The organism is Actinosynnema sp. NPDC002837 (assembly GCF_040295345.1).
In the GTDB taxonomy this organism is placed as follows: Bacteria; Actinomycetota; Actinomycetes; order Mycobacteriales; family Pseudonocardiaceae; genus Actinosynnema.
Map to the genome: position 1 here is coordinate 1 of NZ_JBEOVG010000066.1, position 51,640 is coordinate 51,640.

Below are 51,640 nucleotides of genomic sequence, written 5' to 3' on the forward strand. Positions count from 1 at the left end.
ACCCGCCCCCCCCCCCGCGGGGGGGGCGGCCCCGCGCCGGGACCGGGTCAGGCCAGGGCGGCCAGGGCCGCGTGCACCATCACGCGCACGCCGACCAGCAGGGCGCGTTCGTCCAGGTCGAAGCCCGGCTGGTGGAGGTCCTTCTGCTTGCCGACGCCGTCCCAGACGCCCAGGCGCGCGAACGAGCCCGGCACGTGCTCCAGGTACCAGCCGAAGTCCTCGCCGCCCGACGACTGCTCCGTGCCGGCCAGCGCGTCCTCGCCCAACGCCGCCTCGACGCCCGCGCGCAGCAGCACCGTGCTCTCCCGGTCGTTCACGACCGGGGGGACGCCGCGCCGGTGGTGCAGGTCGAAGCCGACACCGGTCGGGGCCAGCAGCGCGCCCACCAGCTCCTTGATCAACGGCTCCAGCTCGGCCCAGATGTCGCGGTCGCCGGTGCGCAGCGTGCCGCGCAGCACGCCGTCCTGCGGCACGGCGTTCGGGGCCTCCCCCGCGTGCACCGCGCCCCACACGAGGACGGTGCCCGAACGGGGGTCGACGCGGCGGGACAGCAGGCCCGGCAGGCCCGTGATCACGGTGCCCAGCGCGTGCACCAGGTCCGCGGTCAGGTGCGGCCGGGACGTGTGGCCGCCGGGGGAGGTCAGACGCAGCTCCAGCATGTCGCTGGCCGACGTGATCGCGCCGATCCGGGTGCCGATGCGGCCGACCTCCAGCCGCGGGTCGCAGTGCAGGCCGAAGATGCGCTCCACGCCGTCGAGACCGCCCGCCGCCAGCACGTCCAGCGCACCGCCCGGCATGACCTCCTCGGCGGGCTGGAACACCAGGCGGACCCGTCCGGGCAGCTCGGTGGCCGACGCCAGCGCCAGCGCCGCGCCCAGCAGCACGGTGGTGTGCGCGTCGTGCCCGCACGCGTGCGCCACGCCGTCCACAGTGGACGAGTACGGGGCGCCGGTGTTCTCCGGCAGCGGCAGGGCGTCGATGTCCGCGCGCAGCGCCACGCAGCGCGGCCCGGAGCCGACGTCGCAGACCAGGCCGGTGCCGCCGGGCAGGATGCGCGGCTTGAGGCCGGCCGAGCGCAGCACGTCGGCGATCAGCTCGGTGGTGGCGAACTCGTGCCGGGACAGCTCCGGGTGCGCGTGGAGGTGCCGGCGCCAGGCGACGACCTCGGAGGCGTTCGCCGCCAGCCAGTCGTCGAGCCACGAGGGTCCGCGCCCCTCACCGGGATCATCCACAGGGGCAATGCTGACCCCGCGATCGGTCAACAGCACCTCGGCACCCTCCTCCGGCCGACGCGAGTCCACGACCGTCATGCCACACCCGCCAGCAGTCGAGAGCGCTGCGCACCGTCGGTGGCAGCGGAAATTGTGGTCCAGGCGAGTGCGAGCGCCCCGTCGAGCACAGCTCGGTCGGCCGAGGCCGACGCACAGGCGGTCGCGAACTCGATTTGGTGGTTCACCGCGTCTCCGCAGTCGATGGCGATGGTCGGGTGGATGGCCGGCAGCGCACGGGTGATGTTGCCCATGTCGGTGCTGCCGATCTTCTCCTTGAGCTCCTCCTCGGGGCTCAACGGATGCCTGCCCAGCTCGATCGCGGCGTGCCGGTAGGCGTCCGCGAGCCAGGGGTCTGGGGTCAGCTCGGCGTACACCGGCGAGACCTTCACGACCTCGTGGGTGCAGCCGGTGGCGACCGCGCCCGCCTCGAAGCAGCGGTTCATCCGCTCCTCCAGCCGGCGCAGCGATTCGAGGTCGTCGGCGCGCAGGTCGAACATCGCCGACGTGCGCGCGGGCACGATGTTGGGCACGGCGCCGCCGCGCGTGACGATGCCGCTGACCATCTGTCCCGGCTCCAGGTGCTGGCGGGCGAGCCCGATGGCGACCTGGGCGACCGTGATCGCGTCGGCCGCGTTCACGCCCAGGTGGGGCGCGGCGGCGGCGTGGGACGGCTTGCCGGTGTAGTGGACCTCGACGTCGGTGATGGCGAGCGATCGCGCGGCCACGGCCTCGTACGGGGCCGGGTGCACCATCATCGAGAACGCCACGTCGTCGAATACCCCGCGTTCGAGCATCAGCACCTTGCCGCCGCCGACCTCCTCCGCCGGGGTGCCGATCACCCGGACGGTGAGGCCGAGCTCGTCGGCCAGGTCACGCAGGGCGAGGGCCGCTCCGGCCGAGGCGGCGGCGATGACGTTGTGCCCGCACGCGTGGCCGACCTCGGGCAGCGCGTCGTACTCCGCGCACAGCCCCAGCACCAGCTCGCCGGAGCCGAACGACGCGGTGAACGCCGTCTCCAGGTCCGCGACACCGCGCTCGACCTCGAAGCCCTCGGCGGCCAGCAGGTCGGCGACCTTGGCCGCGCTGCGGTGCTCGGCGAACGCCTGCTCGGGCTCCGCGTGGATGCTGCGGGAGAGGTCCACCAGCGCAGTCGAGTACCGCTCGACGGCCGAGCGTGTGCTCATCTTGAAGTCGGTACTCATTTGCGTCCATCCTGCATCACGGTCCGGCGAGCGCGTCGCACCCCTGGTTGATCAACCGGCAACCGGTCGCGGGGCTGCGCCGAGCGGTGCGCGATGTTCGGTCAGACCGATCACGTGCGCGCGACCGTGCGCGTTCGCGCAGGCCATGCTAGATGGCGACCACATGCCGCCACCGGGTTCCCACCAGGTGGAATCACCCGGACTTGCGCCCGGCCTTCCACTTCGACCAGCGCTTCTTGTTGCGCCAGTAGACGAGGGCGAACAGCAGCAGCGCGATACCGCCGATCCACAGCTTGCGGCGGGTCTCGCCGCTGGACGCGGGCTGCTGCTCCTCCTGGGGCGCGTTGATCTCCGGACCGGGCGGCACGGTGCCGTCGGGCTGGATGGTGCCGCCGGGCGCCAGGGTCTCCGTGGGCTGGACCGCGAGGTGCGGCGCGGGCGTCACGGCGGCGCCTGTGCCCGACGCGGTGAACACACCGGCCAGCACGAACAGGCACACCGCGAGCACAGATCGCCACATGGTCGCCAAGCCTAGCCACCGCGTTTCGTGGTTACCACTGTCGGTGGTCATCCAAACCGGCTTTTGTTCACGTGCTGTGAGCGAACGAGCCCGCCACGTGCCCGCTACCAGCCTCGACCCGGGTCGGCGCGGAACGCGGCCAGGATGCGTTCGGCGGCCAGCGTGGCGGTGAGCTCGCCGGCGCGCACCTGCCGTTCCACCTCGGGCACGACCGAGCGCACGCCCGGCGCCGCGCGCAGGCTCGTGAGCAGCTGGTCGTTCACCATGGCCCAGGTCCAGTCGACCTGCTGGCGACGCCGCCGCTCGGCCAGCCCGCCGCCCGCCTCCAGGGTCTCCCGGTGCTGGACGACCTGCCGCCACACGGTGTCGAGCCCGGAGCCGTCCAGCCCGCTGCACGTCAGCACGGGCGGGTGCCACGGGGCGTCCGGCGGGCGCAGCAGCCGCAGCGCGCCGGCCAGCTCGCGGGCGGCCTTGCGGGCGTCCTGCTCGTGCGGGCCGTCGGCCTTGTTGACCGCGATCACGTCGGCCAGCTCCAGCACGCCCTTCTTGATGCCCTGGAGCTGGTCGCCGGTGCGGGCGAGGGTGAGCAGCAGCGAGCAGTCGGTCATGTCGGCCACCGCGACCTCGGACTGGCCGACGCCGACCGTCTCGACCAGCACCACGTCGTAGCCCGCGGCCTCGACCAGCACGATCGTCTCGCGGGTCGCCCTGGCCACGCCGCCGAGCGTGCCGGAGGTCGGCGACGGCCGGATGAACGCCGCCTCGTCCACCGCGAGCCGGGCCATCCGGGTCTTGTCGCCCAGGATCGAGCCGCCGGTGCGGGTGGACGACGGGTCGACCGCCAGCACCGCCACCCGGTGGCCCCGCGCGGTCAGCATCGAGCCGAACGCGTCGATGAACGTCGACTTGCCCACGCCGGGCACGCCGGTGATGCCGACGCGGTGCGCGTTGCCCGAGTGCGGCAGCAGCTCGACCAGCAGCTCCTGCGCCGACGCGCGGTGGTCCGGGCGCGTCGACTCGACCAGCGTGATGGCCCGGGCCAGCGTGCCCCGGTTGCCGGCGAGCACGCCCTTGGCGTACTCGCCGACGTCGACCGGCCTAGCCATCTCGTCCCGGCAGGTCGTCGTGGCCGAGCTGCCCGGCGAGCTCGCGCAGCAGGTCGCCCGCCGCGTCGGCGATGACCGTGCCGGGCGGGAAGATCGCCGCCGCGCCCGCCTCGCGCAGCGCGTCGAAGTCCTGGGGCGGGATCACGCCGCCGACCACGATCATGATGTCCTCGCGGCCCATCCCCGCCAGCGCCGAGCGCAGCGCGGGCACCAGCGTGAGGTGGCCCGCGGCCAGCGACGACACGCCGACGATGTGCACGTCGGCCTCGACGGCCTGGCGCGCGACCTCCTCCGGCGTCTGGAACAGCGGGCCGACGTCCACGTCGAAGCCGAGGTCGGCGAACGCGGTCGCGATCACCTTCTGGCCGCGGTCGTGCCCGTCCTGGCCCATCTTGGCGACCAGGATGCGCGGTCGACGCCCTTCGGCCTCGGCGAACGCCGCGGCCGCCTCGAGGGTAGCCACCACTGGCGTCCTCTCTCCCGGGGAAACGGACCCGGCCTCCTCCCGGTACACGCCGGTGATGGTGCGGATCTGCGCGGAGTGCCTGCCCCACACCTTGCCCAGCGCCTCGGAGATCTCCCCGACGGTGGCCTTGGCGCGAGCCGCGGAGATCGCCAGCTCCAGCAGGTTGCCGTCGGAGCCCGCGGCCTCGGTCAGCGCGGTCAGCGCGGAGTCGACGGCGGACTGGTCGCGCTCTTCGCGCAACCGGGCCAGCTTCGCCAGCTGCTGCGCGCGCACACCGGCGTTGTCGACCTTGAGCACGTCGATCTTCTCGTCGAACTCGACCTGGTACTTGTTCACGCCGATCACCGGCTGCCGGCCGGAGTCGATGCGCGCCTGGGTGCGCGCGGCGGCCTCCTCGATGCGCAGCTTCGGGATGCCCGCCTCGATGGCCTGCGCCATCCCGCCCGCGGCCTCGACCTCGGTGATGTGCGACCACGCGCGGTGCGCCAGGTCGTGCGTGAGGCGCTCCACGAACGCGCTGCCGCCCCACGGGTCGATCACCCGCGTGGTGCCGGATTCCTGCTGGAGCAGCAGCTGGGTGTTGCGGGCGATGCGCGCGGAGAAGTCCGTCGGCAGCGCCAGGGCCTCGTCCAGCGCGTTGGTGTGCAGCGACTGCGTGTGCCCCTGCGTGGCGGCCATCGCCTCGACGCACGTGCGCGCGACGTTGTTGAACACGTCCTGCGCGGTCAGCGACCAGCCGGACGTCTGGCAGTGCGTGCGCAGGGACAGCGACTTCGGCGACTTCGGGTCGAAGCCCTTGACCAGCTTCGCCCACAGCAGCCGGGCGGCGCGCAGCTTGGCGACTTCCATGAAGAAGTTCATGCCGACCGCCCAGAAGAACGACAGCCGAGGCGCGAACGCGTCGATGTCCAGTCCCGCGCCGCGGCCCGCCCGCAGGTACTCCACGCCGTCCGCGAGCGTGTAGGCCAGCTCCAGGTCTGCCGTCGCGCCGGCTTCCTGCATGTGGTAGCCGGAGATGGAGATGGAGTTGAACTTCGGCATCCGCCGCGAGGTGAACGCGAAGATGTCGGAGATGATCCGCATCGACGGCTTCGGCGGGTAGATGTAGGTGTTGCGGACCATGAACTCCTTGAGGATGTCGTTCTGGATGGTCCCGGCCAGCTGCTCGGGCGCCACCCCCTGCTCCTCGGCCGCGACGACGTACAGCGCCAGGATCGGCAGGACGGCGCCGTTCATGGTCATCGACACGCTCATCTTGTCCAGCGGGATGCCGTCGAACAGCCGGCGCATGTCGTAGATCGAGTCGATGGCCACGCCCGCCATGCCGACGTCACCGGCCACGCGGGGGTGGTCGGAGTCGTAGCCGCGGTGGGTGGCCAGGTCGAACGCGACGGACAGGCCCTTCTGGCCGGCCGCGAGGTTGCGGCGGTAGAAGGCGTTGGACTCCTCGGCGGTGGAGAACCCGGCGTACTGCCGGATGGTCCACGGCTGGTTGACGTACATCGTCGGGTACGGGCCGCGCAGGAACGGCGCGATGCCCGGGTAGGTCGCGAGGAAGTCGAGGCCCTCGGTGTCGGCGGCCGTGTAGACGGGTTTGACGCCGATGCCCTCGGGCGTCTCCCACGTCAGCGCGTCCGCGCCCTTGCCGGTCGCCTCCTGGAGCGCGGCGTGCCACTGCGCGGCGTCGGCGGCGGCGGTGGGTTCGCCCAGGTCGATGTCGGCGAAGTTCGGGATCATCGCTGGACTCCAAGGGATTCGAACGTGTGCTCCAGCACGTCCAGGGCGGGACAGCCGGTGAACACGTACTCGTCGATCTCCGCGTCGGACTTCTTGCCCGCCAACAGGATCCGCTCCGCGCCCGCTTCGCGCAGCGCTCGCGCCACGGGCGCGGCCAGCTCGGCGTAGCTGCTCTCGCTGCCGCACAGGCAGGCGATCCGGGCGCCGCTCTCGCGGAACTTCGCGACCACGTCGTCCACGGTCCCGGTGGGCCCGGCGTCGGGCGTCTCGATGCCGCCCGCCTGGAACAGGTTCGCCGCGAACGCGGCCCGCGCGGTGTGCGCGGCGACCGGGCCGAGGGTGGCCAGGAAGACCTTCGGGCGCTCGGGGCTCGCGTCGGCCGCGTCGCGCAGCGCCTCGAAGTCCTGGGCGTACCGGATGCGGGGCAGGGGCCGGGTTCGGGGGCCCGAGATTGTCGGACCCTTCTGGGAGAATGAAGACCGGGGATCCCCCGAGGGGGACTCCTGCGCAGCGCGGCCGTTGGCCTGGCCCGGTTCTCGCGGTTCTCCGGGTGCGGACGGTCCTCCGGGTGCGGGCCGAACTTCGGGGGTGGGCCGGTCTTCGGGTGCAGAGGAGTCTTCGGGGGCGGGCCGGTCTTCGGGGGCGGGCGGGCGGACCACCGGCTGCTCGCCCAGGTTCGGGAACTCGCTGACGCCGGTCAGCGCGTCGGTCCGGTCGGCCAGGTTCGCCCGGCGCCGGTCCCAGGTGGCCGCGATCCGGTCTCCGACCAGGTCGAACGCCGCAGGCAGACCGCCGGCGGCCTCGATCTCGCGGAACCACGCCCAGGCGGCGCGCGCGAGGTCGTCGGTGAGCCGTTCCACGTACCAGGAGCCGCCCGCCGGGTCGATCACGGCGGCCAGCTTCGACTCCTCCAGCAGCAGCGACTGCGTGTTGCGGGCGATGCGCCGGGCGAAGTCGTCGGACAGGCCGATCGCGTGGTCGAACGGCAGCACGGTCACCGCGTCCGCGCCGCCGAGGCCCGCGCCGAAGCACGCCACGGTGGTGCGCAGCATGTTCACCCACGGGTCGCGGCGGGTCATCATCGCGGGCGACGTGACCGCGTGCTGCAGTTGCGGGCTCGGCGCGCCGGCCACCTCGGTGACCCGCGCCCAGAGCCGCCGGGCGGCCCGGAACTTGGCGATGGTGGAGAACTGGTCGGCGGTCGCCGCGTACCGGAACTCCAGCAGCCGCACGGCTTCCGCGACGTCCAGCCCGGCCTCGGTCAGGTGCCGCAGGTACGCGACACCGGCCGCGAGGGACGCGCCCAGCTCCTGCGCGTCCGAGCCGCCGGCCTCGTGGAACGGCAGGCCGTCCACGACGACCAGGCGCAGCCCGGGGAACTCGCGGGTCTTGCCCAGCAGGTCGGTCAGGGCGGCGAGGTCGGCGGGCCGCCCCGTGCGCGCCTGCACGCCCAAGGGGTCCGCGCCGACGTTGCCCCGCACCTCACTGGCGAGCACCGGCCGCTGGTCCCAGACCCGCAGCATGGCCCGCCCGGCTTCGAGGAAGTCCGCGCCCGCGTCCACGACCACCGGCGCGAGGTCCAGGTAGACGTCGGCCAGCACCTCGTCGTAGGCGGCCGGGTCGAGCCCTTTGAGCCACAGCGACGTGACGCCGTTCTCCAGGTCCGCCATCACCGCCTCGCGGTCGGCGACCCGGTGCTGCTGGCGGACGTCCCAGCCCTCGACCGCGCCCTGCGGCCGACCGCCCCGGGTGAACGGGGCCGACCCCGGGAAACCGGCGTCCGGCGCCTGGTCGGCGGCGGTGTAGAGCGGCTGGACGGCGATGCCGTCGTAGGTGGTGGTGACCAGGGAGTCGAAGTCCGCGCCCGACTTGCGCAGCACGCCTCGGACCAGGTCCAGCCACTGCTCGCGGTCAGGGGTGGTGAATTCGGCGGCCAACGCCAACTCGCCTGACGGCTCCATCATGCTCCGCAGTGTTACTCACCGGTAGTTCGACGGCTATGTGAGGTTCACCGCCGTGAACGATGCAGATTGCAGTCTTCCACGCTGGTGGATGATGGCGCAGTGGAATCCGAGCGACTGATCGCCGGCCGCTACCGCCTGCGGCACGTCCTGGGGCGCGGCTCGATGGGCACCGTCTGGGCGGCGCACGACGAGGTGCTGCGGCGGGACGTCGCGGTGAAGGAGATCCTGCGCCCGGCGGGCGGCTCGGACGACGAGGACGAGGTGATCCGGGAGCGGACGCTGCGCGAGGCCCGGTCGGCGGCGGCGCTCGCGCACCCGAACCTGGTGACGCTGTACGACGTGGTGCAGGTCGACGGCGACCCGTACGTGGTGATGGAGCTGGTGCCGTCGTCGTCGTTGGCGGAGGTAGTGCGGCAGCGCGGTCCGCTGACCGACGTGCAGGGCGCGGTGGTGGCGGACGCGGTGGCCGCCGCGTTGGAGGCCGCGCACCGGGCCGGGATCACGCACCGGGACGTGAAGCCGGGCAACGTGCTGGTGGCCGACGACGGCCGGGTGAAGCTGACCGACTTCGGCATCGCCCGCAACGTCGCCGAGGCCACCCTGACCAGCCGCGGGATCACGTTGGGGACGCCCGCGTACATCGCGCCCGAGGTGGCGGCGGGCGCGGCGGTGTCGTTCGCGGCGGACCAGTGGTCGCTGGGCGCGACGCTGTTCGCGGCGATGACCGGCCAGCAGCCGTACGAGGGCGCGAACGTGCTGCAGACGATCAACCAGGTGGTGCACGGCGACGTGCCGTCGGCGTCGGCCTGCGGCGCGTTGGAGGCCGTGGTCGCGGGCCTCATGGTGAAGGCGCCGGACGAGCGGATCACGTTGGCCGAGGTGCGGCGGCTGGTCCGGCCGCTGCTGCCGGAGCCGGGCACGGACGTGTTCCCGGCGTCGGCGGCCACCCGGCCGGTGGTGGAGGTCGTGCGGCCGGCGCCGGTCAAGCCGCCGGTACCGCCGGAGACGCCGCTGGCCGCCGATCCCGGGCCGCTGCCGTTCATGGTGGCGCAGGCGCCGACGCGCGAGCTGACTCGGCGGCCGGGGCTGACGGTGCTGGTGGCGTTGTCGGCGGTGGTGCTGTTCGCGATCGGCAGCGTGTCGGGCTTCGCCCTGACCAGGACGGTCGCCGGTGCGTCCCTGCTGCCCCCGCCGACGCAGGAGACGCCGTCACCGCCCGCGATCGTCGAGACGCCGTCGCTGCTGCCGACCACGGCGTCGGCCGCGGCGGCGAACGGCGAGCAGGGCGCCGAGTTCACCATCGAGGTGGGGCCGGACTGGACCAGCTTCCTGGAGCAGCGGGCGAACAACGGGCTCGGCCCGAGCACGGTGGTGCACCTGGTCGCGCCGAACGGGTGGTACGAGGTGACGGTGCAGCGGTTCCCGGACTACTACGAGCGGAACACGATCAAGGACTACCTGCGGCTGGTGCGCTCGCGGTGGGCGGAGGACCAGTACTTCGGCGAGGCCCTCGAAGCGACCGACGCACTGCCGCCGGGGGGCAAGGAGCCGGGCGTCCAGTACAGCTACCGGACCGTCGAACGGGCCACCCCGCTGGGCCGCGACACCGTCTCCCCCGGCCCTGACCTGCGTCGCAGCCGGTACTCGCGGGTGCTGCCCCGCGGCAACGACCTGTGGGTGGTCGAGGTCGTCGTGCCGACCGAGCAGGAGGAGACGGGGCGGAGCCGGCTGTTCGACACGATCGCGCCGACGTTCCGGGTGAACGACTAGGCGAATGCGGCGACATCGGCCGCCGAACACCGGTCGCCGGATCACGGAACCGAACGTGTGGTCGCACCCTGAGGTGCGAGGACGGTGATCGTGGCCGCTATGGCGATGACGGCGGCCGTGATCGCGGCGGTGATCGGCCAGCCGAACCACTCGACGGCGGTCGCGCCGAAAGCGGTGCCGAGGCTGCCGCCCACGAAGTACACCAGCATGTACGCGCTGTTGAAACGCGCGGGGGCCGCCGGGTCGATGGACAGGACGGTGCTCTGGTTCGCGACCTGGGCGGCGAAGAGACCGGCGTCGAACAGGGCCAGGCACACGAGGGTCACGACGGTGTTCTCGAGCGTGAAGCCGAGGACGACCGCAGCGGTCCCGGCCACGGCCAAGCCCGCCAGGACGACGCGCCGCGCGCCCACCCGATCGGTCCAGGCGCCGGCGACCTGGGTCGCGAGGACACCGGTGAGGCCGGCCAGCGCGTACAGGCCGATCCGCTCGGCCGAGTGCGAGTGCGGCGGCGCGGAGAGGGCTACCGCGAGCCCGGACCACACGGCGCAGAACCCGAAGAACCACAGCGCGCCGCGCACTGCCGCGAGCCGGAGCGGCGCGTGCCGGGCGAACAACCCGGGCACCGAGCGCAGGGTGGCGAGGTAGCCGTGCCCGACGCCGCCCCGCGCGGCCGGGAGCACCCGCAGCGACCACAGCGCGACCAGCGCGCAGGCGGCGGCGAACCCGAGGAGCATCCCGCGCCAGCCGATCTCGTCGGCGAGGCGACCGCCCACGATCCTGCCGGCGAGGATCCCGCCCGAGATCCCGGCGGTGACGATGCCCAGGACGGTCGCGCGTCGACGTTCGCCGGCCAGCCGGCCCGCCAGCGAGCTGAGGCCCGCCCCCACCGCCGAACAGGCTCCGACCACGCCGATCACCAGTCCCAACACCACCGCGTTGCCCACCGCGGCACACGCCGCCAACGCGACCGCCAGGACCCCGAACTGGGCCGCGAGCACCCGTCTCGGGGAGAAGCGGTCGACCAGCGGAACGAGCAGGCCGAGTCCGACGAGGTAGCCGACCGGGCCGCACGCGAGCGCGATTCCGACCGCGGCGATCGACGAGCCCAGGGAATCCGCGACGTCCGCGATCGCGGGCTGCAGCGGGTAGGTCGTGGACGTCCCGAGCGCGGCCGCGAGCGACATGAACCACACCGCGGAGCCACGCGGTCGGGCGACTATCGGATTCTTGGCGACAGGGTGGACATTCACGGGAATCGACCGTAGGGAGGCGCCAATCCGGATGCCGGCGGATTCTCGACCATTCGCTCGGCGAACCGCGTGGCCTTTCGTTTCCTGGATTCCGCGGCGCGCGTGACCGCAGTTGAGCCGGACGGGTCGTGCCCGGCGTGGCGGATTCGTCAACCGGTCGGATGCCGCGTCCGCTGCTCCACCCGTCGACCGCTTCGCCCGGCGGCGGTACCACCGGGACCCACGGCACTGCGGGCAACGGGGACAGGCGGCGATTAGGCTCGCGGCGTGACCGGTATCAGTGAGAACACCACCCCTGAGGCCCTGGCCACCGACGCGGCCAAGGCGCTGGCCGAGCGGACCGGGGTGGGCAGGCACGACATCGCCGTCGTCCTCGGGTCGGGGTGGCGCCCCGCCGCCGACCTCATCGGCGAGCCCGACGCCGAGGTGCCCATGGGCGAGCTGCCCGGGTTCGAGGCGCCCACCGCCGTCGGCCACGGCGGCACGGTGCGCTCGGTGAGCGTCGGCGACAAGCACGTGCTGGTCATGCTCGGCCGGACGCACGGGTACGAGGGCAAGGGCGTGGCCAAGGTCGTGCACGGCGTGCGCACGGCCGCCGCGGCGGGTGTCGGCACGGTCGTGCTGACCAACGCGGCGGGCGGGCTGCGGCAGGGCATGGCGGTCGGCCAGCCGGTGCTGATCAGCGACCACCTGAACCTGACCGCGTCGTCACCGCTGGTCGGGGCGCGGTTCGTGGACCTCACCGACCTCTACTCGCCGCGCCTGCGCGACCTCGCCCGGGAGATCGACCCGTCGCTGGAGGACGGCGTCTACGCGGGCCTGCCCGGACCGCACTTCGAGACGCCCGCCGAGATCCGGATGCTGCGCACGATGGGCGCGGACCTCGTCGGCATGTCCACCGTGCTGGAGGCCATCGCGGCCCGCGCGGAGGGCGTCGAGGTGTTCGGCCTGTCCCTGGTGACGAACCTGGCCGCGGGCATCACCGGCGAGCCGCTCAACCACGAAGAGGTGCTGGAGGCGGGCCAGGCGGCGGCGAGCCGGATGGGCGCGCTGCTGCGGGAGCTGGTGACGCGGGCATGACCCTCCCCCCGGCCCTGCGCGACGCCGCGTTCCGCTGGATCGCCGACGACCCCGACCCGGCGACGCGCCTGGAGCTGCAGACCGTCGTGGCGCGGGCGATGGGCGGTGACGCCGCCGCGGCCGACGAGGTGGCCGACCGGATGGCGGGCCCGCTGGCGTTCGGCACGGCGGGGCTGCGCGGTCCCGTGCGGGCCGGGCCGAACGGGATGAACCGGGCCGTGGTCATCCGCACCACGGCCGGCCTCGCCGCGTGGCTCAAGGCGCACGGGCACGTCGGCACGGTGTTCGTGGGCCGGGACGCGCGGCACGGTTCGGAGGACTTCGCGGCGGCGGCGGCCGGTGTGCTGGCGGGCGCGGGGTTCACCGTGCGGGTGCTGCCGGGACCGCTGCCGACGCCGGTGCTGGCGTTCCTGGTCAAGCGGCACGCGGCGGTGGCGGGCGTGCAGATCACCGCCTCGCACAACCCGCCCGCGGACAACGGCTACAAGCTGTACCTGGCCGGTGGCGGGCAGATCGTGCCGCCGGAGGACCGCGAGATCGAGGCGGCGATCCGGGGCGTGCCCGCGGCCGTGTCGGTGCCGCTGTCGGACGACTACCTGCCGGTGTCGGACGCCGAGGTGGACGAGTACCTGGAGCGGGTCGCGTCGCTGCCGCGCGGCGTCCAGCGCGACCTGCGCGTGGTGTTGACGCCGATGCACGGCGTCGGCGGCGCGACGGCGGTGGAGGCGTTGCGGCGGGCCGGGTTCACCGACGTGCGGGTCGTGCGCGAGCAGGCCGTGCCGGACCCGGGTTTCCCGACCGTGGCGTTCCCGAACCCGGAGGAGCCGGGCGCGGCGGACCGGTTGCTGGCGCTGGCGGCGGCGGAGGACGCCGACCTGGCCATCGCCCTGGACCCCGACGCCGACCGGTGCGCGCTGGGCGTGCGCGAGCGGGACGGGTCGTGGCGGATGTTGCGCGGCGACGAGACCGGCGTGCTCCTCGGCTCCCTGGTGCTGTCCACTGTGGAGAGCCCGGATCCGTTGGTGGCCACCACGATCGTGTCGTCCTCGCTGCTGAAGTCGATCGCCCGGGCGCACGGCGCGCGTTACGCGGAGACGTTGACCGGGTTCAAGTGGCTGGTGCGCGCGGGCGACGGCCTGGTGTTCGCCTACGAGGAGGCGCTGGGCAACTGCGTCGACCCGGCCTGCGTCAACGACAAGGACGGCATTTCTGCGGCCGTGGTGGCGTGCGACCTGGCGGCCGGGCTGAAGGCGTCCGGCCGCACCCTGCTCGACGCGCTGGACCAGCTCGCCGTCGACCACGGCCTGCACCTGACCGACCAGGTCTCGCTGCGGTTCACCGACCTGAGCCGGATCGGCGCGTTGATGGCCCGGCTGCGCGGCGAGCCGCCGGCGGGATTCGCGTTCGAGGACCTGCTGCCCGAGGCCGACGTGGTCAGGCTGACCCGCGAAGGCGTGCGGGTGGTCGTGCGGCCGTCCGGCACCGAACCGAAGCTCAAGGCGTACCTGGAGGTCGTCGAACCGGTGTCCGACGACCTGCCGGCCGCCCGGGTGCGTGCCCGGGAGCGGTTGGCCGAGCTGCGGGCCCGGGTGTCCGAGCTGCTCGCGGACTGAGCGGTCAGGACGCGAGGGCGAGCAGCAGGCACAGCACGGCGACGACGAGCGCACCGCCCGCCACCAGGTACGGACGCCTGGTCGGCGGGCTCACCGGGCGCGACCGGTGCTGCGTGACGGCGGCGACCGAGATGCGGCCGGAGATGTAGCTGACGGTGCACAGCGCGACGCCGGTCGCGAGGATCATCGTGTTGACGTCCCACGGGCTGTGGTCGACGCCCGGCCACAGGGCGATGAACACCAGCGGCAGGCCGATCAACCCGACCCCGATCCCCACCCCCGCGCCCCAGGTGATCCGCCGGTTCCGCTTCATCGTGGCGATGCTGCGAGTTTCCATGACTCCCTCCCGGTGACTACACACTTCCAGACGTGCGGCGGCCCCGCCGGTTCCCACCCGCCGCTTGTCGATCTTGCTACGCCGACCGCCCGGCCGCGGACCCGGCCACCCGCCCGAGCCGTTGACCAGGCACGACGACTTCCCGGACGGGACCGGTGCCACCGAGCGGTTGCCGCGTCACACCGATCGCGGCAACCTGGGCCGCGTGCCCCGCCTGCTGATCGTGCACCACACGCCGTCACCCGCCATGCAGGAGCTGTTCGAGGCGGTGCTGGAGGGGGCGAACGACCCGGAGGTCGAGGGCGTCGACGTGGTGCGGCGGCCCGCGCTGTCGGCCACCGCGTCCGACGTGCTGGAAGCGGACGGCTACCTGCTCGGCACGCCCGCCAACATCGGCTACATCAGCGGCGCGCTGAAGCACTTCTTCGACACGATCTACTACCCGTGCCTGGACGCCACGCGCGGCCGGCCGTTCGGGGCCTACGTGCACGGCAACCTGGGCACGGAGGGCGCGGTGAAGGCGTTGCGGGACATCACGACCGGGTTGGCGTGGCGGCCGGTGGCGCCGACGCTGAGCCTGACCGGCGCACCGGACGGCGACGCGCGGGAGCGGTGCCGGGAGTTGGGCGCCACGGTCGCCGCGACGTTGCTCTGACCGGGCGATCCATCACGCTCCGATGTGATCGGTAACGCTCCGCCTCCCCCGTCCGACAGACTGCCGCGACGACACGTGGAGGCAGTCGAATGACCCAACCGGTAGGTCCACCGCCGATGTGCGGTTCCTGCGGCGCGTACCTGCAGCCGCCGAGCGTCAACTGCGCCGTCTGCGGTGCGACGCAGTGGCCGGTGACGCAGGCGCCGCCGCCGCACCCGCCCGCGCACCCCGCGCCCTACGGGGTGCAGGTGCGGGGCGTGGTGACCGCCAAGAACCCCGGCATCGCGGTGCTGCTGTCGCTGCTGTGGCTCGGGGCGGGCAACCTCTACGCGGGTCAGACGGTGCTCGGCGTGATCCTGCTGCTGGTGAACTTCCCGCTGGTCCTGCTGGCCATGACGGTGCTCGGCCTGATCGTCGCGTTCCCCGTGTGGGTGGTGCTGGTGATCGTGTCGATCGTGCTGGCCATGCAGGGCGCGAAGGACTTCAACCGGCGCAACGGCATCGTGGTCCGGTAGCGGCTACCGGCCGAGCGAGGGCAGCACCTCGGTCGGGTAGCGGGTGCCCGCGACCGCGTCGGGCGGCACGGCGGCGGCGATGCGGGCCAGCTGCGCGTCGGTCAGCGAGAGGTCCGCGGCGGCGGCGTTCTCCTCCACGTACTTCACCCGCTTGGTGCCGGGGATCGGCACCGCGCCCTGGTGGTGGACCCACGCCAGCGCGATCTGCGCCGCCGTCACGTCGTGCTCCCGTGCCACCTCGCGCAGCGACTCCACCAGCGCGAGGTTGCGGTCGAAGTTCCCGGCCGCGAACCGGGGCTGGCCGACCAGGCGGAAGTCGCCGGCCGCGAAGTCGTCCTTCGAGGTGTACCGGCCGGTGAGGAAGCCGCGGCCGAGCGGCGAGTACGCGACGACGCCGATGCCCAGCTCGCGGCACGTGGGCACGACCTCGTCCTCGATGTCGCGCGACCACAGCGACCACTCGGTCTGCACGGCCGCGACCGGGTGCACGGCGTGCGCGCGCCGGATCGTCTCCGCGCCCGCCTCGGACAGGCCGAGGTGCCGGACCTTGCCCTGCTCGACCAGCTCGGCCATCGCGCCGACGGTGTCCTCGATGGGCACCTTCGGGTCGACCCGGTGCTGGTAGTACAGGTCGATGTGCTCCACGCCCAGGCGGCGCAACGACGCGTCCGCGGCCTGCCGGACGTACTCCGGGTCGCCGCGCAGGCCCCACTGGGACCGGGGCAGCCCCGGGTCGCGGACGATGGCGAACTTCGTCGCCAGCACGACCTCGTCGCGGCGGTCCTTGATCGCCCGGCCGACCAGCTCCTCGTTGGTGAACGGCCCGTACATGTCGGCCGTGTCGAGGAGCGTGACGCCCAGGTCGAGGGCGCGGTGGATGGTGGCGGTCGACTCGGCCTCGTCACCGGGGCCGTAGAAGTCGCTCATGCCCATGCAGCCCAGGCCCTGCGCGCTCACCTCGAGCGCGCCCAACCGGCGTTTCTCCACGGTGGTCCTCCCAGCTCACTTGTTCGACAGCCGCAGGAACTCCGGCGGGTACCGGTCGCCGGCGACGGCGGGTGCGGCGGCCTCGATCGCGCGGAGCTCGTCCGCGTCCAGTTGCAGCTCGGCGGCGGCGACGTTCTCCTCCAGGTACTCCACCCGCTTGGTGCCCGGGATGGGTACGACGTGCTCGCCCTGGTGGTGCACCCAGGCCAGCGCCAGCTGACCGGCCGTGACGCCGCGTTCGGCGGCCAGCGCGCGCAGCGCGTCCACGATGGCCGTGTTGCGGGCGAAGTTCTCCTCGGCGAACCGGGGCAGGCCGCGGCGCATGTCGTCCTCGGCCAGGTCGGCGACGGACGTGACGCGGCCGGTGAGGAAGCCCCGGCCCAGCGGCGAGAACGGCACGATGCCGATGCCCAGCTCGCGGCACGTCGGCGCGACCTCGGCCTCGACGTCGCGCGTCCACAGCGACCACTCGCTCTGCAGGGCGCTGATCGGGTGCACGGCGTGCGCGCGGCGGATCGTCGCGGCGCTCGCCTCGGACAGGCCGAGGTGGCGGACCTTGCCCTCGGCGACCAGCTCGGCCATCGCGCCGACGGTCTCCTCGATCGGCACGTCCGGGTCGACCCGGTGCTGGTAGTACAGGTCGACGTGGTCCACCCCCAGGCGGCGCAACGACGCGTCGAGGGCCTGCTCGACGTAGGCGGCGTCACCGCGCGGCCTGCGGTCCGGGTCGCCCAGCCCGAACTTCGTCGCGAGCACGACCTCGTCGCGGCGGCCCCTGATCGCCCGCCCCACCAGCTCCTCGTTCGCGCCGGCGCCGTAGACGTCGGCGGTGTCGAGGAGCGTGACGCCGAGGTCGAGCGCGCGGTGGATGGTGGCGATCGACCCGGCCTCGTCCCCCGCGCCGTAGGACTGGCTCATGCCCATGCAGCCCAGGCCCTGGTCGCCGACCCGGAGTCCGCCCAACGCCCTCACGCCGTGATCCCCTCGACGAAGGTGTGCTCGATCTGCTCGTAGTGCGTGATCTTGTAGTCGAGCACGTCCAGGCACGACTGCAGCTCGGCGATGCGTGCGCGCACCGCGGCGCGGTGCTCGAACAGCATCTGCTTGCGGCGACCGGCGGTGGCCGCGCCGCGGTGCCTGAGCTGCGCGTACTCGCGCATCATGCGAATGGGCATGCCGGTGGTGCGCAGCCGGGTCAGGAAGACCAGCCAGCCGAGGTCGTCGTCGCTGTAGCTGCGCCGCCCGCCGGAGTCCCGGGCAGGCGGGTCGACCAGGCCGATCCGTTCGTAGTAGCGCAGCGTGTCGATCGACAACCCGCTGCGCTCGGCCGCTTGAGCGATCGAGTAAGTCACGGTGTCGACGGTAGGAGCTGGAGTGCACTCCAGGTCAACCCGATTCGCGGTATCCGGCGCCGTCGCCCGTCGCGGGGGCCGTCGGTCAGTCGTCCTTGGGCATGCCCCAGGCCTCCAGGTGGGCGGCCATGCCGCCCACGTCGATCTGCTCCCGGCCGAGCGCCCGCACCAGGTCGAGGGCTTCGTCCTCCTCGGCGTCGATCCACCAGCCGTTGATGTCGCACAACGTCACGGCGGCGACCCAGCCCAGCCGCCAGTTGCCCTCGGCCAACGGGCGCGTGCGGACGATGGAGTCGAGCAACGCGGAAGCTTTGAGCCAGAGCGTGTCGTACGCCTCGACCCCCAGCACTGTGGCCCTGGGGCGGTGGGCTGCGGAGTCGAGGAGACCTAAGTCGCGCACGACCAGATCCCCGCCGGTGACGGCGGTCGCCAGCACGAGCAAGTCGCCGGCGTCGAGGTAGTTGACCACTGCTTGACGCGCTCCCTGTCCTGAGGGGCGGGGACTCCGGCGCGGCCACGCCGCATCCGGGACGTCTCTGGCGCCACTACCCACCCCCTCAGGTCCGTATCGCCTCCCCGCCCCGGAGGCGGCGAGGATGTTGTCGGCCGCGTTGTGCACCGAAGCGCAACCTGGACGCAGCCCGATCTTCAACGGCGCACCATACCGGTGCGCTTCGGACCCCCGTGGACGTTCACAGAGGTATATGGGTGAACGCCCTATGCCGCACCGGTTGAGCTGCATGGATTGATCGTATCGAACATATGTTCGAACGGCGAGGGCGCGCGGGTGCGATCACCCGAAGGTGTGGCGTCGTGGGCAGCGAGTAATCGGTCGGGCGCCCTCGGTACGGGAACCCGCAATCGGGGCGGGCCGGGATCAGGCGGAGCCGAGCCTGTCGAGCAGGCCCCGGTACTTGGGGAGCACGCGTCCGAGGACCTCGGAGAGCTGCTCCTCCTTCTGCAATCTGGCCCACCGCTCGGCCAACGCCAAGCGCACGACCTCCTGCTTCGAACGGCCTTCGGCTGCGGCGAGTTCGTCGAGCCGCCGGTTCTCCTCGTCGCTCAGACGCAGAGTCATCGCCATGGAGAATGACGGTACCAACTTGATACCACGATGACCAGGCCGCGAATTATAACAGTGTTGCGATACGATGCCCCGGTGCCACGACCGAAGACACACGACGACGCGCTCCGCGGGCGACTGCTCGAGCGGGCGGGCGAACTGCTGTCCACCGAAGGCCCGGGCGCTTTGAGCTTGCGCAGGCTCGCGGCGGATGTCAACACCTCGACCACGGCCGTGTACTCGTTGTTCGGCGGCAAGCCGGCGCTGCTGAACGCCGTGTACGAGGAGGCGTTCCGCCGATTCGGTGAACGCATCGCGACCGTGCCGCAGACCGGCGACCCGGTGGAGGACCTGGTCCAGATCGGCCTGGCGTACCGGGAGAGCGCGCTGGCCGACCCGCAGTTCTACCTGGTGATGTTCAGCAAGGTGGTGCCGAACTTCGAGCCGTCCGACGAGACGAAGGAGGCGGCCGTGCAGACGTTCCTGCCGGTCGTCCGGGACGTCGGGCGCGCGGTGGAGTCCGGCGCGTTCGTGCAGGACCCGCCGCCCGAGCAGATCGCGTTGGCCATGTGGGGCACGGTGCACGGCCTGGTGAGCCTGGAGCTCAACGGCAACCTGCCGCCGGGGGTCGAGATCGCTCCCGTCTACGAGCGCGCCCTCCGCGCGAACGCGGACGGGTGGCGCAGCGCGTGAAGACGGGGGTGGGGCCCGGGGAGGTGGCCGCCGCGAAACCTCCCCGGACCCCGTGGACCGTCCAGCTCAGGACAGTCCGCTCGTGAGCGCCTTGATCAGCTCGCCGTCGGCGGTGTCGCCGTCGAGCGACCAGATCATCGCGCCGCCAAGGCGCCGTTCGGCCACGTAGCGACCCTTGCGCTTCATCTCGACCGGATCGTCCCAGGTCCAGAACGTGGTGCCGTCGAACAACCACGCGTGACCGGCCTTGGCATCCCGGTGCACGGTGAACTGGGCCAACTGCGCCTTGAGGATCCGGTAGTCCTCGTACCCGGCCTCGTAGGTCGCGGGCGCGGGGCCGGTGGCGGGCTGGAACAGGCCGTTGTTCTCGTCCCGCACGCCCGTCCAGCCCCGGCTGTAGAACGGCACGCCCATCACGACCTTGCTCTTCGGCGCGCCGTTGCGCAGGTAGTGGTCGATCGCGACCTGCGAGCTGAACGGCGGCGCGGTCGGGTCGGCCGCCGGCGTGCGCAGCGAGGACTGCTGGTTGGTCAGCGGCTCCCAGGCGCCGTGGTAGTCGTAGCCCTGGATGGTGCCGAAGGTCAGCAGGTCGAAGACCTTCTTCACCTCGAAGCCGCGGTCGACCTGGGCCGGGTTGGCGGGCAGGAACGCGGTGAGGTCGTAGCGCTTGCCGGTGCGCCAGGTCAGCTTGCCCAGCTGCTTGCGGTACTCCACGAGCAGCGCGGTGAAGTTCTGCTTGTCCTCGGGCCGCACGACGTTGCCGGGCGCGGCCTCGGACGAGGGCCACTCCCAGTCCAGGTCGACGCCGTCGAACACGCCGGCCGCCGCACCGGGTGCGGCGTCGGGCAGGTTGCCCTTGAGCCACAGGTCCAGGCAGGACGCCACGTGCGCGGCGCGCGACTCGGGCGTGAGGGCGGCGTTGGAGAAGTACTTCGAGCCGGTCCAGCCGCCGAGCGAGATGTTGATCCGCAGCCCGGGGTGCTTCGCCTTGAGCTGCTTGAGCTGGTTCAGGTTGCCCGACAGCGGCTGACCCGCGACGTCCGCGACGCCGTTGACGCTCTGCTCGGCGCTGAACGGCCGCTGGTAGTCCGCCCACGGGTCGGCGCTGACGCACTTGCCGGACTCGTCGAGGAAGCCGAAGGCGTAGTTGAGGTGGGTGAGCCGCGGTGCGGTGCCGTTGGCCACGAGGTCGCGCACCAGGAAGTTGCGGTCGTAGCCGCTCCACTGGGTGTAGTACCCGACGACCCGCTCGCGTTTGTCGTGGCCACCGTGACCGCCGTGGTCCCCGTGGCCGCCGTGCGCGAGGGCCTGCGCCGGCGACACGGCCATCGCGGTGGCCAGGAGGGCGGGGAGCACCCATCTCCTGCTCGACATGCTTCTCCTCGCGGGCGTTCCGGTGTGGTCTGGACCACGGTAGTGATGAGGTCTAGACCACCTCTACGGCCGTTCGGCCGAATCCAATAATGCGAATTGTTCTCGCATGCGCTGCAAACTTTTGCATGTGCGGAGCGGGTGGTGATCGCGCTAGCTTCGGGCCTTGTTCAAGTTTGAATACCTGGTCTGGGGAGGACTTGTGGCGATCCTGGTCACCGGCGCGACCGGAACGATCGGCGGCGCGGTCGTGCGGCAGTTGGCGGAGGCGGGCGTGCCGGTGCGGGCGTTGACGCGGAACCCGGCTCGGGCCGCGCTGCCCGCGGGCGTGGAGGTGGTGGGAGGTGATCTGACGTGGCCGGGCGAGCTGCCGTTGGCGGGCGTGACGGCGGTGTTCCTGCTGGCGGCGATCGAGTCGGAGGACGCGGCGGGGCACGCGCGGGCGTTCCTGGAGCGCGCGGCGGACCTGCGGCGGGTGGTGTTCCTGTCGAGCAGCGCGGTGACCGTGCGGCGGCCGGGGAGCTACGAGCTGCACCACGACGTGGAGCGGGTGATCGAGGCGTCCGGCGTGGAGTGGACGCACGTGCGGCCGGGCGAGTTCATGGCGAACAAGCTGATCTGGGCGCGGACGATCCGGGAGGAGGACGTGGTGCGGGCGCCGTTCCCGGAGTCGGTCGGGGCGCCGGTGCACGAGGACGACGTGGCCGAGGTGGCGGTGCACGCGTTGCTGCGCGACGGGCACGCGGGCAAGGCGTACACGTTGAGCGGGCCGGAGGCCCTGACGCACGTGGAGCAGGCCGCGGCGATCGGTCGCGGCCTGGGCCGTCCGATCCGCTTCGAGCGGCTGACCTACGGCCAGGCCCGCGCCGCCCTGATCCGCGACGAGGGCCTGCCCTACGACGTCGCCGAGTACCTGCTCGGCTACATGGCCCAGCACAACGAGGAACCGGCCACCGTGACCCCCGACTTCACCACCGTCACGGGCCGCCGGGGCCGCACCCTCGCCACCTGGGCCGCCGACCACGCCACCGACCTGACCTGACCGCGAGTCGAACGCTCAGGTCCCGCGTTCAGGACGCACGGGACCTGAGCGTTCGACGCGCGGGTCAGTGGACGGCGCCGTACTGGCGGTCGCCGGCGTCGCCCAGGCCGGGGACGATGAAGCCCGAGTCGTTCAGGCGTTCGTCGATGCTGGCGGTGACCAGGCGGATCGGGTGGGCGGCGTCTTCGAGGTGCTTGATGCCCTCGGGGGCGGCCAGGGCGCAGATCGCGGTCACGTCGGTGGCACCGCGGTCGGTCAGCAGGCGGATCGTGTACGCCATGGAGCCGCCCGTGGCGAGCATCGGGTCCAGCACGAAGACCGGACGGCCGGCCAGCGAGTCCGGCAGCGACTCCATGTACGGCGTCGGCTGGAGGGTCTCCTCGTCACGCGCCAGGCCCACGAAGCCCATCTGCGCGTCCGGGATCAGCTTGTGCGCCTGGTCCGCCATGCCCAGACCGGCCCGCAGCACGGGCACCAGCAGCGGCGGGTTCGCCAGGCGGTAGCCGGTGGTCCGGGCGACGGGCGTGTGCACCCGCTCCTCGGCCACGGGCAGGTCGCGCGTGGCCTCGTACACGAGCATCACGGTCAGCTCGTGCAGCGCGGCGCGGAACGCCGCGTTGTCCGTGCGGGCGTCGCGCATGGTGGTCAGCCGCGCCCTGGCAAGTGGGTGATCGACAACGAGGACGTCCATGGTCGAACAGTATGTGGTACCTCTAACCGATGCCCGACGGCTCGTTACCCAGCTCCGTCGTCCGCTTCACCGGCGCGGCCGGTCGGACCGTCGGGGCGGGGGTCGTGCTCGGCCGTCACGTCGTCACGTGCGCCCACGTGGTCAACCTCGCCCTGGGCCTCGACCCGCGCTCGGCGACCCGGCCGACGGAGGCGGTCGAGGTCGACTTCCCCGCGTTGAACGGCGAACCGGTGACGGCACGCGTGCGCACGTGGGCGCCGCCACCACCGCGCGAAGGCCGCCTGGGCGACGACATCGCCACGCTCGACCTCGACCTCCCCGCCGGCGTCACGCCCGCCCGCCTGGCCGCCGCACCCCCGCCCCCCGGCACCGCGGTCGACGTGTTCGGCTACCCGGCGAACCGGCCGGACGGCTCCTGGACGCGTGCCGTGGTCCGCGGCCAGGTCGGCGGACGGCTGGTGCAGCTGGACAGCGAGTCCGCCCTGGCCGTGCAACGCGGGTACAGCGGCAGCCCGGTGTGGGACAACCGCACCGGCCGCGTGGTCGGCATCATCGCGACGGCCGCCTCCCAGGACAGCTACGCCGTCGCCGCCGACCGGCTGCGCGAGGAGCTGCCCGGCGGGCCGGACGAGCTGAGCGTGCTGCACCTGGCCGGCACGCGGTTCGGCTCCGGGCACGACGTCTGGCCGCCGGGCGACTTCGCCGAGCTGCGCCCCGACCTGGTGGTGTTCACCGGCGACCTGACCGAGCACGGCAGGCCGGACGAGTTCGAGCGCGGCTTCCGGTTCCTGGCCGAACTGGCCGACGCGGTGAAGCTGCCCCGCGAACGGGTGGTCGTCGTGCCCGGGGCGCGGGACGTGAACCTGTTGGCGTGCGAGGCGTACTTCCGGCAGGAGGAGGCGTGGGGCCGGACCCCGAAGCCGCCCTACTGGCCGAAGTGGGGACCGTTCGCCGCCGCGTTCGAGGAGTTCCACGGCGCGCGGTTCAGCTTCACGCCCGACGAGCCGTGGACCCTGTTCGACTACCCCGAGCTGGAGCTCGTGGTCGCCGGCCTCAACTCGACCATCCCGGTCACCCACGAGGACGACGGCCTCGGCCTGGGCCAACGGCAGGTCGAGCGGTTCGGCGAGCTCCTGCGGGATCACCGCAACGCGACCGCCAGGCGGCTGAGCGCGGTCCAGGGACCGGCGCAGGTCCCGGTGGACGTCGACCTCCCGCTCACGAGCCTCCGCGACGAGCCCGCCACCTGGTCGCTCGTCGCGGCGCCCGTCCGCGGCGCTGAGTGGACCGCGGCACCTGTGCGGTTGGCCAGGGGCGTGGACACCTTCTTCGACCGCGTGCTGGAAGCGACCCGCGTGGCACACCCGGCGGCGACCGTGACGCCGCGTGCCGAGGAGAACTACATCCGGGTGTCGAAGCCCCGTCCCGGCGGCGGTTTCGAGCAGTGGCCGGTCGGCGTGGTCGCCGAGCTGACCGCCGCCGTGGTGGACGCGTTCGTCGAGCAAGTGCACGCCTCCTTCGCCGCGGCCGACCCGGCGGTGCCGTCCGAGCTGGTCTACAGCGGAGCGCCCGCCGAGGCCGGGCTGGTGGTCACGGCACGACGGCGCGGCGTGCGGCTGCGCAGCTTCGTGGAGTACCAGGGACTGCTGGACCTGCGGCCGTTGGCGCAGCGGCAGACCCGGCGGCTGGCCGGTGACCGCGTCTACCCCGCTGACCTGTACGTGCCGCAGCGGTTCGTGCTGGCCGGGTCCGAGGAAGGCGGCGACGACCTGCTGCGACGGGTCCTCGGCTGGCTCGGCGAGGACGTGGCCCGGTTCGTGGTGGTGCTCGGCGACTTCGGGCGCGGCAAGTCGTTCCTGCTGCGGCAGCTGACCCGCGCCCTGCCCGCCGAGCACCCCGGCCTGCTGCCCGTGCTGGTGGAGCTGCGCAGCCTGGAGAAGGGTCCGACGCTGGACGAGCTGCTGGCGCAGCACCTCGTGCGCGAGGGCGTGGACGCGGTCGAGGTGGCCAAGCTGCGGTACATGATCAGCAGCGGTCGGCTGGCGCTGCTGTTCGACGGGTTCGACGAGCTCGAGCTGCGCGTCGGGTACGACAACGCGGCCGACTACCTGTCCACGCTGCTGCAGGCCGTGACCGATCGGGCGAAGGTCGTGCTGACGAGCCGCAGCCAGCACTTCCAGTCCACCGACCAGGTGCTGAACGCGTTGGGCCGGCGGGTGTCGGCGTTGACCGCGAGCCGGGTCGCGGTGCTGGAGGACTTCACCGACGACCAGATCCGCGACTTCCTGACCAGGCACTACGACGGTGACGCGGCCCGTGCGGCGGCGCGGTTCGAGCTGTTGGGCGCGATCAACGACCTGCTGGGCCTGTCCCGGAACCCGAGGATGCTGTCGTTCATCGCCGACCTGGACGACGAGCGGCTGCACCAGGTGCGCCGGCAGCACGGCCGGATCAGCGCGGCCGAGCTGTACCGGGAGCTGGTGGACTTCTGGCTGGTGCAGGAGGTGGACCGGCAACGGCACCGGCACGGGACGCCGTCGTTCGACGGGGCGGAGCGGCTGTCGGCGTGCACGGCGCTGGCGTTGCGGCTGTGGCAGACCACGGCGACGACCATCGACACGGCGGACCTGGAAGACACCGTGGTGCGCACGTTGACCCGGCTGACCGAGCGCGGGTACTCGATCGACCAGGCCGCGCACGCCGTCGGTTCTGGGTCGCTGCTGGTGCGGACGGAGGCGGGCGGGTTCGCGTTCGTCCACCAGTCAGTGATGGAGTGGCTGGTCGCGAAGGTGGCGGCGGACGAGCTGCCCGGCACGGAGATCGTCAACCGGAAGATGTCCCGGCTCATGGTCGACTTCCTGTGCGACCTGGCCGGTCACGAGGCCGCGTTGAGCTGGGCGCGGGACGTGCTGGCGGAGGTCGACGCGCCGGAGGCGGCCAAGCACAACGCGACCGAGGTGGCCAGGCGGCTGGAGGCGCGGGTCCACCTGTCGTTGGCGAACGCGGACCTGCGCGCGTTCGACTTCGGCGACCTGGACCTGCGTGGCGCCGACCTGAGCGGGGCCGACCTGAGCGGACAGCGGCTCTACGCCAAGGCCTTCGCCGGGACGAACCTCTCCGGCGCGAACCTGACCGGCGTGCGGCTGATCGGCGGTGACCTGACCGGCGCCGTGCTGACGGGCAGCCGGTGGCGCCGGGCGGCCCTGCTGGGTGTGGCCGGACCGGCGCCGGCGGAGGCGGCGGTGAGCGGGCGCGACCCGGCGACGCCGATGCTCGCGCCGCTCGGGGCGGACGTGGCGGCGGTGGCGTTCTCACCGGACGGCGAGCTGGCCGCCGTGGCGCACCGGCACGTGGTGGAGCTGCGGCACCTGGGCGCCAACCGGCCGGTGCGGGTCTGGCGCCGACGCGCGCACCCGGTCGTCGACGTCGCCTACGCCCAGGACGGCCGCCTGATCGCCACGCTCGAAGCGGACGGCGGGGCGTACATGTGGGACGCGGAGACCGGCGAACCGGTCGTCCGACTGCGGCAGGACCAGGTCGGGCACGGCTACTTCGTGGCCGGAGGTGATCGCTTCGTCACCAGGGGCCGCCACGGCGCGATCCGGTTGTGGGACGCGAGGTCCGGGGAGGTCGTGCGCGAACTGCCGCGGTTGCACCACGACCTCGTCGCGTCGGCCGACGGGAGCGTGATCGTCACGAGGTCGGACCACGAGGTGGAGGTGCGGCGCACGGACGACCTGGAGGTGGTCATGGCGTTCGCACCGGGGGCCGGCGTCAGGTTGGCCGTCTCGCCCGGCGGCACGACGGTCGCCCACGGCGCGCTGCAGGAGGTGACGATCGTGGACGCGCGTTCCGGCGGCAGGCTGGCCATCATCCCCAGTTACCTGAGCCGCGTCGACGGGATGGTGTTCCTGGACGAGCGTCGGCTCGTTCTCACGCAGGGCTCCCAGTACTCCGTCCTCACCACCGACGGAGCCCACGTGACGACCTCGTCGCTGCCGGGTCGGATAACGCGCGTCACGCCGATCGGCGATGGCACGCGCTTCGCGTTGACCACCGACGACGGGTTGGCCTCCGCCCACACCGCGGACGACAAGCAGTCGCAGTGGTTGTGCGACGACCAGAACCCGGTCGGTTCCCCGTCGTACTCGCCGGACGGCCGGTCGCTGCTCACCACGTCCGTGGACGGGAGAGTCCGCGTGTGGGACCTGCGGACGGGCGCGGTTCGGAGCGATTTCCGGGGCGAGCCCGGGCTCAGGCGGGTCGCGGCGTTCTCGCCGACGGGCACGACGATGGCGGTCGCGATCCCGTCGGGCATCCAGATCACCGGTGCCGGCGAGGGCGTGATCCGCGTCGACGGGGTGGTCACCTCGCTGGCCCTGTCCAACGGTGGCCGCCGGCTGGTCGCCTCGTCCGCGGCCAACGTCGTGACGTGCTGGAACCTGCCCGACCAGGTTCGCGTCACCCGGATCGAGCACAAGGGCGCGCCGATCAACGCCGTGGCGGTGCACCCGGCCGGTGGCCACTTCGCCACCGCGCACCAGGACGGCCTCGCGTACCTCTGGGATCTCCACAGGTTGGGCAGGGTGGAGCTGGCGGGGCACACCGGCGGCGTGTTGGGCGCGGCGTTCTCGCCCGACGGCCACCGGATCGCCACCGCGTCCGTCGACGGCACCGCGCGCGTCTGGGGTCTCGGCGGGAAGCAGGTGGCCGAGCTGGGGCACGACGGCGGGGTTTGGGACGTGGCGTTCTCCCGCGACAGCCAACGGGTCGCCACGGCGTCCACGGACGGGACGGCACGGGTCTGGCGCGCGACCGGTGAGCACCTGGTGACGTTGACCGGCCACACCGGCGACGTGCGCGGCGTGGCGTTCTCGCCGGACGGGAAGCGGGTCGCCACCACGGCCGACGACGGCACGGCGCGGATCTGGGACGCCGCGACCGGTGCGGAGCGGGCGGTGCTGGTGCACGGTGTCGGCGGGTCGGCGGTCGTGCTGCCCGACGGGTCCTACCAGGCCTTCGGCGACGTCGGCGACCGGTTGTGGTGGGCGGTGAAGCAGGTGCGGTTCGAGGTCGGTGAGCTGGACGCGTACTACCCGGGGATCAACCGGCTCGGGGTTGACGAGCCGCTGCCGGGGGTAACGTCCTGACATGGCCGACCACGTGCGGATCGGGGTTCTGGGTGCGGCGCGGATCGTGCCGGCGGCGTTGGTGAGACCGGGGCGGTCGGTGGCGTCGGTCGAGGTGTCGGCGGTGGCGGCGCGCGACGTCGGGCGGGCGCAGCACTTCGCCGACCGGCACGGGATTCCTCGCGTCCACGGGAGCTACGAGGAGTTGTTGGACGACCCGAACGTGGACGCCGTCTACGTCCCGCTGCCCAACGGGTTGCACGGGAAGTGGACGACGGCGGCGTTGGCGGCCGGGAAGCACGTGCTGTGCGAGAAGCCGTTCGCGGCCAACGCGGACGAGGCGGCGGCCGTCGCGGAGGCGGCGAGGGCGAGCGGGCTCGTGGTGATGGAGGCGTTCCACTACCGGTACCACCCGTTGGCGCTGCGGTTGCCGGACGTGGTCGCGGAGTTGGGCGAACTGCGGCACGTGGAGGCGCGGATGTGCTTCCCGCTGCCGAGGTTCGGCGACATCCGGTACTCGTTGGAGCTGGCCGGTGGGGCGTTGATGGACGCCGGGTGCTACCCGGTGAACCTGGTGCGGCACCTGGGCGGCGCCGAGCCGGAGGTGAAGTCGGCGCGGGCCCTGCTCAAGGGTGACGGCGTCGACCGGGCGATGCGGGCGGAGTTGAAGTTCCCGGCCGGGCACACCGGGACCGTGGTGACGTCGATGTGGTCGCGGTCGTTGCTGAGGCTGTCGGCGAAGGTCTTGGGCGCCAACGGCGAGCTGCGCGTGTTCAACCCGTTCGCGCCGCAGTTCGGCCACCGGCTCGTCGTCAAGCTGAACGGGCACCGACGAGTCGAGCGCTTCGACCGGCGGCCGTCCTACGAGTACCAGTTGGAGGCGTTCGCGGACGCTGTGCTGCACGGCAAGCCGTTCCCCACGACGGCGGACGACGCGGTGGCCACGCTGCGCGTCGTGGACGAGATCTACCGCGCCGCCGGGCTGCCGGTGCGTCAGCCGAGCTGATCCAGTCGCCGGTGCGCGTCGCTCAGGTCGACGAGCGTGCGGAAGTGCTCGACCAACCCTTCGAAATCCGGTTCGGCACCCTCGGGCGCCGGCGGTAGGTCGGTGTCCTCGGGGTCGAGGGCCACGGTCATCTTCCAGGTGCCGGTCACGCCCGTGATCTCCCAGGTCTTCTCCACACCGGAACGGTCGCTCCTTGCCACGCGGTCCCGCAACGCTCCCCTTCGGGTGACACGACTTCCTTGCCCACGTGGCAAGGCGGAACAGTCGCGCCATGACACGCAAGGGGGCATCCGTCCGACAACGGCGGGTATCGACGGAACTGCGCGCGATGCGCTTGGCCAGGGGCCTGAGCTGCGCCGACGTGGCAAGCGCGATCGGCTGCTCGGAGAGCAAGATCAGCCGGATGGAGACGGGGACCCGAGGGCTCCGCGCCGACGAGGTGGCCGCGATCCTCGGCTACCTGCGCGCGCCGGCCGCCTTGCGGCAAGAACTGGTCGACCTGGTCCGCGCCGGAGAACACCGGAACTGGCACGCCATCCACGGCAAGCTCCCCAGCAATTGGAAGGACCTCATCGGCTTCGAGGCGGAAGCGACGGCCCTCTACAACTACGAGCCGCTCCTCGTGCCAGGTCTCGCCCAGACCCCCGACTACGCCCGCGCCATCATCCGAGGGGGCAATGGTTCGCTCTCGGACGCCGAGCTGGACGCCTTGGTCGCCACCCGGATGGGTCGGCAAGTGATCCTCGGGCGGGCTGTGGTGCACCTGCTGATGGACGAGGCGGTGCTCCGACGGCGCTTGGGCGACCCCGCCATGATGCGATCGCAACTCCAGCACCTGATGGTGATGGGAGGCCGGGCGAACGTCACCGTGCAAGTGCTGCCTTTCGACAGCGTCGCGCACCCCGGTCTGGAGGGGCCCTTCCTGCGACTCGAGTTCGCCGACCAGCCGAGTCTGGTCTACGTCGAAAGCCGTCACACGAGCACGTTTCTCGAGGAAGTGCGGTACATCGACTCGGCTAGGCTTGCCTGGCAGACGCTGTGTGCCATGGCGCTGTCGCCCGAGGAATCGCTTGGGCTGATCGCCAAGCTCATCGGCAGGATGACGTGATGCGAGGAGAGCAGTCGATGGACCTCACCAACGTCCGGTGGCGCAAGAGCAGCCGAAGCAGCAGCCAGGCCAACTGCGTCGAGGTCGCCCGCGTCGCCGACCGCACCGCCGTCCGCGACTCCAAGAACCCCGACGGCCCGGTCCTGTTCTTCGGCAAGGTCGACTGGTCGGCGTTCGCGAGGTGAAGTGGGTCGTGGCGCTCGTCGCGGCCGTGGTGCTGGTCGGGTGCGAAGGGCAGGCGCAACCGGCGGCGAAGTCGGGAACCGGTGAGTTGAGGACCGACCTCCAGCCGCTCGTCACGCGCTTCCCGGTGCTCCAGGCGGCGGGCGGGGCGCGGTGGATGTCCGGCACGTTCGGGCGCGCCGACGTGCCCGGACCGTCCACCTACTGGATCGACGCGGTGGTCGCGCTCGACCCGGCCGCGGCCGAACGGCTGATGACCGAGTACGCGCCGACCGCCGAGGGCAGGACGCCCGACGTGGTCGACGGCATGCGCGCGGAACTGCCGGACGGGCCGTTCCTGACCGGGGACGCGCTGGACGCGGCGTTCGACCACGAGCGGTGGCACGCGTCGGCCTTCCTCGAACCGGAATCCGGTGAGCTGGTCCTCGTCGCGACGGGAAACTGACCAAACCGACGACCACCCTCCTAGACTCACCCGGGTGAGCGACGAGTTGGTGCCGGATCCCCGTCAGATGCGTGCCTCGGACGCCGACCGCGAGAAGGTCGCCCAAGTGCTCCAGCAGGCGCACGGCGAGGGCCGGCTGGACCTGCACGAGCTGGACGAACGCCTGGCGGCCCTGTACTCGGCCAAGACCTACGGCGACCTGGTGCCGCTGACCGCCGACCTCGGCGTGCCCGCGCCGTCCGTCATGCCCGTGCCGATGCCGCACAACGCCCCCGCGTCGCGCATCGGCGGCACGCCCGGCACCACGGTCTCGGTCGCGTTCTGGTCCGGCGTGGAACGCCGCGGCGAGTGGGTCGTGCCCCCGACGCACACGGCGGTGGCCGTCATGGGCGGTGTCGAGCTGGACCTGACCCGGGCCCGCTTCGCGCAGGGCGAGACGACGATCAACGCCTACGCGCTCATGGGCGCCGTGGAGATCATCGTGCCGGAGGACGTCACCGTCCACGTGACCGGCATCGGCTTCATGGGCGCGTTCGAGGACGCCACGCACAAGGGCGCGCCGACGATCCCCGGCGGACCGGTCGTGAAGATCACCGGGTTCGCGATGATGGGCGCGGTCGAGGTGCGGCGCCCGAAGAACCCGAAGAAGAAGAAACTCAAGGGCCGCAACCACGGCGAGCTGGAGGGCTAGTCGCGGGCAACGGGGGGCGTTACCCTTCGTCGTCCCCGCCCGCCGCCCCCTCCTGCGAAGCCGCGAATGTCCAGCCCTGTGTTCGTCGACCCGTCCGGCCGCCGCCGGTGGGTCCTGCGCATCGTCATCGGCGCCGCCGTGGCGTGCGTGCTCGCCTACCTGACGCTGCTCGCCGTGGCGCTGGCGGGCGGCCCGGTGAACCCGTCGTCGCTGCTCCCCGTGCCGGAGGAGGAGGCGCCGGCCGTCGTCGCCACGACCACGGCCGTGCCGACCACCACCGAGCCACCGGTGCGCGTCACGACCGGGACGACGGTCGCGGACGTGCCGAGGACGACGGCGGCCGAACCGACGACGACCACGACGACGAAGACGCAGGGTCGTCGCACCGAACCTCCGCCCGGCGCCTCGAACCGGCCGACGTCCGTCGGCAGGGGCTGATGCGCGCGCACCTGCCGTCACCACGCGCGCACTGGCTGTTGTTGGCGCTGACGCTGGTGGTGGTGCTCGGTTTCCTGCTGCTGGACCTCCTGGTGGTGCAGCGGGTGGGTCAGGGCGAGGCGCCGACGGCCGGTCCGGCGGATCGCGTGCCCGAGTCCGTGCGCACGGGCGGCCCGCTGATCGGCACGGACGGCAACGGGCTGACGTCGCGCGCGGTGCCGGACGGCGCGGTGGTGCTGACGTTCGACGACGGGCCGGACCCGCGCTGGACGCCGCAGGTGCTGGACGTGTTGCGGCGCAACGACGTCAAGGCGACGTTCTTCGTCACGGGCGTCGCCGCGGCCCGGTACCCGGACCTGGTCGAGCGGATGGCCGACGAGGGTCACGAGGTGGGGCTGCACACGTTCACGCACGTCGACCTCGGCACGGTCGGCGAGGCGCGCACGGCGGTGGAGCTGGGTCAGACGCAGCTCGTGGTGGCCGCGGCGACGGGTCGGGCGAGCACGCTCGTGCGGCCGCCGTACTCCGCGAGCGCCGACGCGCTGGACGACGAGGACCTGGCCGCCGTCGAGCGGATGGTGGGTTCGGGGCACCTGGTGCTGCTGTCCACCCACGACACGGAGGACTGGCGCAACCCGGGCGTGGACGCGATCGTCGCCGCCGCCACGCCGACCGACGGGCGCGGCGCGGTGGTGCTGGCGCACGACGGCGGCGGTGACCGGTCGCAGACGGTGGCGGCGCTGGAGCAGGTCATCCCGAAGCTGCGGGCGGAGGGGCGCCAGTTCCGCACGGCGAGCGACGCGTTGGGCGTGCCGATCGCCCGGTCGGCGAGCTTCGTCGAGCAGGCGGAGGGGACGGCCGTGTCGCTGGCCGTGCGCGCCGCCGCGGCGACGACCTCGGTGATGACGTGGCTGGTCGTGGTGTCGAGCGTGCTGGCGTTGCTGCGGGCGCTGTTGTTGTTGGGCACGACCGGCGTCCACGCGCGCCGTGCGCGCAACATCGGGCGTCACGCACGGCGGCTGCCCCGGCAACCGGTGACGGTGCTGGTGCCCGCGTACAACGAGGAAGCGGGCATCGAGGCGACCCTGCGCTCGATCCTCGCCGCCACGACCGACGTGCGGGTCATCGTGGTGGACGACGGCTCCACGGACCGCACCAGCGAGGTCGTGCGCGCGTTGGACCTGCCCGGGGTGACGTTGATCCGGCAGGCGAACGCGGGCAAGGCGGCGGCGTTGAACACCGGTCTGCGGCACTGCCGGACCGAGCTGGTGGTGATGGTGGACGGCGACACGGTGCTGGAGCCGGACACCGTGGCCGAGCTGGTGCAGCCGTTCGCCGATCCGGGCGTCGGCGCGGTGTCGGGCAACGCGAAGGTCGGCAACCGGGGCGGGCTGCTCGGGCGGTGGCAGCACATCGAGTACGTGATCGGCTTCAACCTCGACCGGCGGATGTACGACGTGATGGAGTGCATGCCGACCGTGCCGGGCGCGGTCGGCGGGTTCCGGCTCAGCGCGTTGCGGCAGGTCGGCGGGGTGCCGGAGGACACGCTGGCCGAGGACACCGACCTGACGATGGCGTTGGAGCGCGCCGGGTGGGCCGTGACGTACCGCGAGACCGCCCGGGCGTGGACCGAGGCGCCCGCGACGCTGGGCCAGCTGTGGCGCCAGCGCTACCGGTGGTGCTACGGGACGTTGCAGGCGATGTGGAAGCACCGGGGCGCGGTGCGCGAGCGCGGGCTCGGCGGTCGGCTGGGCCGGCGCGGGCTGCCGTACCTGGCGCTGTACCAGGTCGTGCTGCCGGTGCTGGCGCCCGTGATCGACGTGTTCGCGGTGCTCAGCCTGTTCACCGACCCGGTGCGCGGCGCGGCGGCGTGGCTGGGGTTCCTGGTGCTGCAGCTCGTGCCCGCGGTGATCGCGTTCCGCCTGGACCGCGAGAGCCTGCGCCCGCTGTGGGCGGTGGCCCTGCAACCGGTCGTCTACCGGCAGCTGATGTACCTCGTGGTGATCCAGTCGTTGATCACCGCGCTGGCCGGCGCGCGGCTGCCGTGGCAGAAGCTCAAGCGCGCCGGCACGGCGGCCCAGCACGCGCCCGACCTGGCTCCGCCCGACCTGGCGCCCGCGGACGAGGTGACCAAGCCGCTGGACCGGCGCGGGTGGGCCGTCGAGGACGAGGTCACGAAGCCGCTTCACGTCGGCTGAGCAAGCGTGACGGCCCCTGGTCCGGGAGCGGCCCCGAGGGCGGACCGAGCCGGTGGGCCCGAAGTCGGTCCGACGGCCGTCCGCAACCCGTGCCAGGCACCCTCCGCACGTCCCGCACAACCCCTCTGACCTGCCCGAAGCCGCTCACTTAGGACGCCCGTCCCATTCCGCCTAGACTCGGCGACATGGCTGCTCCATCGACATCGCCGTCGCTGCCCCCGGCGCTCGCGGACGCCGTCCGCGACGACGCGTCGCTGCGCCGGTTCCTGCACGGACTGCCCGGTGTGGACCAGGTCGGCGTCGAACAGCGCGCGGCCGGTCTGGGCACCCGCAGCATCAAGAAGGCCGCCAAGATGTGGGCCATCGACACCGCCATCGGCATGGTCGACCTGACCACGCTCGAAGGCGCGGACACCCCCGGCAAGGTGCGGTCGCTCGCGGCGAAGGCCCGGCGGCCCGACCCGGACAACCCGGACGTGCCGAAGGTCGCCGCCGTCTGCGTGTACCCGGACATGGTGGAGACGGCCGTCGAGGAGCTCCGGGGCACGGGGATCGACGTCGCCAGCGTCGCGACCGCGTTCCCGTCCGGCCGGTCGAGCCTGAAGGTGAAGCTGGAGGACACCGCCTACGCCGTCGACGCGGGCGCCACCGAGATCGACATGGTGATCGACCGGGGCGCGTTCCTGTCCGGCCGGTACGGGCAGGTGTTCGACGAGATCGTGCAGGTCAAGCACGCCTGCGGGGACGCGCACCTCAAGGTGATCCTGGAGACCGGCGAACTCGCGACCTACGACAACGTGCGCCGGGCGTCGTGGCTCGGCCTGCTCGCGGGCGGCGACTTCATCAAGACGTCCACCGGCAAGGTGTCCCCCGCCGCGACGCTGCCCGTCACGCACGTGATGCTGCAGGCCGTCCGCGACTGGCACGCCCAGACGGGCGAGCTCAGGGGCGTGAAGCCGGCCGGCGGCATCCGCACGACCAAGGACGCGATCAAGTACCTGGTCGCGGTGCACGAGGTCGCGGGACCGGAGTGGCTGACCCCGACCCTGTTCCGCTTCGGTGCCTCCACGCTGCTCAACGACCTGCTGATGCAGCGGCGCACCCAGTTGGCCGGCCACTACAGCGGCCCCGATTACGTGACGGTGGACTGACATGTGGGAATACGCGCCCGCGCCCGAATCACGGGACATCGCGAACCTCAAGCCGAACTACCGGATGTTCGTCGACGGCCAGTTCGTCGAGGGCTCCGGTGAGCCGCTGAAGACCGTCAACCCCGGCACGGAGGAGGTGCTGGCCGAGGTCTCCACGGCCGGGCCCGCCGACGTCGACAAGGCCGTGAAGGCCGCGCGCCGCGCCTACGAGCGGGTCTGGGGCAGGATGCCCGGCTCCGAGCGCGCCAAGTACATCTTCCGCATCGCCCGCCTGATCCAGGAGCGGTCGCGGGAGCTGGCGGTGCTGGAGTCGTTGGACAACGGCAAGCCCATCAAGGAATCACGTGACGTGGACGTGCCGACGGCCGCCGCGCACTTCTTCTACCACGCGGGCTGGGCGGACAAGCTCGGCTACGCGGGCCTCGGCCCCGACCCGCGCCCGCTCGGCGTGGCGGGCCAGGTCATCCCGTGGAACTTCCCGCTGCTGATGGCGGCGTGGAAGATCGCGCCCGCGCTGGCGACCGGCAACACGGTGGTGATCAAGCCCGCCGAGACGACGCCGCTGAGCGCGCTGGTGCTGGCGGAGATCATCCAGCAGGCCGACCTGCCACCCGGCGTGGTGAACATCCTCGCCGGCGCGGGCGACGTCGGCGCGGCCCTCGTGTCGCACCCGGACGTGGACAAGGTCGCGTTCACCGGGTCGACCGAGGTCGGCAAGATCATCCAGCGGCAGCTGGCCGGCACCGGCCGCAAGCTCACCCTGGAGCTGGGCGGCAAGGCGGCGAACATCGTGTTCGACGACGCGCCGCTGGACCAGGCGGTCGAGGGCATCGTCAACGGCATCTTCTTCAACCAGGGTCACGTGTGCTGCGCGGGTTCGCGGCTGCTGGTGCAGGAGTCCGTGGCCGACGAGCTGCTGGAGAAGCTGCACGCCCGGGTGTCCACGCTGCGCGTCGGCGACCCGTTGGACAAGAACACCGACGTCGGCGCGATCAACTCGCGCGAGCAGCTGACGAAGATCCAGGAGCTGGTCGAGACGGGCGACGCCGAGGGCGCGCAGCGGTGGACGTCCGCGTGCCCGTTGCCGGACAAGGGTTTCTACTTCGCGCCGACGGTGTTCTCCAACGTGTCGCAGGCGATGCGGATCGCGCGCGAGGAGATCTTCGGCCCGGTGCTGTCGGTGCTGACGTTCCGCACGCCGGACGAGGCCGTGGCCAAGGCGAACAACACGCCGTACGGGCTGTCGGCCGGCATCTGGACCGAGAAGGGGTCGCGCATCCTGTGGGCGGCGCAGAAGATGCGCGCCGGCGTGGTGTGGGCCAACACGTTCAACCGCTTCGACCCGACCGCCCCGTTCGGCGGCTACCAGGAGTCGGGCTTCGGCCGCGAGGGCGGCCGCATCGGGCTGGAGGCCTACCTCGATGTCTGAGAACCGGATTTCCCTCGGCAAGGCCGAAAACCGGCTCGCCGTCGCGAAGACGTACAAGCTCTACATCGGCGGCGCGTTCCCCCGCTCGGAGTCCGGCCGGTCCTACCCGGTCGTCGACGCGAAGGGCGCGTTCCTGGCCAACGCGGCGCAGGGCTCGCGCAAGGACGCCCGGGACGCGGTCGCGGCGGCGCGCAAGGCGTTCCCCGGCTGGTCGGGCGCGACGGCGTACAACCGCGGGCAGGTGCTGTTCCGGGTGGCCGAGGTGCTGGAGGGCAGGCGGGAGCAGTTCGCCGCCGAGGTCGCCGCCGGCGAGGGCGTCGCGGTGAAGAAGGCGCAGTCGCTGGTGGACGCGGCCATCGACCGGTGGGTCTGGTACGCGGGGTGGACCGACAAGGTCGCCACGGTGCTCGGCGCGTCGAACCCGGTGGCCGGGCCGTACTTCTCGTTCTCCGTGCCGGAGCCGACGGGCGTGGTGGCGGTGCTCGCGCCGCAGCAGTCGTCGCTGCTGGGGTTGATCAGCGTGGTGGCGCCGGTGATCGCGACCGGCAACGCGGCGGTGGTCGTGACCTCGCAGGACCGGCCGCTGCCCGCGGTGACGTTGGCGGAGGTGCTGGCGACGTCCGACCTGCCCGGCGGTGTGGTGAACGTGCTGACCGGGCGGACGGCGGAGATCGCGCCCTGGCTGGCGTCGCACGCGGACGTGAACGCCTTGGACCTGACCGGCGCCCCGGAGTCGACGCGGGCGGACCTGGAGCGCGCGGCGGCGGGGACGGTGAAGCGCGTGCTGCGCGCGCGCCCGTCGGAGGACTTCACCCGCGAGCCGGACCTGGCCCGGCTGCGGGCGTTCCTGGAGCTGAAGACGGTCTGGCACCCGATCGGCGTCTGAGCCGGTCAGCGGCGGCAGCCGAACCAGCTGTAGGCGAGCAGGCCGGTGCAGCCGAGCACGACCGCGGTGACGGTGGCCGAGGTGGTGCCGGGCGGTTGCACCGGCCAGGTCAGCAGGCGGCTGAGCCAGTGCTCGTCGCCGCGCGGGACGACGAGCGTGACGCCGGTCCAGCCGACCGGCAGGGCCCAGGCGGCACGGGGGCCGAACAGCAGCGCGCCCAGTGCCACCAGGCCGCCGAGGCCGACCACGTCGCGGAGCAGGAACGCGTCGGTGGCGATGGGGTCGGCGACGCGGCCGGCCACGAGCAGCAGCGCGAGGACCAACGTGCCGCCGAGCAGCAGGTGCGCGGCCCGGCGGGGCGGCCAGCCGAACGCGGCCGTGCGGTCCAGCTCCAGGTCGTGCGAGCCCAAGCCGGTCGCGACCGCGGCGACCCCGATGGCCGCGCCGAACGCGGCCAACTGCGGGCTGCCGTGCGGCGGGGCGAGCGCGACGAGCCCGACCACCCCGCCCACCACGGCCGCCGCCGACGCCGGCACCAACCGGGACCGGGCGTGCAGGACCAGCCACCGCGTCACAGGGCACCGCCCGTGAGGGTGGTCAGCGGGTCGCCGGAGCAGGCCGCCTGCACCTCGCGCGCCGCCTGGACGCGGGCCGCCTGCTCGGGCTCCGGCAGGGCGCGCAGGTGCTCCCAGGCGTCGGCGACCAGCCCGTCGGTCTCCTCGCCCAACCACAGCCGGTACACGGGCAGCGGTTCCAGGCGGCCCGTCAGCCACCCCGTCATCACCGTGCGGGCCGCGACCTCGCGCGTCACCGTCCTCGGGATGTGATCGCCGTAGCAGGTGCGCGTCCCGGCGCCGGCCAACCAGTAAGTCGTCACCTGGTCCGCCGTGAGCGGTGTGCGGCGGAAGTAGGTGAACTCGTCCAGGTCGACCCACACCGCGTCGGTCGACTCCGGCAGGCGCAGGTCCCGCTCCCCGCGCTCCTCCAGCCCGACCTCCCGCACTGACGTGGGCGGCGACGGCAGCTTCGCCATCAACCGCAGCACCTCCCGCGCCGGCCCCGTCAACGCCGCCCGTTCGTGCTCGTGCGCCCGCGTCAGGCACAGCTGCTCGACGCAGATCAGCTCCGCGGCCACCGGATCGGCCTTGACGGCCTCCTCCGCCGTCGCGGGCAGCAACGGCACCGCGACCGCCGCCGCGACCAGCACCGGCAGCGCGCCCAGCCACCGCCGGCGCAGCGCCACCAGCAGGAACCCGGTCAGCGCGATCCCGACGAACCACACCGCCTGCACCGCGCTCACCGGACCGGGCACCGCCGCGAACACCGACCTCGGGAACGGCAGCGTCGGCAGCAACGCGGTCCACGGCAGACCGTCCCCCGGCCGGCCCACCCCCAGCGACGTCAACGCCAACCCGGCGACCGCCAGCACCGGCGGCGTCAACGGCGACGGCACCAGCCGGCCCAGACCCACGCCCAGCCACGCCACGCCGACCAGCGCCAGCGCGCCGACCAGGGCGGCCGGCAGCCAGCCCCAGTGGAAGTAGTCCGTCGCCGACACCACCTGCACCGCGCCGACCGCGAACACCACCGCGTACGCCACGACGACCCCGACCGCCACCGCCCCGAGCGTCCACCCGACCCGCTGGGCACGCGGCCGCGGCGTGGAGCCGAACAGCTCCTCCACCCCCGACCGCCGGTCGCGCAGGCCCTGCAACGCGCCCGCGCCGAGCGCCAACGGCCACGAGAACGCCAGCATGAACCGGATCCACTCGGCCAACGTCGTCCACTGCCGGTTCCACGCGGTGCTGCTCTTGGTCGACGGCCCCCAGAACAGCATGCCGACCATGACCACCGCGATCAGCGCGCCGAGCACCAACGCCGTGCTGCGCTTCACCTCGATCCCGAGGATCCTCACCACGCACCGCCCAGCAGCGCCGAGTAGCCGCGCTCGATCGGGCTGTCGCCGACGTCGTCCGGCCCGCCGGCCGCCGCCAGTTCGGCGGGCGTGCCCTGGAAGACCAGCTTGCCCGCGGCGACCAGCACCACGTCCGTGCACGCCGCCGCGACGTCCTCGACCAGGTGCGTCGACACGACCACGCACGAGTCGGAACCCAACTCCTGCAACAACTCCCGGAACCGGACCCGTTGGCCGGGGTCCAGCCCGGCGGTCGGCTCGTCGAGCAGCAGCACCTCGGGGTCGTTCACGATCGCCTGCGCGATGCCCGCCCGCCGCACCATGCCGCCGGACAGCGTCTTCAGCCGGTCGTCCGCGCGGTCGGCCAGCCCGACCCGTTCGACGGCCCGCTGCACCGCGCCGGGGACGTCCCGCTTCGGCATCTCCTTGAGCCACGCCATGTACTCGACGAACTCCCGCACCGTGAACCGCTTGTAGTACCCGAAGTCCTGCGGCAGGTAGCCGAGCGCGCGGCGCACCCGGCGCAGGTCCAGCCGCCCGGACACCGACGTGCCCAACACCTCCAACGTCCCCGACACGGGCCGCAGCACGGTCGCCAGCGACCGGATCAGCGTGGTCTTGCCCGCGCCGTTCGGCCCGAGCAGCCCGTGCACGCCGCGGCCGAGCCGCAGGTCCAGCCCGTCCACCGCCATCGTCCGGCCGGCGCGCACGCGCAGACCCCTCGCCTCGACCTGCCAGGCGTACCCCGTCGGCGCGACTTCCGCCGCGCTCACCACACGTGCCACGAGCCCTCCCTCCGTCACAGCCGCGCGTAGGCCGCGGACCTGAAGAACACGGCGGCGGCGCCCCCGACGAGCACCGCCGCCCACACCGGCGCCGCGCCCGGCGCGAGCACACCGGGCACACCGCCGACGACCACCGCCGGACCGACCACCAGCACCGCCCACGCGCACGCGGCGGCCACGGCGGCCCGGCGCATCCCGATCACGCCGCCGAGCGCGAGCGTCACCGCGGTGACGCCGAGGCACGGCAGCAGCCAGTACGCGGGCGACGCGCCGGCCAGCCACCCGCCGAGGAGCAACGCCGGCAGCACGGCCACGAGCACCGCGAACGTGCGGCGCAACACCAGCTGCAGCCCGGCCCGTGGCGTGGAGACGACCAGTTCGTAGGCCGGGTCCATCCCCCGCGACCACGCCGCGGCCACGCCGAGCACGGGCACGATCGGCGCGATCAGCAGGACCGCGGACGACGCCGAGGGACCGGGCAGCCCGTCCAGCGACAACGCCGCCAGCACCACGAACGCCGTCATGGCCAGCCACGGCAGCAACGACGGCGTGGCCCACCGCGCGAGCCGGTGCCGTCGGTGGGCGGGCGGCCCGGCGGGCTCCAACCCGGCCCACACGGTCTCGGTCAACGCCGTGACCTGCGGCGGAGCCACGTCGGCCAGGCGCAGCCGGCACGTCTGGCACGTCTCCAGGTGCGCCTCGACCGCCCACAGCACGTCGGCGGGCAGGTCGTCACCGCCCGCGTAGCGGGCGATCGAGTCGGCACTCGGGTGCTCGTTCATGACAGCGCCTCCCGCATCGCGATCCGGGCCCGCCGGGCGCGGGTCTTCACGGTGCCCTCGGGCACCCCGAGCAGCACCGCGGTCTCGCGCACGGTCAGCCCGTCCAGCACCATCGCCTGCAACACCTGCCGCAGCTCCGGCGCCAGGTCGCGCAGCGCGCCGCCCACGTCGTCGCCCAGCGCGCCCGCCAGCACCTCGTCCTCGGCGGCGGGCGCGGCCGCGGTCTCGGCCACCGGCAGCGGCCGGGCCTGGTGCGCACGCCGGCGGAACGCGTCCACCAGCCGCCGTGCCGCGATCGTCCAGAGCCAGCCGACCGCCGTGCCGTCGACCGCCGCGCCCGCGAACGACCCCGCCGCCCGCCACACCGCCAGGTACGTCTCCTGCATGACCTCGGCCACGACCTGCTCGTCGGCGCACCGGCGGCGCAGGCGCACGGCCAGCCACGGCGACGTGCGGCGGTAGAGCTCCTCGAAGGCCGCGCGGTCGCCACGGGCCACCGCGCGCACCAACTGCTCCTCGTTCACACCCGGCAAGACGCCCCGCTCGCGGAAAAGGTTCTCGACCCAGTGTGAGCTGGGTCACATCACGCGACGCTGAGCACCGTGTCCAACAGGTCGCGCAACGAGTCGTTCGAACTGGTCAGACTCTGCTCGCACGCGGCGGTGAACGCGACCCGGTCCAGCGTGTGCACCGCGACCCGCCAGCCCGCCTCCCGCGCCAGCTGGCGGAAGAACGCCCGCTGCGCGCGCCCGTTGCCCTCCCGGAACGGGTGCACGGCGTTGACCTCGGCGAAGTAGTGCGTGAACCGGTCCAGGAACGCCTCGCGCGGCAGGCCGCGCAGGTAGCGCTCCTTCTTCAGGTCGTCGAACACGCCGATCGCGTACGGCTCGATCTGCCGCCAGGCGGCGAACAAGGAGGACTTGCCGATGTTGACCCGCCGGAGCTCACCGGCCCACGGGTAGAAGTCGCCGAAGATGCGGCGGTGGAAGGCACGCAGGTGGGCGAGGTCGTACAGGCCGGGCAGGGGCGCCAGCGCGAGCTGCTCGACGCGCATCGTGCTCAGGCGCGTCTCGGCGAAATCGCACTCGATCGGGTCGGTCAGGCCCAGGTTGTTGCGCAGCACCCCGGACGCGGGGTCCAGGTAGGGGTCGTCGTCCACTACCGGCGCAGCGCCTCGATCTCCCTGGCGATCGCCTCGTCCGCGGTCAGCTCGCCGGCCGCGACGGCGCGCATCGTGGCCACCACGTCGTCCGGCACGTCCAGGCCCTCCAGCCGGGCGCTGCCGACGGCCTCGGCGATCGCCTCCTCGCCACCGCTGGTCAACCGGCGGAAGTAGCGGGCCATCACCTCGTGCGAGAGGGGTGCGCTGCTCGGCTCGGACTCGGCCAAGTCGCCGCGCGCGGCGCGCCACGGCTCCTCGTCGTGCGCCATGTCGCTCAACTCGTGCCTGCTGAAGTGCGCGTACCGCTCGACCACCGAACCGACGACGGCGCGTTCACGGTCGGTGAGCCGGTGCGGATCGCCCTCTTCCCACGCGCAGACCTCGGACTGGCCCTGGTGGCGGTAGTAGACGTCGGGCACCACGGGACCTCGCCGCCACGCCTCGATCCGGGCGTCGAACAGGGGTTCGCCGTGCTCGGCCAGGTACCACGCCTGGGCGTAGTAGAGGAGCTTCTGCAACTTCATCGGCGACTCGGGCCCGGTGCCGTCGAGCACGGCCGCGGCCACGTCGTGGACGTCCGCCATGCCACCTCCAGCGAGTGCTCTGAGCTGCGACTACTCATTCTACCGGAGATCGCGGCGGCGGTGGGCGCGCTGGGGTGGGTCAGCTCCGCCGGTCGCGCCGCCCGGTCAGGCCCAGCGCGGTCGCGCCGGACAGGAGCAGCGCGCCGCCGAGCACCAGCAGGCCGCGCACGGACGTGCCGGTGTCGGCCAGGTGGTGGTCGTCCTCCGGGAGGACGGCCGCCGGGTGGCTCGTGGTCGCGCTGGTCGCGCCGCCGGTCGTGGTGCCGGTCGTGGTGCCGGTGGTCGTCGCGCCTGTGGTGCTGGAGCCGGTGGTGGTGGAGCCGGTGGTGGTGGAGCCGGTGGTGGTGGAGCCGGTGGTGGTGGAGCCGGTGGTGGTGGAGCCGGTGGTGGTGGAGCCGGTGGTGGTGGTCGTGGTCGTTGTGGTGGTGGTCGTGGTTGGGCTGGTGCGGCAGGTGGTGACGATGTCGTCGAACGGCGCGTAGTGGATCTCGCCGCCGCTGCCGCTGGTCTCACCGCCGTGCACGAGCGACTTGACCACCACCGCGCCCTCGATGTTGGACGGGCTCAGGTCGACCAGGGTGGCGTTCGGCGCGTAGATCGTGCCCCAGACCGTGGGCGAGCTCGGCGGCAGCGTGATCGTCCCGGACGTGGTGAAGTTCCACAGCACGTGCTGCGACGGCTCGTTGCCCTGCCAGCTCACGTTCGGCGGGTCGAAGGTGTAGTCGCCGGACACGTCGACGTTGATGATCAACCACGCGTCGTCGCCGGGTTGCAGGTAGCCGTTGCGCGGGTTGATGTTGTCCAGCGCGCTGAGCTGCTCCGGCGTCAGGGTCAGCACGTTCTGGCCCGGCTGCAGGCCGATCGTCGCGTTCGGGTCGGTGCCGTTCCAGGGGCCCTGGCCGTTCTGGTCGGTCAGCGTCACGGTGGACGGGCAGGCGAACATCTCCGCGTTGAGGCTCCGGTACGTCGTGAACAGCGAAGCGAAGTCGAACCCGCTCGCGCCGCCGACCGACTCGGCGGGCTCCGAGGTCTGGATCGAGACGCCCGGTGTGGTGCCCGGACCGGCGCCGTCGGGCACGACCCACGTCACGCCGCCGGACGGGATCACGTCCGCTCCGCTCAGGTCGCCGATCTTGGCGTAGGAGTTGTTGAGCACGCTGAGCGTGCCGGTGCTCCCGGCGAAGTCGATCGCGCCGCCGACCACGAAGCTGGTCGGTCGGGTGTCACCGGGCAGGACGTAGGTGCCCGCGTGGTTGAGCCCCGCGTTGTACTGCCGGAACCGGACGTCGCCGCCGACCGCCACCGGCCCCTCGGTCTCGTTCTCGTACAGCCCGGCGTCGCCCTCGACCAGCACGAGGAACCCGTGGCTCGGGTCGGCGTACACGTCACCCGGCGCGACCGGCCGCAGGGGGTTCACCTCGGCCAGGAGCCTCGGCTCGGCGCTGGGCGCCCAGGCGATCGCGACAACGGCGACGACGACCGCGGCGCCGACCGCGCCAACGCGACTGATCTGCATGTCCGGCTCCCGGTGAGGTCGATCCGCCACCCCACCGAGCAGCCAAGGGCAACTACCCGGACTCGGCACGCCGGCACGCTCGCGTTTCACCCGCCAGGGTGATCACCCGCGCGGGTCGGACTCCCGGGACCCCGAGTTCGACGCCCAATACCGACGACCACTAGTTCGTGAACCAGCCCAGCCGGCCGTCCGTCGTCACCAACGGCTCGCAGTGCCCGAGCCGGCCGCGGTGCTCCAGGGCCGTCGCGACCTGGTCCAGCATCTCGTCCAGGCTCGTCCACTCCGGTTTGAGCATCTCGCCCGCCTCGCGGTCCCACTCGACCACGCACCCCGACAGCACGCCCGGCCGCAGGTCGACCGCCAACGCGTCACCGCACCCGTCGAACGCGATCGGCAGCCACATCGGGTGGAACCCGGTCGTCGGCGTGCCCGCCTCGGTGGCGAGGTCCGCCGGCCAGAACCGCTCCTTCAACCGCCACGAGCGCAACGCGTTGGACGGACCGAGCGGTGTGTAGAACGGCGGCAGCACCTCCGCGAACGCCAAATCGGCGGTGCCACCGCACACCGCCCACCACGCGCGCAGGTCGGCGGGCGGCTCGAGGCCGCTCGCGACCGCCAACGCCTCGACCGCGGCGCTGTCCTCAGGGGGCACGAACGCCGATCCGGTCAAGGGGGCGTGGTGGTCGAGCCACGCCACAATCCGTTCCCAATGGCGCAAAACACCCACACACACATGATCAGGTGACGACACCGCCCGTGGTACCGCTCATCGGGGCAGGATCTCGCCGAACGCCGCACAACCCGCCGGCGGATGGGGCAGGATCGCGCTCGCACGGCACCAAAAGGGGGACGAGGGTGGAACGGGGTTTCGGCGTCGACACCGCGGCGCTGTCGGCGTACGGCAGCACGGCGGCGGGTCTGGCGAGCGAGGTCGGCGCGGTCGGCACGTCCACGTTGGCGGGCACGACGTCGTTGGCCGCGGGCAGCTTCGGCAAGATCGGCGACGAGGTCGGCCTCGGCGCGGCGTTCCAGCGAGCGGCACAGGCCCAAGTGGACGGTGTGGCCGCCGCGTCGGCCGGGTTGTCGGCGTTCGCCGCGGAGGTCGCGAAGACCGGCCAGGCGTACACCGAGCAGGAGGCGCGCACCAGCGCCGACCTCGACCGGGCGGCACAGGTCTGACGTGGACGTCGGCGGCTTCCTGGCGGCTCTGGTCCAGCCGATGAAGGACCACTTGGCCAAGCTGGAGGGCGACACCGGCGGCGCGACGGGCGCGGCCGAGGCGTTCGGGCGGGCGTCCACGGCGTTGACCGAGCTCGACGGCAGGCACACGGGCGCGGCGAACGCCGCGATGAGCCAGTGGTACGGGGAGAAGGCGAACGCGTTCCAGACCCGCGTCGCCGCGTTCTCCGGTGGCGTCGGCACGTTGGCGCGCAACGCGACGACCACCCAGCAGGCCGCCACCACGGCGGTGGACGCGGTGAACGCCGGCAAGACCGCGATCCAGGGCCTGATCGACGAGTTCACCGGCTGGGCGTGGTCCCGGCTGGCGGCGGCGGTCGCGGCGGGCGCGTTCGGCGGGATCGGCGCGGTGCTCGCGGTGGCGGCGGAGGTGACCGCGAAGGCCCGTGAGTACGAGGGCAGGACCGGTCAGGAGTTGGACAAGGTCCGCAACGAGCTGACGGCCGTCGTCGCGCAGTTGCAGGGCTTGGCGCACCCGAACTTCGCCGGGATCGGCGACCCGTTGGGCGTGGAGAGCGGTGGCGCCACGTCGACGTCGTCGGCCGGTGACGCGGGTGGCAGCGGTGGGTCGTCCTCATCGTCCGGCGGTGGGTCGGGTGGTGGATCCGGTGGCGGGTCCGGTGGCGGCGGTGGTGGTGGTGGTGGTGGTGGCGGCGGTGAGCCCACCGGGCCGCGCCTGCCCGTGGCGATCCCGCCGCAGCCCGGCACCGGTGTCGGCGTGAACCTGCCCGACGGCAGCTCCGCCGAAGCGCCCAACGAGACCGCCGCACGCGCCGTGCGCAACGCGTTGTCCGCTCTGGGCACCCCGTACGTGTGGGGTGGCGCGAACCCGCCCCAGGGCACGGACTGCAGCGGCCTGACCCAGTGGGCGTACGGCGGCGCCGGGTTCGACATCCCGCGGCCCGCGTCGTCACAGGCGATGGGCGCGTCCGTGCCGCCGGACCAGCTGCTGCCCGGCGACCTGGTGGTGTGGGACGGGCACGTGGCCATGGTGATCGGCAACGGGCAGATGGTGGAGGCGGGCGACCCCGTGCAGGTCAACCCGATCCGCACGAGCAACAGCGGTATGGGCTTCATGGGCTTCTACCGACCGACCGGCTGAGACGGGCTGAGGACGTGGACGAGACGCAGCGGGCGGCCCGGCGGGTCGCCGACACCGAGCGGCAGGTCGTCGAGCACGCGGCCCGCACCGGCCCGGTGCTCGGCCGGGCGTCGTCACCCGACGGCGCGGTCACGGTCGTCGCGGCGCCCGGCGGGCCGCCGCAGGAGGTGCGGGTTTCGCCGTCGGCGTTGAACATGGGACCGCGGGCGCTGGCGGACGAGATCCTGCGCGTGTCGGCGCGGGCGTCCCGTGACGCGGCGTCGCGCCTGCACCGGACGGTGGAACGCGTGGCCGACCCGGCGGCGGTGCGGGCGTTGGCCGAGATCGGCTTCGAACGCGGTCCGGACGACGACGAGTTCGACGGCACGTACCTGAGGGAGTCGCGGTGACGCAGGAACAACGGCTCGCGGCGGCCGAGGGCCTGACCGAGGTGCTGGCCCGCACCACCGGCAGCGCCGAGCACCCGACCCGCCTGGCCCGTGCCACGGCGACCGCGTCGGGTGAGCTCAAGGCGCTCGACCTGCACCCGAACGCGTTGGCGCAGGGACCGGACGCGGTCGGCAGGCTGGTCGTGGAGACGGCGCGGCTGGCCACGGACGCGGCGGTGCAGAAGAGCTACAACGAGTTGGCCAAGTCGTTGGGCGACAGCATGGCGATGGCGGTGGAGGCGTTCGCCGGGCCGCCGCCCTTGCAGCCGGCGGGTGCGGCCCCTCGGTCGCAGGCGGAGTCGGCGGCGATCCCTCGGCCGGAGGCGGCCGTTCAGCCGCAGGCGGCCGTCCAGTCGCAGGTCACGCCGCCGGCGGCACACCGGCGGAGCGCGACCGGGACGCCTCCGCCGCCGTGGGCGGGACAGGTGAAGAGCCGCCCCGCGCCCCGCCCGCAACCCGAGGAAACGGACGACGACGACTACTTCGCGGACCCTTTCCGTGGTCAACGGCAGTAGTGCGTGATCGACCCCGTACTCTTGCCCCCGCATCGCAAAGGGGCATGGCGTGACCGGGAGGTCGGATGGCACAGGACATCGTCCCGATCGAGCTGGGGCTCACCCAGGGTGATGTCGTCACCCTGTGGGCCCCGCGCTGGCGGGAAGAGGGCGAGGAGTGGGAAGCCTTCCTCGGCCACGAGGAGGACCTGTACGCGTTCCCCGATGCCGCGCACTTGGCGGCGTTCGTGCGCAAGGCCGAAGAGCACGACCTGACCGACCACCCCGCGTGGCACGTCGTGCCCGCGCTGTCGGTCGGTGAGCTGTCGCCGGACGACAACCACCAGTTCGACCTGGTCGGCGTGCCCGAGCTGGTCTCCGAGGAGCCCGACACGTGGGTCATCGGCGAACTCGCCGACGTGATCTCCATCGTGCGGTCGCTGGCGGACGTCTGCGAGCTGGAGAAGGTGCACGAGGTCCTCGACTCGGCGGAGGGCTTCGCGCTGCTCCCGCAGGGCACGCTGCCGTTCACCGGCCGCGAGGGCCAGGCGTTGTGGACCGAGATCTCCCAGGTCGTCGCGGAGAAGTGGGACGAGGTGCTGGACGCGATCGACGAGGTCGTGACCACGCCGGAGGTCGACGAGACCACGCTCAAGGCCGCGCAGGACGAACTGGCCGAGTTCGAGGAGGCCAACGCGGCCGCCGCGGCCGCCGCGGAGGAGGACGAAGAGGAAGGCGACGAGCCGGTCGGCTTCTGGGGCGAGGTCGGCATCGACCCGATCAAGATCATCAGTGGCGCGGGCGAGTACTACACGCTGCGCTGCTACCTGGACGACCAGCCGGTCTTCCTCGGCCGCAAGGGCCGGATCGACGTGTTCGGGTCGCCGCGCGCGCTGGCCCGGTTCATCGTCGAGGCCGACGACAACGACCTGGCCGAGGTGTCGACCTGGGGCGAGCTGGTCACCAAGGCGACCGGCGGCGACCTGGAGGTCGAGGTCGACCCGGACAACGTCTACGTGCTCACGGGGCTGGACGAGGACATCGCCGACGGCCCGGACGCGATCGACCCCACGCAGCTCGACCTCGTGGTCGAACTGCTGGAGGACGCCGGCGAGTGGGCGAACGACGACACCGTGAAGGTCGCGCTGAACCAGTCCGAGCGGCTGGGGTGGCTGGTGTCGTACGTGCTCAAGCCGGACCCGACGCGGCTCGCGCCCAGCGCGCCGTTCGACGACGAGCAGGTGGCGTGGCGGACGCTCGTGGCGGCGTTCGAGGACCGGCTCAAGGTCCACTAAAGGCCGAGAGAGTCGAGTGAAAAGGCAGAGGTCGCGGGCAGCCATCGGAGCCCGCGACCTCTGCGTTTGTGCGACTACCGGTCTGTGCGACCACCGGTCTGTGCGACTACTGGTTCGTGCGACTACTCCTGGGACAGAGCGGCGTAAGCCGGTTCGATGACGTCCTGGATCAGCGCGCGGCGCTCGTCGTGCGAGATGAACGCGGCCTTGGCGGCGTTGACGGTGAACTTGCGCAGGTCGTCCCAGCCGAAGCCGAAGTTCTCGACCACGGTGGCGAACTCGCCGGTCAGCGACACCATGCTCATCAGCCGGTTGTCGGTGTTCACGGTGACCCGGAAGCCGAGGTCGTGCATCCGCTTGATCGGGTGCTCGGCCAGCGACGCCACGGCGCCGGTGTGCACGTTCGACGTCGGGCACATCTCCAGCGCGATGCGCCGGTCGCGCACGTACGCGGCCAGCGGGCCGACCTCGTCGCCCTTGATGTCCTCGGCCAGCCGCACGCCGTGGCCCAGCCGCTCGGCGCCCGCGAGCTGCACGGCCTCCCAGGCCGACTCCGCGCCCGACGCCTCGGCGGCGTGGATGGTGAAGTGCGCGTTCTGCTGCCGCAGGTACTCGAACGCGGACAGCTCCTTGCTCGGCGGGAACCCGGCCTCCGGGCCCGCGATGTCGAAGCCGACCACGCCCGAGTCCCGGTAGCGGACCACGAGGTCGGCGATGCGCTGCCAACCGTCGTTCTGGCGCATGGCGCACAGCAGCGTGCCGACCCGGATGCGGCCGCCCGACGCGGCCTCGCCCTGGCGGAAGCCCTCCTGCACCGCCTCGACGGCCTGCTCCATGCTCAGGCCCTTGTCGGTGAACAGCTCCGGCGCGTAGCGGATCTCGGCGTACACGACGCCGTCGGCGGCGAGGTCCTGCACGGCCTCGGAGGCGACGCGCACCAGCGCGGACTCGTCCTGCATGACGCCGCACGTGTGCGCGAAGCCCTCCAGGTAGCGGACCAGCGAGCCGGAGTTGGCGTTGTCGCGGAACCACTCGCCCAGCGCCACCGGGTCCGTGGTGGGCAAGCCCTGGTGGCCGCAGGCCTCGGCGAGTTCGATCACCGTCTGCGGGCGGAGGCCACCGTCGAGGTGGTCGTGCAGGAGCACCTTCGGCGCGCGGCGAAGGTCTTCCTGGGTAAGCGGGGTCGGCATGGGCGCCACCGTATACCGGTGACACGCCGTGTCGTTCGGAGCTGCGTTGATCAAGAACCGGTATGATCACCCCCACGTCACCCGGTGTGTTCAGAACCACTCGATCAGGTGCCGCTTTCGCTGTCGTGAACCCGTTGTGCAGTCGTGATGCAGAACTTTCCGCTACTGGTGACCGGGCTTTAGTCACTCACTCGGCGGATGCTCACACGGAGCAGTCACAGGCGCGCTGCCGGTTACGTTGGGGTAAGGTCGACAACTGTCACTCCAACGGAGTACACGCAAGGTCGATCCAGGCGGTCCCGGTCGGGGGGCGCTACTGCCCGCCGCCCCAACCTGGTTAGGCTCCCGGAGGTCTCCCCTCCCCTGGACGAAGGCACCCGAGCCGTGAACGAGAACAACAACTCCACGATGTCCTTCGATCGGATGCGCAACATGCTCACGCGCGCCGCGGAGATCCGTGAGAGCGAACAGCAGCAGATCTTCGACGCACTGGACGAGATCCACGCGCGGATGTCCCCGCTCGAGTCGCTGGGTTCCGTTCGCAAGCGCCTGTCCGAGCTGCCCGACCGGACCGAGGTCAGCGTGCTGGCCGAGCGGCTGGACGAGGCGCTGGCCAAGCTGGAGGCCCAGGACGCCGCCGTGCAGGGCATCGGTCGGGCCGTCGAGGGCCTGGTCGACAAGCTCGCCAAGCCGTTCGCGCAGCTCGACGGTCGGCTCGACGGGGTGACGGGTCGGTTCGAGGGCGTCGCCGGGCGGATGGACGGCCTGGAGGACAAGCTCTCCCACATCCACAAGCGCCTCGACGACCTCGACGGCCACCTGGACAAGCAGGACGGCAAGGTCGAGCAGGTGCCGGCCGCGGTGACCGGGCCGTTGCGCGAGCGCATCGAGGCGTTGGAGGCCGCGCTGCGCGGTCGCCTGGACGAGGTCGACGAGGGCGTGCACGAGCACCTCGACGGCACGCGTGAGGCGTTGCAGCGCTCGGTGACGGAGTCCGCGAACGGCCTGACCGGCAAGCTGGACGAGACCCGCGACAACGTCAACAGCACGCGGGACGGGCTGCACGCGGCGTTGACCGAGACGCGCGAGTCGCTCGTGGCGCAGTTGGCCGACACGCGCAGCACGATGACGGGCAAGCTGGACGAGGCCCGCGAAGCGCTGCACGCGGCGTTGGACGAGACCCGCGACCAGGTCGACGCGACCGACCGCCTGGAGGCGCTGGCGCAGCGCTTGGAGCAGGTGACGTCCCGGCTCGACACCATGGCGACCCGGCTCGACTCGGTCGAGGACGACTTCGCGTCGCGGCTCGGCGAGCTGTCCGGCGTGGTGGAGCAGGGCATCGCCAAGGTCGAGGGCACGCTGGCGACCCGGCCGGACGTCGACTCGCTGGCGGGCCTGGTGCGCAAGAGCAACCAGGAGTCGGAGCTGCGCATCGGCGGGCAGTTGGACGAGGCGATGGCGACGTTCGCCGAGCTGATCCTCGGTGGGGGTTCGCCCACGCCGCCCCCGCCGCCCACCGCGTTGCCGCGGCCTCAGCGGCGGACCCGGAAGAACGGGCCCAAGCCCGGGGAGAACCGGAACGTGGACGATGACGATCTGACGGCTGAGGGCGCCTGATCCGCAGCCGGTTGATCACGGTGTGGTGCCGCTGATCGCTTGTGAGCAGTAAACCGAGAAGGTCCGGTCCGTGATTGTGTGCGGGCCGGGCTTTTTTGTGTGCCGGTGGGTGGTTCGGCGGCGGGTCCGTTGTTGGTCGGGTTTCGTGGGGAAACACCCACACGGCGGGGGGGTGTGAA

The 51,640-nt window shown here is 72.6% G+C and carries 50 protein-coding genes; 24 read left to right on the top strand and 26 right to left on the bottom strand.

Features of this window, described 5'->3' with window-relative positions; translation table 11 throughout:
• Positions 1 to 47: 47 nt before the first annotated feature.
• The 6 genes from ABTZ99_RS32365 to ABTZ99_RS32390 all read right to left on the bottom strand — a co-directional run bounded on the left by ABTZ99_RS32365 (position 48) and on the right by ABTZ99_RS32390 (position 8,263).
• The gene (locus ABTZ99_RS32365) at positions 48 to 1,310 is read right to left on the bottom strand and encodes an amidohydrolase (RefSeq protein ID WP_499616662.1); all 1,263 of its coding nucleotides are present in this window, start codon (positions 1,308 to 1,310) and stop codon (positions 48 to 50) included.
• Positions 1,307 to 2,473: a M20 family metallopeptidase gene (locus tag ABTZ99_RS32370; protein WP_498780511.1), complete on the bottom strand. Its 1,167-nt coding sequence runs from the start codon at positions 2,471 to 2,473 to the stop codon at positions 1,307 to 1,309. Before ABTZ99_RS32370 ends, ABTZ99_RS32365 begins: the two co-directional genes overlap by 4 nt.
• A gap of 193 nt (positions 2,474 to 2,666) precedes the next feature.
• The gene (locus tag ABTZ99_RS32375) at positions 2,667 to 2,993 is read right to left on the bottom strand and encodes a hypothetical protein (RefSeq protein ID WP_498780513.1); all 327 of its coding nucleotides are present in this window, start codon (positions 2,991 to 2,993) and stop codon (positions 2,667 to 2,669) included.
• Between the two features lie 104 nt (positions 2,994 to 3,097).
• Positions 3,098 to 4,099, bottom strand: a complete 1,002-nt coding sequence (gene meaB / locus ABTZ99_RS32380) for a methylmalonyl Co-A mutase-associated GTPase MeaB (protein ID WP_499616666.1) — start codon at positions 4,097 to 4,099, stop codon at positions 3,098 to 3,100.
• Positions 4,092 to 6,302: a methylmalonyl-CoA mutase gene (gene scpA / locus ABTZ99_RS32385; protein WP_498780516.1), complete on the bottom strand. Its 2,211-nt coding sequence runs from the start codon at positions 6,300 to 6,302 to the stop codon at positions 4,092 to 4,094. Before scpA ends, meaB begins: the two co-directional genes overlap by 8 nt.
• Complete coding sequence (locus ABTZ99_RS32390) at positions 6,299 to 8,263, bottom strand: methylmalonyl-CoA mutase family protein (RefSeq protein ID WP_499616734.1); 1,965 nt, start codon at positions 8,261 to 8,263, stop codon at positions 6,299 to 6,301. Before ABTZ99_RS32390 ends, scpA begins: the two co-directional genes overlap by 4 nt.
• Before the next feature lie 102 nt (positions 8,264 to 8,365).
• On the opposite strand from ABTZ99_RS32390, the gene ABTZ99_RS32395 reads away from it, so the two are divergent.
• On the top strand, positions 8,366 to 10,036 hold the full coding sequence (locus ABTZ99_RS32395) for a serine/threonine-protein kinase (protein WP_499616670.1): 1,671 nt from the start codon (positions 8,366 to 8,368) through the stop codon (positions 10,034 to 10,036).
• A 41-nt stretch (positions 10,037 to 10,077) separates the two neighbouring features.
• On the opposite strand, the gene ABTZ99_RS32400 is transcribed toward ABTZ99_RS32395, so the two are convergent.
• Positions 10,078 to 11,223 (bottom strand): MFS transporter, encoded by a 1,146-nt coding sequence (locus ABTZ99_RS32400; protein ID WP_499616673.1) that lies wholly within the window; start codon positions 11,221 to 11,223, stop codon positions 10,078 to 10,080.
• A 333-nt stretch (positions 11,224 to 11,556) separates the two neighbouring features.
• Between ABTZ99_RS32400 and ABTZ99_RS32405 the strand changes: the two genes are divergently transcribed.
• Both ABTZ99_RS32405 and ABTZ99_RS32410 read left to right on the top strand, forming a co-directional pair.
• Complete coding sequence (locus ABTZ99_RS32405) at positions 11,557 to 12,369, top strand: purine-nucleoside phosphorylase (protein ID WP_498780519.1); 813 nt, start codon at positions 11,557 to 11,559, stop codon at positions 12,367 to 12,369.
• On the top strand, positions 12,366 to 13,982 hold the full coding sequence (locus ABTZ99_RS32410; protein ID WP_499616676.1) for a phospho-sugar mutase: 1,617 nt from the start codon (positions 12,366 to 12,368) through the stop codon (positions 13,980 to 13,982). The genes ABTZ99_RS32405 and ABTZ99_RS32410 overlap by 4 nt, the downstream gene beginning before the upstream one ends.
• A 4-nt stretch (positions 13,983 to 13,986) precedes the next feature.
• Here the strand turns inward: ABTZ99_RS32410 and ABTZ99_RS32415 are convergent, their stop codons facing one another.
• Positions 13,987 to 14,319 (bottom strand): hypothetical protein, encoded by a 333-nt coding sequence (locus ABTZ99_RS32415; protein ID WP_230570411.1) that lies wholly within the window; start codon positions 14,317 to 14,319, stop codon positions 13,987 to 13,989.
• Positions 14,320 to 14,524: 205 nt separating this feature from the next.
• On the opposite strand from ABTZ99_RS32415, the gene ABTZ99_RS32420 reads away from it, so the two are divergent.
• Entirely contained in the window at positions 14,525 to 14,974 is a 450-nt protein-coding gene (locus ABTZ99_RS32420; protein WP_498780585.1) for a flavodoxin family protein, read from the top strand.
• Between the two features lie 89 nt (positions 14,975 to 15,063).
• Complete coding sequence (locus tag ABTZ99_RS32425; protein ID WP_498780522.1) at positions 15,064 to 15,489, top strand: TM2 domain-containing protein; 426 nt, start codon at positions 15,064 to 15,066, stop codon at positions 15,487 to 15,489.
• Between the two features lie 3 nt (positions 15,490 to 15,492).
• Here ABTZ99_RS32425 and ABTZ99_RS32430 read toward each other — a convergent pair whose 3' ends face one another.
• The 5 genes from ABTZ99_RS32430 to ABTZ99_RS32450 all read right to left on the bottom strand — a co-directional run bounded on the left by ABTZ99_RS32430 (position 15,493) and on the right by ABTZ99_RS32450 (position 18,906).
• The gene (locus ABTZ99_RS32430) at positions 15,493 to 16,422 is read right to left on the bottom strand and encodes an aldo/keto reductase (RefSeq protein ID WP_499616737.1); all 930 of its coding nucleotides are present in this window, start codon (positions 16,420 to 16,422) and stop codon (positions 15,493 to 15,495) included.
• A 69-nt stretch (positions 16,423 to 16,491) separates the two neighbouring features.
• Complete coding sequence (locus tag ABTZ99_RS32435) at positions 16,492 to 17,400, bottom strand: aldo/keto reductase (RefSeq protein WP_498780588.1); 909 nt, start codon at positions 17,398 to 17,400, stop codon at positions 16,492 to 16,494.
• A 44-nt stretch (positions 17,401 to 17,444) separates the two neighbouring features.
• Positions 17,445 to 17,828: a MerR family transcriptional regulator gene (locus ABTZ99_RS32440; protein ID WP_498780523.1), complete on the bottom strand. Its 384-nt coding sequence runs from the start codon at positions 17,826 to 17,828 to the stop codon at positions 17,445 to 17,447.
• Between the two features lie 85 nt (positions 17,829 to 17,913).
• Positions 17,914 to 18,297, bottom strand: a complete 384-nt coding sequence (locus tag ABTZ99_RS32445; protein ID WP_053718933.1) for a type II toxin-antitoxin system death-on-curing family toxin — start codon at positions 18,295 to 18,297, stop codon at positions 17,914 to 17,916.
• 408 nt (positions 18,298 to 18,705) lie between these two features.
• Positions 18,706 to 18,906, bottom strand: coding sequence for a type II toxin-antitoxin system VapB family antitoxin (locus ABTZ99_RS32450; protein ID WP_233824133.1), 201 nt, complete (start codon positions 18,904 to 18,906; stop codon positions 18,706 to 18,708).
• A gap of 81 nt (positions 18,907 to 18,987) precedes the next feature.
• On the opposite strand from ABTZ99_RS32450, the gene ABTZ99_RS32455 reads away from it, so the two are divergent.
• Positions 18,988 to 19,584: a TetR/AcrR family transcriptional regulator gene (locus ABTZ99_RS32455; protein ID WP_498780524.1), complete on the top strand. Its 597-nt coding sequence runs from the start codon at positions 18,988 to 18,990 to the stop codon at positions 19,582 to 19,584.
• Positions 19,585 to 19,650: 66 nt separating this feature from the next.
• Here the strand turns inward: ABTZ99_RS32455 and ABTZ99_RS32460 are convergent, their stop codons facing one another.
• A complete protein-coding gene (locus tag ABTZ99_RS32460) occupies positions 19,651 to 20,958 on the bottom strand; it encodes a glycoside hydrolase family 18 protein (protein ID WP_498780525.1) in 1,308 nt (435 codons plus the stop codon).
• A gap of 163 nt (positions 20,959 to 21,121) precedes the next feature.
• Between ABTZ99_RS32460 and ABTZ99_RS32465 the strand changes: the two genes are divergently transcribed.
• On the top strand, positions 21,122 to 21,997 hold the full coding sequence (locus tag ABTZ99_RS32465) for an NAD(P)H-binding protein (RefSeq protein ID WP_499616682.1): 876 nt from the start codon (positions 21,122 to 21,124) through the stop codon (positions 21,995 to 21,997).
• 64 nt (positions 21,998 to 22,061) lie between these two features.
• Here ABTZ99_RS32465 and upp read toward each other — a convergent pair whose 3' ends face one another.
• Positions 22,062 to 22,688 (bottom strand): uracil phosphoribosyltransferase, encoded by a 627-nt coding sequence (upp, locus tag ABTZ99_RS32470; RefSeq protein WP_498780528.1) that lies wholly within the window; start codon positions 22,686 to 22,688, stop codon positions 22,062 to 22,064.
• Positions 22,689 to 22,717: 29 nt separating this feature from the next.
• On the opposite strand from upp, the gene ABTZ99_RS32475 reads away from it, so the two are divergent.
• Positions 22,718 to 27,838: a WD40 domain-containing protein gene (locus ABTZ99_RS32475; RefSeq protein WP_499616684.1), complete on the top strand. Its 5,121-nt coding sequence runs from the start codon at positions 22,718 to 22,720 to the stop codon at positions 27,836 to 27,838.
• Position 27,839: 1 nt separating this feature from the next.
• A complete protein-coding gene (locus ABTZ99_RS32480) occupies positions 27,840 to 28,823 on the top strand; it encodes a Gfo/Idh/MocA family protein (RefSeq protein ID WP_498780532.1) in 984 nt (327 codons plus the stop codon).
• On the opposite strand, the gene ABTZ99_RS32485 is transcribed toward ABTZ99_RS32480, so the two are convergent.
• The gene (locus ABTZ99_RS32485; RefSeq protein ID WP_499616687.1) at positions 28,811 to 29,035 is read right to left on the bottom strand and encodes a hypothetical protein; all 225 of its coding nucleotides are present in this window, start codon (positions 29,033 to 29,035) and stop codon (positions 28,811 to 28,813) included. The genes ABTZ99_RS32480 and ABTZ99_RS32485 overlap by 13 nt on opposite strands.
• Positions 29,036 to 29,094: 59 nt before the next feature.
• On the opposite strand from ABTZ99_RS32485, the gene ABTZ99_RS32490 reads away from it, so the two are divergent.
• The 9 genes from ABTZ99_RS32490 (at position 29,095) to ABTZ99_RS32530 (ending at position 37,352) form a co-directional block, all read left to right on the top strand.
• Positions 29,095 to 29,931, top strand: coding sequence for a helix-turn-helix domain-containing protein (locus tag ABTZ99_RS32490; protein ID WP_499616690.1), 837 nt, complete (start codon positions 29,095 to 29,097; stop codon positions 29,929 to 29,931).
• Positions 29,931 to 30,116 (top strand): DUF397 domain-containing protein, encoded by a 186-nt coding sequence (locus ABTZ99_RS32495; RefSeq protein WP_499616693.1) that lies wholly within the window; start codon positions 29,931 to 29,933, stop codon positions 30,114 to 30,116. The genes ABTZ99_RS32490 and ABTZ99_RS32495 overlap by 1 nt, the downstream gene beginning before the upstream one ends.
• Before the next feature lie 8 nt (positions 30,117 to 30,124).
• Positions 30,125 to 30,559, top strand: a complete 435-nt coding sequence (locus tag ABTZ99_RS32500; protein WP_499616696.1) for a hypothetical protein — start codon at positions 30,125 to 30,127, stop codon at positions 30,557 to 30,559.
• 34 nt (positions 30,560 to 30,593) lie between these two features.
• Positions 30,594 to 31,250 carry a DUF1707 SHOCT-like domain-containing protein gene (locus tag ABTZ99_RS32505; RefSeq protein WP_499616699.1) on the top strand — a complete coding sequence of 219 codons (657 nt, stop codon included), beginning with the start codon at positions 30,594 to 30,596 and terminating at the stop codon, positions 31,248 to 31,250.
• A 66-nt stretch (positions 31,251 to 31,316) separates the two neighbouring features.
• Positions 31,317 to 31,688, top strand: a complete 372-nt coding sequence (locus ABTZ99_RS32510) for a hypothetical protein (protein ID WP_498780541.1) — start codon at positions 31,317 to 31,319, stop codon at positions 31,686 to 31,688.
• On the top strand, positions 31,688 to 33,886 hold the full coding sequence (locus ABTZ99_RS32515) for a bifunctional polysaccharide deacetylase/glycosyltransferase family 2 protein (protein WP_499616702.1): 2,199 nt from the start codon (positions 31,688 to 31,690) through the stop codon (positions 33,884 to 33,886). Before ABTZ99_RS32510 ends, ABTZ99_RS32515 begins: the two co-directional genes overlap by 1 nt.
• A 185-nt stretch (positions 33,887 to 34,071) precedes the next feature.
• Complete coding sequence (gene deoC, locus ABTZ99_RS32520; protein WP_498780543.1) at positions 34,072 to 35,037, top strand: deoxyribose-phosphate aldolase; 966 nt, start codon at positions 34,072 to 34,074, stop codon at positions 35,035 to 35,037.
• Between the two features lies 1 nt (position 35,038).
• Positions 35,039 to 36,466, top strand: a complete 1,428-nt coding sequence (locus ABTZ99_RS32525) for an aldehyde dehydrogenase family protein (RefSeq protein WP_499616705.1) — start codon at positions 35,039 to 35,041, stop codon at positions 36,464 to 36,466.
• Positions 36,459 to 37,352, top strand: coding sequence for an aldehyde dehydrogenase family protein (locus ABTZ99_RS32530; RefSeq protein ID WP_498780545.1), 894 nt, complete (start codon positions 36,459 to 36,461; stop codon positions 37,350 to 37,352). The genes ABTZ99_RS32525 and ABTZ99_RS32530 overlap by 8 nt, the downstream gene beginning before the upstream one ends.
• Before the next feature lie 5 nt (positions 37,353 to 37,357).
• On the opposite strand, the gene ABTZ99_RS32535 is transcribed toward ABTZ99_RS32530, so the two are convergent.
• The 9 genes from ABTZ99_RS32535 to ABTZ99_RS32575 all read right to left on the bottom strand — a co-directional run bounded on the left by ABTZ99_RS32535 (position 37,358) and on the right by ABTZ99_RS32575 (position 44,766).
• Positions 37,358 to 37,927 carry a hypothetical protein gene (locus ABTZ99_RS32535; RefSeq protein WP_499616708.1) on the bottom strand — a complete coding sequence of 190 codons (570 nt, stop codon included), beginning with the start codon at positions 37,925 to 37,927 and terminating at the stop codon, positions 37,358 to 37,360.
• The gene (locus tag ABTZ99_RS32540) at positions 37,924 to 39,267 is read right to left on the bottom strand and encodes a hypothetical protein (protein ID WP_499616711.1); all 1,344 of its coding nucleotides are present in this window, start codon (positions 39,265 to 39,267) and stop codon (positions 37,924 to 37,926) included. Before ABTZ99_RS32540 ends, ABTZ99_RS32535 begins: the two co-directional genes overlap by 4 nt.
• On the bottom strand, positions 39,264 to 40,052 hold the full coding sequence (locus ABTZ99_RS32545; RefSeq protein ID WP_499616714.1) for an ABC transporter ATP-binding protein: 789 nt from the start codon (positions 40,050 to 40,052) through the stop codon (positions 39,264 to 39,266). Before ABTZ99_RS32545 ends, ABTZ99_RS32540 begins: the two co-directional genes overlap by 4 nt.
• Positions 40,053 to 40,066: 14 nt before the next feature.
• A complete protein-coding gene (locus ABTZ99_RS32550) occupies positions 40,067 to 40,834 on the bottom strand; it encodes a zf-HC2 domain-containing protein (RefSeq protein WP_498780552.1) in 768 nt (255 codons plus the stop codon).
• Positions 40,831 to 41,358, bottom strand: coding sequence for an RNA polymerase sigma factor (locus tag ABTZ99_RS32555; RefSeq protein ID WP_230570390.1), 528 nt, complete (start codon positions 41,356 to 41,358; stop codon positions 40,831 to 40,833). The genes ABTZ99_RS32550 and ABTZ99_RS32555 overlap by 4 nt, the downstream gene beginning before the upstream one ends.
• A gap of 59 nt (positions 41,359 to 41,417) precedes the next feature.
• On the bottom strand, positions 41,418 to 41,993 hold the full coding sequence (locus ABTZ99_RS32560) for a Fic/DOC family protein (protein WP_498780555.1): 576 nt from the start codon (positions 41,991 to 41,993) through the stop codon (positions 41,418 to 41,420).
• Positions 41,993 to 42,580, bottom strand: a complete 588-nt coding sequence (locus ABTZ99_RS32565; protein ID WP_498780557.1) for a type II toxin-antitoxin system antitoxin SocA domain-containing protein — start codon at positions 42,578 to 42,580, stop codon at positions 41,993 to 41,995. The genes ABTZ99_RS32560 and ABTZ99_RS32565 overlap by 1 nt, the downstream gene beginning before the upstream one ends.
• Before the next feature lie 79 nt (positions 42,581 to 42,659).
• The gene (locus tag ABTZ99_RS32570; RefSeq protein ID WP_499616719.1) at positions 42,660 to 44,096 is read right to left on the bottom strand and encodes a collagen-binding domain-containing protein; all 1,437 of its coding nucleotides are present in this window, start codon (positions 44,094 to 44,096) and stop codon (positions 42,660 to 42,662) included.
• Positions 44,097 to 44,256: 160 nt separating this feature from the next.
• Entirely contained in the window at positions 44,257 to 44,766 is a 510-nt protein-coding gene (locus ABTZ99_RS32575) for an SMI1/KNR4 family protein (protein WP_498780559.1), read from the bottom strand.
• 185 nt (positions 44,767 to 44,951) lie between these two features.
• Here ABTZ99_RS32575 and ABTZ99_RS32580 point away from each other — a divergent pair, with 185 nt between their 5' ends.
• The 5 genes from ABTZ99_RS32580 to ABTZ99_RS32600 all read left to right on the top strand — a co-directional run bounded on the left by ABTZ99_RS32580 (position 44,952) and on the right by ABTZ99_RS32600 (position 48,654).
• Positions 44,952 to 45,275 (top strand): hypothetical protein, encoded by a 324-nt coding sequence (locus tag ABTZ99_RS32580; protein WP_498780560.1) that lies wholly within the window; start codon positions 44,952 to 44,954, stop codon positions 45,273 to 45,275.
• A 1-nt stretch (position 45,276) separates the two neighbouring features.
• A complete protein-coding gene (locus ABTZ99_RS32585) occupies positions 45,277 to 46,437 on the top strand; it encodes a C40 family peptidase (RefSeq protein ID WP_499616722.1) in 1,161 nt (386 codons plus the stop codon).
• A gap of 14 nt (positions 46,438 to 46,451) precedes the next feature.
• Positions 46,452 to 46,826, top strand: coding sequence for a YbaB/EbfC family nucleoid-associated protein (locus ABTZ99_RS32590; protein ID WP_499616725.1), 375 nt, complete (start codon positions 46,452 to 46,454; stop codon positions 46,824 to 46,826).
• Positions 46,823 to 47,380: a YbaB/EbfC family nucleoid-associated protein gene (locus ABTZ99_RS32595; RefSeq protein WP_499616727.1), complete on the top strand. Its 558-nt coding sequence runs from the start codon at positions 46,823 to 46,825 to the stop codon at positions 47,378 to 47,380. Before ABTZ99_RS32590 ends, ABTZ99_RS32595 begins: the two co-directional genes overlap by 4 nt.
• Before the next feature lie 65 nt (positions 47,381 to 47,445).
• Positions 47,446 to 48,654 (top strand): SatS C-terminal domain-containing protein, encoded by a 1,209-nt coding sequence (locus ABTZ99_RS32600; protein WP_498780567.1) that lies wholly within the window; start codon positions 47,446 to 47,448, stop codon positions 48,652 to 48,654.
• Between the two features lie 122 nt (positions 48,655 to 48,776).
• Here the strand turns inward: ABTZ99_RS32600 and ABTZ99_RS32605 are convergent, their stop codons facing one another.
• Entirely contained in the window at positions 48,777 to 49,844 is a 1,068-nt protein-coding gene (locus tag ABTZ99_RS32605) for an adenosine deaminase (RefSeq protein ID WP_499616731.1), read from the bottom strand.
• 408 nt (positions 49,845 to 50,252) lie between these two features.
• On the opposite strand from ABTZ99_RS32605, the gene ABTZ99_RS32610 reads away from it, so the two are divergent.
• On the top strand, positions 50,253 to 51,461 hold the full coding sequence (locus ABTZ99_RS32610) for a hypothetical protein (RefSeq protein WP_498780570.1): 1,209 nt from the start codon (positions 50,253 to 50,255) through the stop codon (positions 51,459 to 51,461).
• The last annotated feature ends 179 nt before the right edge of the window (positions 51,462 to 51,640 follow it).

Bases quoted from the DNA above. Each gene is read 5' to 3' on its own strand.
- ABTZ99_RS32495 (WP_499616693.1), top strand. From the start codon at position 29,931: ATGCGAGGAGAGCAGTCGATGGACCTCACCAACGTCCGGTGGCGCAAG.
- scpA (WP_498780516.1), bottom strand. From the start codon at position 6,302: ATGATCCCGAACTTCGCCGACATCGACCTGGGCGAACCCACCGCCGCC.
- ABTZ99_RS32525 (WP_499616705.1), top strand. From the start codon at position 35,039: ATGTGGGAATACGCGCCCGCGCCCGAATCACGGGACATCGCGAACCTC.
- ABTZ99_RS32390 (WP_499616734.1), bottom strand. From the start codon at position 8,263: ATGGAGCCGTCAGGCGAGTTGGCGTTGGCCGCCGAATTCACCACCCCT.
- ABTZ99_RS32510 (WP_498780541.1), top strand. From the start codon at position 31,317: ATGTCCAGCCCTGTGTTCGTCGACCCGTCCGGCCGCCGCCGGTGGGTC.
- ABTZ99_RS32375 (WP_498780513.1), bottom strand. From the start codon at position 2,993: ATGTGGCGATCTGTGCTCGCGGTGTGCCTGTTCGTGCTGGCCGGTGTG.
- ABTZ99_RS32570 (WP_499616719.1), bottom strand. From the start codon at position 44,096: ATGCAGATCAGTCGCGTTGGCGCGGTCGGCGCCGCGGTCGTCGTCGCC.
- ABTZ99_RS32565 (WP_498780557.1), bottom strand. From the start codon at position 42,580: ATGGCGGACGTCCACGACGTGGCCGCGGCCGTGCTCGACGGCACCGGG.
- ABTZ99_RS32610 (WP_498780570.1), top strand. From the start codon at position 50,253: ATGTCCTTCGATCGGATGCGCAACATGCTCACGCGCGCCGCGGAGATC.
- ABTZ99_RS32475 (WP_499616684.1), top strand. From the start codon at position 22,718: ATGCCCGACGGCTCGTTACCCAGCTCCGTCGTCCGCTTCACCGGCGCG.
- ABTZ99_RS32415 (WP_230570411.1), bottom strand. From the start codon at position 14,319: ATGGAAACTCGCAGCATCGCCACGATGAAGCGGAACCGGCGGATCACC.
- ABTZ99_RS32435 (WP_498780588.1), bottom strand. From the start codon at position 17,400: ATGGGCATGAGCCAGTCCTACGGCGCGGGGGACGAGGCCGGGTCGATC.
- ABTZ99_RS32425 (WP_498780522.1), top strand. From the start codon at position 15,064: ATGACCCAACCGGTAGGTCCACCGCCGATGTGCGGTTCCTGCGGCGCG.
- ABTZ99_RS32460 (WP_498780525.1), bottom strand. From the start codon at position 20,958: ATGTCGAGCAGGAGATGGGTGCTCCCCGCCCTCCTGGCCACCGCGATG.
- ABTZ99_RS32410 (WP_499616676.1), top strand. From the start codon at position 12,366: ATGACCCTCCCCCCGGCCCTGCGCGACGCCGCGTTCCGCTGGATCGCC.
- ABTZ99_RS32450 (WP_233824133.1), bottom strand. From the start codon at position 18,906: ATGACTCTGCGTCTGAGCGACGAGGAGAACCGGCGGCTCGACGAACTC.
- ABTZ99_RS32365 (WP_499616662.1), bottom strand. From the start codon at position 1,310: ATGACGGTCGTGGACTCGCGTCGGCCGGAGGAGGGTGCCGAGGTGCTG.
- meaB (WP_499616666.1), bottom strand. From the start codon at position 4,099: ATGGCTAGGCCGGTCGACGTCGGCGAGTACGCCAAGGGCGTGCTCGCC.
- ABTZ99_RS32600 (WP_498780567.1), top strand. From the start codon at position 47,446: ATGGCACAGGACATCGTCCCGATCGAGCTGGGGCTCACCCAGGGTGAT.
- upp (WP_498780528.1), bottom strand. From the start codon at position 22,688: ATGGACGTCCTCGTTGTCGATCACCCACTTGCCAGGGCGCGGCTGACC.
- ABTZ99_RS32515 (WP_499616702.1), top strand. From the start codon at position 31,688: ATGCGCGCGCACCTGCCGTCACCACGCGCGCACTGGCTGTTGTTGGCG.
- ABTZ99_RS32400 (WP_499616673.1), bottom strand. From the start codon at position 11,223: ATGTCGCTCGCGGCCGCGCTCGGGACGTCCACGACCTACCCGCTGCAG.
- ABTZ99_RS32605 (WP_499616731.1), bottom strand. From the start codon at position 49,844: ATGCCGACCCCGCTTACCCAGGAAGACCTTCGCCGCGCGCCGAAGGTG.
- ABTZ99_RS32550 (WP_498780552.1), bottom strand. From the start codon at position 40,834: ATGAACGAGCACCCGAGTGCCGACTCGATCGCCCGCTACGCGGGCGGT.
- ABTZ99_RS32430 (WP_499616737.1), bottom strand. From the start codon at position 16,422: ATGGGCATGAGCGACTTCTACGGCCCCGGTGACGAGGCCGAGTCGACC.
- deoC (WP_498780543.1), top strand. From the start codon at position 34,072: ATGGCTGCTCCATCGACATCGCCGTCGCTGCCCCCGGCGCTCGCGGAC.
- ABTZ99_RS32370 (WP_498780511.1), bottom strand. From the start codon at position 2,473: ATGAGTACCGACTTCAAGATGAGCACACGCTCGGCCGTCGAGCGGTAC.
- ABTZ99_RS32490 (WP_499616690.1), top strand. From the start codon at position 29,095: ATGACACGCAAGGGGGCATCCGTCCGACAACGGCGGGTATCGACGGAA.
- ABTZ99_RS32480 (WP_498780532.1), top strand. From the start codon at position 27,840: ATGGCCGACCACGTGCGGATCGGGGTTCTGGGTGCGGCGCGGATCGTG.
- ABTZ99_RS32530 (WP_498780545.1), top strand. From the start codon at position 36,459: ATGTCTGAGAACCGGATTTCCCTCGGCAAGGCCGAAAACCGGCTCGCC.